The sequence below is a fragment of the Brevibacillus sp. NRS-1366 genome (assembly GCF_050467985.1).
Map to the genome: position 1 here is coordinate 173,014 of NZ_JBITPN010000002.1, position 56,953 is coordinate 229,966.

The 56,953-nt window shown below is 49.1% G+C and carries 56 protein-coding genes and 2 pseudogenes (2 of these 58 running past the window's edge); 42 read left to right on the top strand and 16 right to left on the bottom strand.

Annotated elements, in window-relative coordinates; genetic code table 11:
- From ACIFQN_RS01545 to ACIFQN_RS01575, 7 genes are all read left to right on the top strand, one after another.
- Positions 1-191, top strand: the final stretch of a protein-coding gene (locus ACIFQN_RS01545; protein ID WP_429831252.1) for a Fe-S-containing hydro-lyase. It extends 346 nt beyond the left edge of the window; 191 of the gene's 537 nt are visible here — the last part of the coding sequence; its start codon lies off the left edge, out of view; it ends in the stop codon at positions 189-191.
- Positions 192-382: 191 nt separating this feature from the next.
- A complete protein-coding gene (locus ACIFQN_RS01550) occupies positions 383-1,051 on the top strand; it encodes a GntR family transcriptional regulator (protein WP_429831253.1) in 669 nt (222 codons plus the stop codon).
- A 95-nt stretch (positions 1,052-1,146) separates the two neighbouring features.
- On the top strand, positions 1,147-1,734 hold the full coding sequence (locus tag ACIFQN_RS01555) for a helix-turn-helix domain-containing protein (RefSeq protein ID WP_429831254.1): 588 nt from the start codon (positions 1,147-1,149) through the stop codon (positions 1,732-1,734).
- Between the two features lie 522 nt (positions 1,735-2,256).
- The gene (locus ACIFQN_RS01560) at positions 2,257-3,537 is read left to right on the top strand and encodes a hydroxymethylglutaryl-CoA reductase, degradative (RefSeq protein ID WP_429831255.1); all 1,281 of its coding nucleotides are present in this window, start codon (positions 2,257-2,259) and stop codon (positions 3,535-3,537) included.
- Positions 3,527-3,964, top strand: coding sequence for a hypothetical protein (locus ACIFQN_RS01565; protein ID WP_429831256.1), 438 nt, complete (start codon positions 3,527-3,529; stop codon positions 3,962-3,964). The genes ACIFQN_RS01560 and ACIFQN_RS01565 overlap by 11 nt, the downstream gene beginning before the upstream one ends.
- Before the next feature lie 4 nt (positions 3,965-3,968).
- Positions 3,969-5,324: a tripartite tricarboxylate transporter permease gene (locus tag ACIFQN_RS01570; RefSeq protein WP_429831257.1), complete on the top strand. Its 1,356-nt coding sequence runs from the start codon at positions 3,969-3,971 to the stop codon at positions 5,322-5,324.
- Between the two features lie 13 nt (positions 5,325-5,337).
- A complete protein-coding gene (locus tag ACIFQN_RS01575; RefSeq protein WP_429831409.1) occupies positions 5,338-6,231 on the top strand; it encodes a hydroxymethylglutaryl-CoA lyase in 894 nt (297 codons plus the stop codon).
- Between the two features lie 67 nt (positions 6,232-6,298).
- On the opposite strand, the gene def is transcribed toward ACIFQN_RS01575, so the two are convergent.
- Together def and ACIFQN_RS01585 are read right to left on the bottom strand one after the other, a co-directional pair.
- On the bottom strand, positions 6,299-6,817 hold the full coding sequence (def, locus tag ACIFQN_RS01580; RefSeq protein WP_429831258.1) for a peptide deformylase: 519 nt from the start codon (positions 6,815-6,817) through the stop codon (positions 6,299-6,301).
- Positions 6,818-6,834: 17 nt separating this feature from the next.
- Positions 6,835-7,077 carry a helix-turn-helix domain-containing protein gene (locus ACIFQN_RS01585; protein ID WP_429831259.1) on the bottom strand — a complete coding sequence of 81 codons (243 nt, stop codon included), beginning with the start codon at positions 7,075-7,077 and terminating at the stop codon, positions 6,835-6,837.
- 261 nt (positions 7,078-7,338) lie between these two features.
- On the opposite strand from ACIFQN_RS01585, the gene ACIFQN_RS01590 reads away from it, so the two are divergent.
- From ACIFQN_RS01590 to ACIFQN_RS01625, 8 genes are all read left to right on the top strand, one after another.
- Entirely contained in the window at positions 7,339-8,106 is a 768-nt protein-coding gene (locus tag ACIFQN_RS01590) for an IclR family transcriptional regulator (protein ID WP_429831260.1), read from the top strand.
- A 122-nt stretch (positions 8,107-8,228) separates the two neighbouring features.
- A complete protein-coding gene (locus tag ACIFQN_RS01595) occupies positions 8,229-9,857 on the top strand; it encodes an OPT/YSL family transporter (protein WP_429831410.1) in 1,629 nt (542 codons plus the stop codon).
- Positions 9,858-9,882: 25 nt separating this feature from the next.
- Positions 9,883-10,971: a M24 family metallopeptidase gene (locus tag ACIFQN_RS01600; protein ID WP_429831261.1), complete on the top strand. Its 1,089-nt coding sequence runs from the start codon at positions 9,883-9,885 to the stop codon at positions 10,969-10,971.
- Between the two features lie 14 nt (positions 10,972-10,985).
- Positions 10,986-12,137, top strand: coding sequence for an aminotransferase class V-fold PLP-dependent enzyme (locus tag ACIFQN_RS01605; RefSeq protein WP_429831262.1), 1,152 nt, complete (start codon positions 10,986-10,988; stop codon positions 12,135-12,137).
- Positions 12,138-12,218: 81 nt separating this feature from the next.
- Complete coding sequence (locus tag ACIFQN_RS01610; RefSeq protein ID WP_429831263.1) at positions 12,219-14,267, top strand: hydantoinase/oxoprolinase family protein; 2,049 nt, start codon at positions 12,219-12,221, stop codon at positions 14,265-14,267.
- On the top strand, positions 14,267-16,009 hold the full coding sequence (locus ACIFQN_RS01615) for a hydantoinase B/oxoprolinase family protein (protein WP_429831264.1): 1,743 nt from the start codon (positions 14,267-14,269) through the stop codon (positions 16,007-16,009). Before ACIFQN_RS01610 ends, ACIFQN_RS01615 begins: the two co-directional genes overlap by 1 nt.
- A gap of 166 nt (positions 16,010-16,175) precedes the next feature.
- Entirely contained in the window at positions 16,176-16,742 is a 567-nt protein-coding gene (locus ACIFQN_RS01620) for an NADPH-dependent FMN reductase (RefSeq protein ID WP_429831265.1), read from the top strand.
- Positions 16,739-16,945, top strand: coding sequence for a putative quinol monooxygenase (locus tag ACIFQN_RS01625; RefSeq protein WP_429831266.1), 207 nt, complete (start codon positions 16,739-16,741; stop codon positions 16,943-16,945). The genes ACIFQN_RS01620 and ACIFQN_RS01625 overlap by 4 nt, the downstream gene beginning before the upstream one ends.
- A 65-nt stretch (positions 16,946-17,010) precedes the next feature.
- Here ACIFQN_RS01625 and ACIFQN_RS01630 read toward each other — a convergent pair whose 3' ends face one another.
- Entirely contained in the window at positions 17,011-18,189 is a 1,179-nt protein-coding gene (locus tag ACIFQN_RS01630; RefSeq protein WP_429831267.1) for an MFS transporter, read from the bottom strand.
- Between the two features lie 91 nt (positions 18,190-18,280).
- Positions 18,281-18,592, bottom strand: coding sequence for an ArsR/SmtB family transcription factor (locus ACIFQN_RS01635; protein ID WP_429831268.1), 312 nt, complete (start codon positions 18,590-18,592; stop codon positions 18,281-18,283).
- Positions 18,593-18,741: 149 nt separating this feature from the next.
- Between ACIFQN_RS01635 and ACIFQN_RS01640 the strand changes: the two genes are divergently transcribed.
- Positions 18,742-20,472, top strand: a complete 1,731-nt coding sequence (locus ACIFQN_RS01640; RefSeq protein ID WP_429831269.1) for an ABC transporter ATP-binding protein — start codon at positions 18,742-18,744, stop codon at positions 20,470-20,472.
- Between the two features lies 1 nt (position 20,473).
- A complete protein-coding gene (locus ACIFQN_RS01645) occupies positions 20,474-22,318 on the top strand; it encodes an ABC transporter ATP-binding protein (protein ID WP_429831270.1) in 1,845 nt (614 codons plus the stop codon).
- A gap of 51 nt (positions 22,319-22,369) precedes the next feature.
- Here the strand turns inward: ACIFQN_RS01645 and ACIFQN_RS01650 are convergent, their stop codons facing one another.
- The gene (locus ACIFQN_RS01650) at positions 22,370-23,116 is read right to left on the bottom strand and encodes an MBL fold metallo-hydrolase (RefSeq protein WP_429831271.1); all 747 of its coding nucleotides are present in this window, start codon (positions 23,114-23,116) and stop codon (positions 22,370-22,372) included.
- A gap of 66 nt (positions 23,117-23,182) precedes the next feature.
- The gene (locus ACIFQN_RS01655) at positions 23,183-24,097 is read right to left on the bottom strand and encodes a LysR family transcriptional regulator (protein ID WP_429831272.1); all 915 of its coding nucleotides are present in this window, start codon (positions 24,095-24,097) and stop codon (positions 23,183-23,185) included.
- Between the two features lie 145 nt (positions 24,098-24,242).
- Between ACIFQN_RS01655 and ACIFQN_RS01660 the strand changes: the two genes are divergently transcribed.
- Together ACIFQN_RS01660 and ACIFQN_RS01665 are read left to right on the top strand one after the other, a co-directional pair.
- A complete protein-coding gene (locus ACIFQN_RS01660) occupies positions 24,243-25,481 on the top strand; it encodes an MFS transporter (protein WP_429831273.1) in 1,239 nt (412 codons plus the stop codon).
- 24 nt (positions 25,482-25,505) lie between these two features.
- Positions 25,506-25,610 (top strand): annotated as a pseudogene (locus ACIFQN_RS01665) (transposase); the annotation flags it as partial.
- Between the two features lie 52 nt (positions 25,611-25,662).
- Here the strand turns inward: ACIFQN_RS01665 and ACIFQN_RS01670 are convergent.
- Both ACIFQN_RS01670 and ACIFQN_RS01675 read right to left on the bottom strand, forming a co-directional pair.
- Positions 25,663-26,274 (bottom strand): DUF4304 domain-containing protein, encoded by a 612-nt coding sequence (locus ACIFQN_RS01670; RefSeq protein WP_429831274.1) that lies wholly within the window; start codon positions 26,272-26,274, stop codon positions 25,663-25,665.
- Positions 26,275-26,362: 88 nt separating this feature from the next.
- Positions 26,363-26,680, bottom strand: a complete 318-nt coding sequence (locus ACIFQN_RS01675) for an NUDIX domain-containing protein (protein ID WP_429831275.1) — start codon at positions 26,678-26,680, stop codon at positions 26,363-26,365.
- A 321-nt stretch (positions 26,681-27,001) separates the two neighbouring features.
- On the opposite strand from ACIFQN_RS01675, the gene ACIFQN_RS01680 reads away from it, so the two are divergent.
- The 3 genes from ACIFQN_RS01680 to ACIFQN_RS01690 all read left to right on the top strand — a co-directional run bounded on the left by ACIFQN_RS01680 (position 27,002) and on the right by ACIFQN_RS01690 (position 29,612).
- Positions 27,002-28,330, top strand: coding sequence for a P1 family peptidase (locus ACIFQN_RS01680; protein WP_429831276.1), 1,329 nt, complete (start codon positions 27,002-27,004; stop codon positions 28,328-28,330).
- A 177-nt stretch (positions 28,331-28,507) separates the two neighbouring features.
- Complete coding sequence (locus tag ACIFQN_RS01685) at positions 28,508-28,723, top strand: hypothetical protein (protein ID WP_429831277.1); 216 nt, start codon at positions 28,508-28,510, stop codon at positions 28,721-28,723.
- Positions 28,724-28,784: 61 nt separating this feature from the next.
- A complete protein-coding gene (locus ACIFQN_RS01690) occupies positions 28,785-29,612 on the top strand; it encodes a prohibitin family protein (RefSeq protein WP_429831278.1) in 828 nt (275 codons plus the stop codon).
- A 105-nt stretch (positions 29,613-29,717) separates the two neighbouring features.
- On the opposite strand, the gene ACIFQN_RS01695 is transcribed toward ACIFQN_RS01690, so the two are convergent.
- Positions 29,718-30,107, bottom strand: a complete 390-nt coding sequence (locus tag ACIFQN_RS01695; RefSeq protein WP_429831279.1) for a VOC family protein — start codon at positions 30,105-30,107, stop codon at positions 29,718-29,720.
- Between the two features lie 193 nt (positions 30,108-30,300).
- Between ACIFQN_RS01695 and ACIFQN_RS01700 the strand changes: the two genes are divergently transcribed.
- Both ACIFQN_RS01700 and hrpB read left to right on the top strand, forming a co-directional pair.
- Positions 30,301-31,011 carry a DUF421 domain-containing protein gene (locus ACIFQN_RS01700; RefSeq protein ID WP_429831411.1) on the top strand — a complete coding sequence of 237 codons (711 nt, stop codon included), beginning with the start codon at positions 30,301-30,303 and terminating at the stop codon, positions 31,009-31,011.
- Positions 31,012-31,141: 130 nt separating this feature from the next.
- Positions 31,142-33,676: an ATP-dependent helicase HrpB gene (hrpB, locus tag ACIFQN_RS01705; protein ID WP_429831280.1), complete on the top strand. Its 2,535-nt coding sequence runs from the start codon at positions 31,142-31,144 to the stop codon at positions 33,674-33,676.
- Positions 33,677-33,887: 211 nt separating this feature from the next.
- Here hrpB and bluB read toward each other — a convergent pair whose 3' ends face one another.
- Positions 33,888-34,553 carry a 5,6-dimethylbenzimidazole synthase gene (gene bluB, locus ACIFQN_RS01710; RefSeq protein WP_429831281.1) on the bottom strand — a complete coding sequence of 222 codons (666 nt, stop codon included), beginning with the start codon at positions 34,551-34,553 and terminating at the stop codon, positions 33,888-33,890.
- A gap of 141 nt (positions 34,554-34,694) precedes the next feature.
- Here bluB and ACIFQN_RS01715 point away from each other — a divergent pair, with 141 nt between their 5' ends.
- The 6 genes from ACIFQN_RS01715 to ACIFQN_RS01740 all read left to right on the top strand — a co-directional run bounded on the left by ACIFQN_RS01715 (position 34,695) and on the right by ACIFQN_RS01740 (position 40,677).
- Positions 34,695-35,378, top strand: a complete 684-nt coding sequence (locus tag ACIFQN_RS01715; protein WP_429831282.1) for a response regulator transcription factor — start codon at positions 34,695-34,697, stop codon at positions 35,376-35,378.
- The gene (locus ACIFQN_RS01720) at positions 35,371-36,777 is read left to right on the top strand and encodes an ATP-binding protein (RefSeq protein ID WP_429831283.1); all 1,407 of its coding nucleotides are present in this window, start codon (positions 35,371-35,373) and stop codon (positions 36,775-36,777) included. The genes ACIFQN_RS01715 and ACIFQN_RS01720 overlap by 8 nt, the downstream gene beginning before the upstream one ends.
- Positions 36,778-36,933: 156 nt before the next feature.
- Positions 36,934-38,460, top strand: a complete 1,527-nt coding sequence (locus ACIFQN_RS01725) for an efflux RND transporter periplasmic adaptor subunit (RefSeq protein ID WP_429831284.1) — start codon at positions 36,934-36,936, stop codon at positions 38,458-38,460.
- A 4-nt stretch (positions 38,461-38,464) separates the two neighbouring features.
- On the top strand, positions 38,465-39,187 hold the full coding sequence (locus tag ACIFQN_RS01730) for an ABC transporter ATP-binding protein (RefSeq protein ID WP_429831285.1): 723 nt from the start codon (positions 38,465-38,467) through the stop codon (positions 39,185-39,187).
- Complete coding sequence (locus ACIFQN_RS01735) at positions 39,184-40,401, top strand: ABC transporter permease (RefSeq protein WP_429831286.1); 1,218 nt, start codon at positions 39,184-39,186, stop codon at positions 40,399-40,401. The genes ACIFQN_RS01730 and ACIFQN_RS01735 overlap by 4 nt, the downstream gene beginning before the upstream one ends.
- Positions 40,402-40,461: 60 nt before the next feature.
- The gene (locus ACIFQN_RS01740) at positions 40,462-40,677 is read left to right on the top strand and encodes a hypothetical protein (RefSeq protein ID WP_429831287.1); all 216 of its coding nucleotides are present in this window, start codon (positions 40,462-40,464) and stop codon (positions 40,675-40,677) included.
- A 382-nt stretch (positions 40,678-41,059) separates the two neighbouring features.
- Here ACIFQN_RS01740 and ACIFQN_RS01745 read toward each other — a convergent pair whose 3' ends face one another.
- Complete coding sequence (locus ACIFQN_RS01745; protein ID WP_429831288.1) at positions 41,060-41,389, bottom strand: hypothetical protein; 330 nt, start codon at positions 41,387-41,389, stop codon at positions 41,060-41,062.
- A 236-nt stretch (positions 41,390-41,625) separates the two neighbouring features.
- Between ACIFQN_RS01745 and ACIFQN_RS01750 the strand changes: the two genes are divergently transcribed.
- The 4 genes from ACIFQN_RS01750 to ACIFQN_RS01765 are packed head-to-tail and all read left to right on the top strand — an operon-like array spanning position 41,626 to position 44,228.
- Positions 41,626-42,522, top strand: a complete 897-nt coding sequence (locus ACIFQN_RS01750; protein ID WP_429831412.1) for a nucleoside hydrolase — start codon at positions 41,626-41,628, stop codon at positions 42,520-42,522.
- The gene (locus ACIFQN_RS01755; protein WP_429831289.1) at positions 42,519-43,448 is read left to right on the top strand and encodes a nucleoside hydrolase; all 930 of its coding nucleotides are present in this window, start codon (positions 42,519-42,521) and stop codon (positions 43,446-43,448) included. Before ACIFQN_RS01750 ends, ACIFQN_RS01755 begins: the two co-directional genes overlap by 4 nt.
- A gap of 15 nt (positions 43,449-43,463) precedes the next feature.
- Positions 43,464-43,928 (top strand): large-conductance mechanosensitive channel protein MscL, encoded by a 465-nt coding sequence (gene mscL / locus ACIFQN_RS01760; RefSeq protein ID WP_429831290.1) that lies wholly within the window; start codon positions 43,464-43,466, stop codon positions 43,926-43,928.
- A 21-nt stretch (positions 43,929-43,949) separates the two neighbouring features.
- On the top strand, positions 43,950-44,228 hold the full coding sequence (locus ACIFQN_RS01765) for a DUF2277 domain-containing protein (RefSeq protein WP_429831291.1): 279 nt from the start codon (positions 43,950-43,952) through the stop codon (positions 44,226-44,228).
- A gap of 117 nt (positions 44,229-44,345) precedes the next feature.
- Here the strand turns inward: ACIFQN_RS01765 and ACIFQN_RS01770 are convergent, their stop codons facing one another.
- Entirely contained in the window at positions 44,346-45,131 is a 786-nt protein-coding gene (locus tag ACIFQN_RS01770; RefSeq protein ID WP_429831292.1) for a YheC/YheD family protein, read from the bottom strand.
- Positions 45,132-45,295: 164 nt separating this feature from the next.
- On the opposite strand from ACIFQN_RS01770, the gene ACIFQN_RS01775 reads away from it, so the two are divergent.
- The 3 genes from ACIFQN_RS01775 (at position 45,296) to ACIFQN_RS01785 (ending at position 47,009) form a co-directional block, all read left to right on the top strand.
- Complete coding sequence (locus ACIFQN_RS01775) at positions 45,296-46,120, top strand: DUF6597 domain-containing transcriptional factor (protein ID WP_429831293.1); 825 nt, start codon at positions 45,296-45,298, stop codon at positions 46,118-46,120.
- 123 nt (positions 46,121-46,243) lie between these two features.
- Positions 46,244-46,600, top strand: a complete 357-nt coding sequence (locus ACIFQN_RS01780) for an MmcQ/YjbR family DNA-binding protein (RefSeq protein WP_429831294.1) — start codon at positions 46,244-46,246, stop codon at positions 46,598-46,600.
- A 31-nt stretch (positions 46,601-46,631) separates the two neighbouring features.
- Positions 46,632-47,009 (top strand): VOC family protein, encoded by a 378-nt coding sequence (locus tag ACIFQN_RS01785; protein WP_429831295.1) that lies wholly within the window; start codon positions 46,632-46,634, stop codon positions 47,007-47,009.
- A 206-nt stretch (positions 47,010-47,215) separates the two neighbouring features.
- On the opposite strand, the gene ACIFQN_RS01790 is transcribed toward ACIFQN_RS01785, so the two are convergent.
- From ACIFQN_RS01790 to ACIFQN_RS01805, 4 genes are all read right to left on the bottom strand, one after another.
- Positions 47,216-48,526 carry an MFS transporter gene (locus ACIFQN_RS01790; protein WP_429831413.1) on the bottom strand — a complete coding sequence of 437 codons (1,311 nt, stop codon included), beginning with the start codon at positions 48,524-48,526 and terminating at the stop codon, positions 47,216-47,218.
- 240 nt (positions 48,527-48,766) lie between these two features.
- Positions 48,767-49,282: a cupin domain-containing protein gene (locus ACIFQN_RS01795; RefSeq protein WP_429831296.1), complete on the bottom strand. Its 516-nt coding sequence runs from the start codon at positions 49,280-49,282 to the stop codon at positions 48,767-48,769.
- Between the two features lie 138 nt (positions 49,283-49,420).
- Positions 49,421-50,197, bottom strand: coding sequence for an IclR family transcriptional regulator (locus ACIFQN_RS01800; RefSeq protein ID WP_429831297.1), 777 nt, complete (start codon positions 50,195-50,197; stop codon positions 49,421-49,423).
- Between the two features lie 480 nt (positions 50,198-50,677).
- Positions 50,678-51,064 carry a winged helix-turn-helix transcriptional regulator gene (locus tag ACIFQN_RS01805; RefSeq protein WP_429831298.1) on the bottom strand — a complete coding sequence of 129 codons (387 nt, stop codon included), beginning with the start codon at positions 51,062-51,064 and terminating at the stop codon, positions 50,678-50,680.
- A gap of 83 nt (positions 51,065-51,147) precedes the next feature.
- Between ACIFQN_RS01805 and ACIFQN_RS01810 the strand changes: the two genes are divergently transcribed.
- From ACIFQN_RS01810 to ACIFQN_RS01830, 5 genes and pseudogenes are all read left to right on the top strand, one after another.
- On the top strand, positions 51,148-52,449 hold the full coding sequence (locus tag ACIFQN_RS01810) for an MFS transporter (RefSeq protein WP_429831414.1): 1,302 nt from the start codon (positions 51,148-51,150) through the stop codon (positions 52,447-52,449).
- The gene (locus ACIFQN_RS01815) at positions 52,446-53,288 is read left to right on the top strand and encodes an aldo/keto reductase (RefSeq protein ID WP_429831299.1); all 843 of its coding nucleotides are present in this window, start codon (positions 52,446-52,448) and stop codon (positions 53,286-53,288) included. Before ACIFQN_RS01810 ends, ACIFQN_RS01815 begins: the two co-directional genes overlap by 4 nt.
- Before the next feature lie 102 nt (positions 53,289-53,390).
- Positions 53,391-53,563: pseudogene (locus ACIFQN_RS01820) on the top strand (IS91 family transposase); the annotation flags it as partial.
- A gap of 1,023 nt (positions 53,564-54,586) precedes the next feature.
- Positions 54,587-55,807 carry an anhydro-N-acetylmuramic acid kinase gene (locus tag ACIFQN_RS01825; RefSeq protein ID WP_429831300.1) on the top strand — a complete coding sequence of 407 codons (1,221 nt, stop codon included), beginning with the start codon at positions 54,587-54,589 and terminating at the stop codon, positions 55,805-55,807.
- A gap of 24 nt (positions 55,808-55,831) precedes the next feature.
- On the top strand, positions 55,832-56,953 hold the 5' portion of the coding sequence (locus tag ACIFQN_RS01830) for an ABC transporter substrate-binding protein (RefSeq protein ID WP_429831301.1). It continues 423 nt past the right edge of the window; only the first 1,122 of its 1,545 coding nucleotides appear in the window; it begins with the start codon at positions 55,832-55,834; its stop codon lies beyond the right edge, outside the window.

The window sequence follows — 56,953 nt, forward strand, 5'->3', positions numbered from 1 at the left end:
ATCACAAAGCCGTCTACTTTGCAGCCATCGGCGGAGCGGCAGCCTTAATTGCCCGAACCATTCGTCAAGCAGAAGTAGTCGCCTACGAAGACTTAGGGACAGAAGGGATCTATCGCCTGAAAGTAGAGCGCTTCCCCGTAATTGTTATTAATGACACGCACGGCGGTGATTTGTACCAGAATCCGGTCTGAATTCCCCCGGCGAACCGAGCTGCTGCTACGAGGAAAACGGAGAAAAAATCTGGAGCGTTTTCTCCGTTTTCCTCCCTCTACCACAGCCCGTACCTAAGCCTAACCCAGTATTGTACTAGATAAAGAAAATGGGATACAATATCCTAAATCTAACATTTCAAGACGAGACGTAGAGGAGGCGGCGAGTATCCATGAGCAAAAAATTTGAACTACGCCTGGAAAGCCATGATTTAGATACATTGCACCTGAAAGTATGCCGCGTGCTGCGCGAAGCCATCCTGCGCGGACACTTTGAACCGGGGGAAAGGCTTGTGCAGGAAGAGCTGGCCAGCTCGCTGGGTGTAAGCCGCATGCCTATTCGCGAAGCGCTCCGCAAGCTTGAAACCGAAGGACTTGTCGTCATCGAGCCGCACCGGGGAGCCATCGTAAAATCGCTGTCGCTAGTAGATATCGAGGAAATATACGGACTGCGCGCCCAGTTTGAAAAGATGGCCGTCGAGCTCAGCGTGGAGCACATGCAGCCGGGGGACATCGAGGATTTGGAGCGCCTGGTCGAGCTCATGGAAGAGGCGACTGATCCCGGAGTGTTTGTCGAGCGAAATATCGAGTTTCACCGCCTGATGATCAGCCGCTGCTCGTGGAAGCGTCTGGTGGCCTTCATTGAAACACTGTGGAACGGCTTTCCCCAGCAAACGCCGCACATGCTGAGTGGACAGACGGAAAAATCAAATAAAGAGCATCGAAATATTTTACAGGCAATCAAACAACGCGATGCTGGGAAGGCAGGCAAGCTCGTCTATGACCATATTAGCCGCACAGGAAACAATCTCGTTGCCAGCTTGAAAGAGACGATGGAATAACATTCAACCTTGTTATGGTTGAATAAAATTCAACTCTGTTATGGTTGAGTAAAATTCAACCTTGTTGATCAATGATTGGCGAATCGCTATAATCAATGAGTGAACAACGGACAAAGGGGATGTTTGTCATCGATCTATCAGAAATTGGGAAGCGCATCAGGAAAGCAAGACTCAGCCAGGGCTTCACGCAGCAAGAGCTGGCCGATCGCTGCGGGGTTACCAAGAGTCTTCTCTCCAAAATTGAAAACGGTCAGACTGCTTCGGCTGTTGCGACGCTATCGAAAATTGCCGATCATTTGAAGACCCCTCTGGCGTGGTTTCTCGAAGAAAATCGCGAGGATCATCTGGTCCTGTCCCCGCAAAAAAAACGCACCTCCAAAATGGGCAGTAAGGAAATGGGCTATCTGTACGAAATACTAGCAAACCGTTCCCGCTTCAGCAAAATCGAGCCTGTGCTAGTCACGGTTCCGCTAGATATTGAAATGACAGAGCCATTCACTCATCCGGAAGAGGAGTTTATCTACATCGTAAGCGGCGCGATTATTTTGTATTACGATGGGGACAAGCACATCCTCGAGGAAGGGGACACTGCCTATTTTTCTGGCAGCAAGCCGCATATTTTCCTCCCGCACGGCGATCAGGAAGCAAAAGTGCTCAGCGTCTTTATTCAACCCTCCACGTAATCCTGCCTTCTAGGCTGCCTATCGTTCATTCTCTCATGCTCGTTTTTCCGCTCGTTTTCCGCTATTTTTACCGTACCTTTATCCGTGACAGGTACGGTAAAAGGGCCCCCACCACACACAAATCCAGTTATTCCCTTTCAAAAATGTCACAAGAAAATTTTGAATCATCCCCATTTACAGAGCAGGGCAACATGTAGTAGTATATGTTCATTCAACAAAGTTGAATATAGAGAAACAAAGACGGCGATAGGTGCTGTCAAACAAGTAAAAGCATGATTCTTCCTTGAACGAACAACGGGAGAGATTTGTGAACGTAAAGAAATTTGTAAGCGCTTCGTTTATCCAGCGCAAATATCCGGCAGCTCTTCGATACACTGACCACGAAAACAAGGGTCGCCTCTACTAAAGTGGAGTGGGCCTTGCCATTGTTTTCTGAAAGCGTTTTACAAATCGAGCGCTCGGTAAGTGGCGCATCGAAAGCAGCAGTGCCAGAAAAATCATCATAGAGTAGGAGAATGCACAATGAGTACGAGTCGCGTATCCGGTTTTTACAAATTATCGCCAGAGGAGCGTCTGAATCTGGTTGCAGATGCACGACAACTGAGCGCAGAAGACAAGGCAGTGCTTTCAGGGGCTGCTCCATTCCCGCTGAAAAGCGCTAACGCCATGATTGAAAATGCAGTTGGAGTCATGTCGATACCGCTCGGAATTGCCACGAATTTCAAGATTAACGGGGTCGATCGCTTTGTTACAATGGCGACAGAAGAAGCGTCTGTCGTTGCTGCAGCCAGTAATGCAGCGCGGACAACTTATGCACTGGGTGGATTTTTCACGTCACTTAGCGGATCGATCATGCGTGGACAGATTCAAGTCGTCGATTTGCCAGATCCGTACGGGGCTATGGCTCGCATTTATGAAAACAAGCAAGGAATATTGGATCGCTGCAATGCCAAAGACCCGACACTCGTATCGCTTGGCGGAGGAGCAATTGATGTAGAAGTACACGTGATCGAGCGGGCCAAAGAGCCGATGCTGATCCTCCATCTTTTGGTCGATACCCGCGATGCGATGGGTGCGAATGCGGTGAACACCATGGCGGAAGCGGTCGCGCCTTACATAGAAGAAGTAACGTCGGGGCGCGTCCTGCTACGGATTATCTCGAATCTGGCGGATCGTCGTCTAGTACGTGCCAGAGCTGTTTTCTCCACAGAGGAATTGGGAGGAAGCGAGGTCGTGCACAACATCATCCGTGCTTACGAGTTTGCGGAATGCGATCCATATCGCGCAACCACGCATAACAAGGGCATCATGAACGGGATTTCGGCTGTCGTGCTGGCGACTGGAAACGATACTCGTGCAGTAGAAGCGGGAGCTCACGCCTATGCATCTGTCTCTGGTCGCTACCGTTCCTTGACCCGTTGGGAAATCAATAAAGACGGAAATCTCGTCGGAACCATCGAGCTGCCGATGGCGGTAGGAATCGTAGGGGGAGCGACCAAATCTCATCCGAGCGCACGCATGGCGCTGAATGTGATGGATATCCAAAACGCCGAGGAGCTGGCCGGGACGATCGCCGCAGTAGGATTGGCACAAAACCTGGCTGCCATGCGCGCACTCGCGGCCGAGGGGATTCAAAAAGGTCACATGGCCCTGCATGCCCGTAATCTCGCCATGATGGCGGGGGCAGATGAAGATCAGATTGATCAGGTAGTAAAGCAGGCGATCTTGGAAAAGGACGTTCGCTACGATCGTATTTTAGAGCTGACAAAACAATTGCAGGCGGGGGTTGCGAATGAAAACTGAGATGGTCATGAAAGAAACGAAGGCGGACACTTCCAAACAAGAGTACATTGAAATTTTAGGAGACACGGTCGTTCCTTCGCGCATTCTACTGTCGGTCATTATCAGCATTATCGCAAGCATCGGCGGCTATTTTCTGGGGAAAAGCATTTTTCCCCAGATCGCTGAGGCGAAAATGGTGTCCTCATATTCCTTGTTGCTGGGGATTGGCGGGAGCGTGGTTGCACTCATAATCTGTTCCCGACTGTTCAAGCCAAGCCGGATTTTGATGGAAGAAGAAACCACCTCGGAAGGACTGGAAGAGATTTTACGCGATTTGCAAGCAGATCCGAGCTCCGAGTACGAGCTGATCAAAAATGACCCCGTGACGAAAAAAGAGATGGAAGAACTGGGGATTCTGGATACATTCAAGCGAAACGGGGAGCGATAAGCCAATGAGCGTATTGATGATTTCCATTTTATTTGCTTTAGCGGGTGCGCTGATCTTTACCTTGATCGGGTTAGTTTCGGGTACAGATGAAACCGCTATCATTGTTCCGTTTACGTTGCTAGTGATTTTGCTTGGTGCTCCGCCAGAAGCCGTCTTTTCCTTTTTTATGGCAGCGGTCCTTTCCAAGCATTTGACGCACGCGATCCCGACAGCTCTCATGGGGGTTCCAGGAGATACGACAGCGGTGCCACTCATTGATCACGCATCTGCCCTGCGCAGACTCGGAGTTCCTCATGTGGCTCTACGCAAAATGCTGTCTGGCGGCTTGATCGGCGCGTTTATCGCGTTGCCTACTGCTGTCTTGTTCGGGCAGTTTCTCGGGCAGTTTGCTGACTTTTTCAAATCCGCTTCGGGCATGATTTTTACACTTGCTGCGGTTTTGATTGCCTATTTTTCCAAAGGGAAATGGGTAAGCGTCCTGATGATTATTCCCTTCGCCTTTTTCATCAAAAGCATCGACACGTACAGCTTTAGCGTTGTAGAAAAGCACCTGAGCATCAGCTTCTTTTTAGGGATCGCGATCGGTCCGATGTTTTCCGATATTCTCGTGTCTTTGTCTTCAAGTGCGAGAAAGTCACTGGTGCGCTCCGCGCCAAAAGAGTATCATCTGGCGCCAGAGGTCAAAGGGTGGAGCGGGTACTTCCCGAATCCATTCCGTGTCTTAACCGGCAGGCAAACCGCCCACACAGCGGCTACCTCGTTCGTTTCGTCGCTGACGTTTGCGTTTAGTCCAGTAGGTATGACCTCGCTCATGGGAGAGATCGTCGGTTCCCGAAATAAAGGAGTTTACAAAAAGTCGACCTCCAGTCTGGCTGCGATGAACGGCGTAACGGAGTCCACCTATATCGCGGAGGCGATCATTCCGCTATTGGCGTTTGGTATTCCGCTTAGTCCGGTAGCACTTGGACCTGCTTCGCCATTATTTAATGCCCCACCTGTCTTTACGAGTGATCCGGTCAACAACCTGCACAATATGCTGACACCATGGGAGTTTTTCCTCTACGGTCTGATTGGCCTGGTCGTCGCTTCTGCTATCGCGTATCCGTTTGCGATGAACTACGCCCGTACCGCTACTGTGTTTGTCATGAAGCATATCAGCCAAGAAGCGATCGTAGGAATGTTTATCGGACTCGCATGCCTGCTCGCATTTCACGAGGCAGGGCTGGTAGGGATCATGCTGACTTTGACGATGGCTACAGTAGGCGGACTCTTGAACCGCGTATTGGGTGTGAGCTCGGGTGTGCAATTCATGATTTTTTACGGCTCCACATACATGATGACAAAATTGTTAGGGGCGTGATTCATAGGTGAGGATCGAACCGAGGAGCATAAGGGTCAAGGAAGTAGGACCCAGAGACGGCTTGCAAAATGAGGCTGTATTTGTGGATACGAATGACAAAATCGCGTGGATCAATCAGCTTTCCAGCACTGGCCTGTCGTATATCGAGATCACTTCCTTTGTTCACCCCAAATGGATTCCCGCACTGGCAGATGCGGTCCGGGTAGCGCAGGGCATCGAGCGTGTCCCAGGTGTAACCTATGCGGCGCTTGTCCCAAATGCCAGGGGATTGGAGAGAGCGTTGGCGGCCAATGTAGATGAGGTATCCATCTTTCTGTCTGCAAGCGAGGCGCATAACCGAAGCAATATCAATAAGACGATTCAGGAGACACTGCCTGTCCTCGGTGAGACGGCACACGATGCGCTGGCGGCTGGAAAAAGCGTTCGCGGTTATGTCTCGACCGTGTTTGGCTGCCCGTATGAAGGAAAGGTGCCAGTGGAAAATGTCATTCGGGTCACAGAAGCCCTGTTCGAGATGGGTGTAAGTGAGGTATCACTTGGAGATACGATCGGTGTCGCGAATCCGAGACAGGTGCAAGAAGTGCTGGAAGTCCTCCTGGGGCGCTTCGAAGCCAAGCGGCTGGCGATGCATTTTCACGATACCCGCGGCATGGCGATGGCGAATGTCCTGACGTCGCTCGCGATGGGGATGACGACTTTTGACAGCTCAATCGGAGGTCTCGGCGGCTGTCCGTATGCGCCGGGTGCATCTGGAAATCTCGCCACGGATGATCTGTTGTACATGCTGGATGGCATGGGGATGAAAACAGGAATCGATACTGAAAAGTTACGGGAAGCGGCATGCTTCATCCAGGAAAAAATAGGACGCCCACTGCCGAGTCATAACATGCAGGTATGCCAAGCATAGCAATAGAAAAATCCACGCTGAGTAATCAGGTGGATTTTTTCGTGTCCGACAAATAGGAAGAAGGTGATTAAACGTTTTGATTCGTGAGCTTTAAGACCTCCAAGAGGTTGGCTTTTCGCTTCGAGCGATCATGGAAAAAGTTGTTGCCCTCTATGCGATCCACATACAGGATTCCTTCCAAATGATCGATCTCATGCTGAATGCATCGTGCCAGATAGTCCTCTGCTTCGAGGATAAAGCTTTCCCCTTTTCGATTGTTGCTCTTTATTTTTACATAATGGGTTCGCTTGACGATCCCGGAATACCCAGGTAAAGACAAGCAGCCTTCTGGGCCAATTTGCTCACCGTGACTCTCCAGAATCTCGGGATTTATCAGCTCGATCAAACCATCCCCGCAATCCATGACGACAACCCTTTTCAAAATACCGATCTGCGGGGCTGCCAGTCCAGCTCTGCCTTCAGCGGCGTACAGGGTATCCACCATATCATCGACCAATTTCGCCAGTTTTTGATTGAAATCCACTACCGGCTTCGCGACCTTTCGAAGAATCGGATCTCCAAAAGGGACGATTGTTTTTTCTGCCATAGCTATCCTCCACTGGGTTAATTAAGCGCCTTTACATTTGGATGGGTATGGACCCATAAATCATTCGGGGTGCATTCCAGAGCGGTACATAAAGCATCGAGAGTGTCAGCTTTCATTTGTTTCGGCTGACCGTTGAGCAAAGCGCTGATCGATGGGGGGGAAATATCATAGCCAGCCTTTTCCTTCAACAGACGAGCGAGCGCTGCCCCGGACCAGATGTCTCTTTCAGCCATTACTTTTCGCAACATCCACACAAGCATGCCATTACCACCTTTCCTTGTCTCATCCACATGCATAATCGATTAGTTACTGACTAATAATTTTAGGTAATGCCTAATATAACGGATTGTATGAAAAAAGCAATAGCCTGATCGAAAGTGCTACACATTCATGTTTTTATCCGGAAAAGGTTTTTTACTGAATTTATATTTTTAAAAATTGATTGAAAATAAATACGGAGCTAAATTATAATGTGAATATAAAAGAAACAGTGGTTCTATTATAGAACCAGGAGGATAGAGATGACCCTAAAAACATTAGAAAAATCGCTTGAGTTATTGGAGCTCTTTACAAAAGAAAGAACCTCTTGGGGGGTACGCGAGATTGCCAAGGAACTAGACATAAATCATACGACCATCTATCGAATTTTGACTACTTTTGAACAAAAGGGTTATTTGATTCAAGACCACGAAACAAAGAAGTACGAACTGGGCATGAAGCTGTGGGAGTTCGGCCAACTGGTGGAAGACAAGCTCGGTATCTCTGAGTACATTTATCCCATTATGAAAACGGTTTCGGAGCAGACGGGGGAAACGATCTTTTTGACCTGGCTAAACGAAATGGAGTGTGTGCACGTAGAGATGGCAGAAAGCTCTCAGAGCATCAAGTTTTCTGTATCTGTAGGTAGCCGCACGCCGCTGCACGCAGGAGCCTCCAACACCGTAATCATGGCCCATCTGCCGAGAGCTCTGCAGGAGGAGGTCATAGAAAAAGGCCTGACGTCCCTTACAGAGCATACCGTTGTTGAAAAGGAAAGCCTGTACAAAAAACTGGATGAAATCAAGAAAAGAGGCTGGTGTTTCAGTGTCGGCGAGTTCGCAGACGAAGTATTTGGACTGGCTGTTCCGCTGTTTAACAAACGCAAAGAAATCGTCGGCTCAATGACGATTGCAGGACCAATCACTCGTACACCTGAGGGTGAACAACTCCTGGTTATGCTCTCTGCATTGCAGGAAGGGCAGCGGGAGGTCCAGCACTACTTGGATAAATACAATCTTAGCTACGTGTAATTCAGGCCAGCTTTTAAAGGAGGTGAGGAAGCAACACGCTTACCGGGGAGTATAGACAAAAGAGTGGATAGGAAGGTAGAGAACATAGCTGATACCGAACTGGGGGTGTAAGCATGGACAACATGAAAAAAGGTGAGAAAAAGCGACATCCACGAGCAGTAGAACCGTTTACCCTCTTATTGATTGTGATAACTTCAGTGATGGGTGCCGTCATAGGGATGCAGCTGATTGTAACGCTAGGAATTTCGGCGAATACAGCAATTATTGGTGCGTTATTGGCAATGGTGATCTCACGTATACCGATTGCGATTATGAAAAAATACCGCTCTGTTCATCGCCAAAATATTATCCAAACGGCGATTTCCTCAGCGACTTTTGGTGCAGCGAACAGCTTATTGATCCCGATTGGCATTCCCTATTTGATGGGAAAAACGGAGCTGATCCTGCCGATGTTGATCGGTGCGGCTCTGGCGATGTTTGTAGACGCATTTCTCATGTACAAGATGTTTGATAACAAAATCTTCCCTGCGAAAGGGACGTGGCCGCCTGGTGTAGCGACTGCCGAATCCATCATTGCGGGTGACCAGGGAGGAAAGCGGGCCAAATTTCTCGGATTGGGTATTGCAGGCGGTTTGGTCGGGTCGTTTCTCGGTGTTCCCATGTCCGCGTTTGGGGTAGCTTTTATCGGGAATTTGGCAGCCTTGACGATGTTTGGTGTAGGGCTTTTGATTCGCGCCTATTCCATTCCGATCGCTGGCATTGATTTGAACAAGCTGTACGTGCCGCATGGCTTTATGATCGGGGCGGGGCTGATGGCGCTGGTTCAGGTAACGATTCTGATCGCCAAGAAGAAGCAGCAGCCAACAGGTCACGCTCGCATGGAAAAGAACGAAATTTCCGTAACTTCCCAATCGTCTGTCAATACCGAGACGAAAGCAGACAAAGAAATCGGACGCGTGTTTGGAATCGGATTTTTGGCTTATCTGGTCGTGGCGCTGATTATCGCCATCACAGGTGGCATTCTCACGGATATGTCTTTGGGAATGTTCATCGGCTATCTGCTGTTTGCCGCATTTGCCGCATTCGTCCATGAATTGATTGTAGGGATTTCGGCGATGCATTCCGGTTGGTTCCCGGCTTTTGCCGTGGCGCTGATTACCTTGATTATCGGTATGCTGGTTGGTTTCCCGCCACTTGCACTGGCTCTCTTGGTCGGTTTTAGTGCAGCGACTGGTCCTGCCTTTGCCGATATGGGCTATGACCTGAAAACAGGCTACATCCTGCGCGGCAATGGAGAAGATATGGAATATGAGCTTGATGGAAGAAGACAGCAGTTCATTACAGCCATGATCGCATTCGGAGTTGCCACAATCGCTGTCCTGTTCGCCTACGAAGGCTATTTCAAAGCGAATCTCATACCGCCTGTAGATAAAGTCTACGTCGCCACGATCGAAGCGGGCGTCTCCGGAGATATTGCGAAGCAGCTTTTGATCTGGGCGATTCCCGGTGCGATTCTGCAATGGCTGGGCGGTCCGAACAGGCAGCTCGGCGTTCTCCTAGCGACGGGTCTTCTCATCGTGAGTCCTGCGGCAGGCTGGGCTGTGCTGGCAGGGATTGTGATCCGTTCGATCGTCCTCAAGTGGAAAGGCAAAGAGGCAGAGGTACCGATGAGCATTCTCGCGGCAGGCTTCATCGCCGGAGATGCGCTGTACAACTTCTTCAGTTCGATGCTGAAAATGGGCAAACAGTAGCGGCTTTTGGAAAGGAGAGAGGTAGATGTTTGAAGCGAGAAGAGAACGACTTGCGCAGCTACTGCAACAAGGTGGGACTGATGCTTGCGTCATAGTGCCAGGGCCCAATTTGTATTACTTTACGGGTCTGTCACTCAAGCAAAGCGAACGTCTCAGTCTCGCGATCATCACCAGGGAAAACCAGCTATTGTTCCTGGTGCCACAAGTGGAAGTGAGCAAGGTAGAGAAGCTAGCTCATGATCATCTGTTCTGGTACACGGACGAGCAAGGTCCTTTAAAGGCGCTGACGGAATTGATAAAAGCACTGGGCAAGGTCGACAGCATCGGAGTCGAGCATGGTCACATGCGCGTCATGGAGCTAAAAGCCGTAGAACAGCTTGGAGCTGCCGGATACATCGCCATAGACAACGCAGTTGACCAGCTGCGCGTCATCAAAGACCAGCAGGAGATCGATGCGATCCAGCGTGCAGTACGAATCGTCGAAGAAAGCTTTGAAGCTACCCTTCCCTCTATCAGGGAAGGAGTAGCAGAGCTTGAGATCGCGGCAGAGCTGGAATATGAAATGCGAAAAAGAGGCTCCGAAGGCACGCCGTTTGGCACCATCGTCGCTTCCGGTTACCGCGGTGCACTTCCTCATGGCAGGGCATCCGACAAGCTCATCAAGTCCGGTGAGCTCATCGTGCTCGATTTCGGTGCGTACTACCAAGGCTATGTGGCAGACATTACGCGGACCGTTGCCATCGGAGAGCTTGCTTCTGAACTAGCGAAGATTTACGAGATTGTGAGGCAAGCACAGCAGGCGGCAGTCGATGCCGTTCGCCCAGGAGTCACGGCGCATGAGATCGATGAAACGGCTCGTTCCATTATTCGGGATCGCGGCTATGGTGATTATTTTACACATCGCCTCGGCCATGGGATCGGCCTCAGCGGACACGAAGAACCGTACATGCGCCAGCAAAATCGATTGCTGCTTGAGCCCGGCATGGCATTTACCATTGAACCGGGGATCTATCTGCCGGACAAGGGCGGAGTCAGGATCGAAGACAATGTCATCGTCACAGAAGACGGTTGCCTCAATCTGATGACCTTGACCAAAGAGCTCATTTCACTGTGAAAGGAGGCGGGGACATGACTTTCATTTATTTGAATACCGCCGCGGCTTCCGTCCCCCCTCAGCCTGTGGTGGACACGATGGTCGCCTATTTACAAAAGACAGCGACTGTCGGGCCGTACTTGCCCGCATTCCGACGAGAAATTTATGCGAAGGTAGATGAGATTAGAAGCAGAGCCGCTGATTTCATCGGGGCGCGAAGCGAAGAGATCGCCTTTGCCAAGAACGGCACAGAAGGGATCAATTTTATTGCGAACGGTATCCAATGGAACGAGGGTGACGAGATCATTTTGGCGGATCTGGAGTTTCACAGCAACTACGTTCCTTGGATGAGGCTTGAGGCACTAGGAAAAGTAAAGGTCAAAGTACTCGCGACAGATGTCAGCGGGGTCATCACGACTGAGCAGTTGGGGCCGCTCATCACCCCGAGAACGAGGCTGATTACCGTCTCCCATCTCCCGAATGCTTCTGGCGCTCTCCAGCCTATTAAAGAGATTTGCCAGATGGCGAGTCGCCAGAGCATTTTAACATTGATCAATGCTTCGCAAACGCTTGGACTCGTCCCTCTGGATGTACGCGAACTGCCGTGCGATTTTCTCGTAGCCTGCGGCCGGAAATGGCTGCGCGGACCCGAAGGCTCTGGAATTGTCTTTATTCGCAAGCATCTCATTGAAAGCATCACCCCCACCTTTACCGGATGGGGCGGAACGACTTGGGATTTTCAGACGAACAAGATTTCTTTTCTCCCTACTGCCAAACGCCTGGAGGCAGGCTGCCCGATCATTCCTTCCATCCTAGGACTCGGTTCGGCTTTGGAATTTGCACAGGATGTAGGCGTGGACACGATTTACAAACGAGTCAAAAAGCTGACTTCCTTTACTTTGGAAAAATTGCGGGCCATCCCGGGAATCGAGATATACGGACCGATAGACGAGACAGACCGCCTGGCGATCATTCCGTTCAACATAAAAGGCGTAAGCCCAGATGAGATCACGTCGTTTCTGGAGCAGCACCAGATCATCATCGAAGCCGGAACGTTTATGGCTAATACATTATTGCAGCAGTATGGAATTGAAAGAATGGCAAGAATCTCCCCCCATTATTTCAATACGGAAGAGGAAATCGAGCGCACCACTGCGCTGATCAAGCTGATGCAGGAGAAGAGGTAGATATCTCCCCTGCATTAGCTCTTCTTTGGGCATAAAAATGAACCGGTGGTTCTTTATTGTAAACAAGAAAGGTGAGAAACGATGAGAATAGCAACCGATATTGGCGGCACCTTTACAGACCTGGTATATGTGACAGACGAAGGCGAATTTGGAATGGCAAAAGCGCACACGACCCCGCCACATTTTGAGCAGGGCGTACTGAATGTCATTGCCCAAAGCGGAATTCCGCCTGAATCGATCAAAATGTTTATCCATGGAACGACTGTTATCATCAATGCCCTGACTGAGCGAAAAGGGGTAAAAACCGGACTGATCACGACCAAGGGCTTTCGCGATGTTCTGGAAATCGCCAGGGGAAACCGACCTGACTTGTACAACTTCCGCTACCAAAAGCCGGAGCCATTCGTGGAGCGGTATTTGCGCCGCGAGGTCGAAGAGCGCCTGAATTACAAAGGGGAAATCGTCACGCCTCTGAATGAAGAGCAAGTGACAGAGATTGTCGCTTATTTCAAAGAGGAGCAGGTAGAGGCGATTGCGGTTGTCTTCCTGCATTCCTATGTGAATGCGGAGCATGAAAAGAAAACAGTAGAGCTGATCAACCGCTTGTGGCCGGAAGTATCAGTGACGGCTTCGCACGAAGTAACGAAAGAATGGCGCGAATACGAGCGAACGAGCACAACAGTGTTCAACTCCTACGTGCAGCCGATTGCTTCTTCCTATATTGACCGGCTCTACAACAAGCTGTCCGAGAGCCAAACGCATGGCAACAACTATATTATGCAGTCCAACGGCGGAACGACGACCTTTGAGCAAGCGAAAAAGACGCCGATCCACCTCGTCGAATCAGGCCCGGTCGCAGGTATTTACGGTGCAGCCGTCATTGGCGAGCTCATCGGTGAGCCAAACGTCATCGCTTTTGACATTGGCGGGACGACGGCTAAGTGCTCCTTGATCAGCAAGGGAGAAGTAAAGGTAACCACGGATTATTACATCGAGCGCTCTGACAAAGAAGCGGGCTATCCGATCAAGGTACCAGTCGTGGACATTGTGGAAATTGGAAACGGGGGAGGCTCGATCGCATGGATTGACCAGACAGGCTCGCTTCGTGTGGGACCGCAGTCAGCCGGTTCGGTACCGGGACCAGTCGCCTATGGCAGAGGGGGAACAGAGCCGACAACGACAGATGCAAACTTGCTCGTAGGCCGCCTGTCCAAAGAAAATTTTGATTACCAGGTCGATTTGGAGCAGGTAAAAACGGCAGTCAATGAGAAAGTCGCGCAGCACTACGGAACATCGGTCGAAGAAGCAGCGCTCGGGATCATTCGCATCGCTAACTCCAACATGCTTAATGCGTTGAAGCTGATCTCGATCCGCAAAGGATATGATCCAAGAGACTTTGCCATGGTAGCATTCGGCGGAGGTGGCTCCATGCACGCGGCTGCTCTGGCCAAAGAACTCGGTGTGAAAAAAGTGATCATCCCTGTAGCTTCGTCTGTGTTCTCTGCATGGGGCATGCTGATGACAGATCTGCGCCACGATTATATCCAGACCCATATCAAGCGCGTCCAAGAACAAAACTTGCCTGGCCTAAACCAGGAGTGGCAACGGTTGGAGGCGCAAGCAGCACAGCAGTTTGCAGAAGAAGGCGTGGCCGAGGAGCGGATCGTGTTTGGCCGGATCGCCGACATGCGCTATATCGGACAGGAGCACACGGTGAAGGTTCCGGTCCCATCCGGTGAATGGACGAAGGAGACACTCACAGACATCATGGCAAGGTTCCATGATCTCCATGAGCAAAACTACACCTTCAAGCTTGAAGGCACGACGGCTGAGATCGTCAACCTGCATCTGACTGCGCTCGGAACGGTAGACAAACCGGTGCTCAAAAAGCTGGATGCAGCGCCGGATGCGAATATGCCCGTTAGCAAGGAAGTCCGCCCAGTCTATTTTGAAGAGCAAGGCTGGCTGGACACTGCGATTTACTTGCGAGGGAAGCTCGGAGCCGGGGCACGAATCGAAGGGCCAGCGATTGTGGAAGAACGCTCGGCATCGACACTGCTCTATCCGGGGCAATGCCTGACAGTGGACGAATACGGCAATCTGATTATCGACACAGGGGTGAGCGCGTAATGGAACAAAAAACGGTGACCAAAATGGACCCATTCAGTCTGGAGATTATCAAGGATTCATTGAAAGCGATCGGAGACGAGATGTTTTATGCGCTCGCCCGCACCTCGATGAGTCCGATCATTTACGAGGTGCTTGACTACGCATGCGGCTTGACCGATGGCAAAGGACGTCTCGTCAGCCAAGGAAACGGCGTAACCAGCTTCATCGGAATGCTCAGCCCCATGGTTCAGCACGTCTTGGAGAAGTTTGACAACGGGAAAAAGCTGTCCCCTGGTGACATCATCATTATCAATGATCCATACGTCGGCGGAGGCTCGCACTTGTCCGATGTGGGTCTGGTCATGCCGATCTACTACGGCGACGAGCTGGTGGCATTTTCCGCAAACAAGGGCCACTGGACAGAAGTAGGGGGAAAAGATCCTGGCTCCTTTACGAGTGATGCCAACGAGATTTATCAGGAAGGCTTGCAACTGCCTGGCGTAAAGCTATTTGATAAAGGCATCGTGAACGAGGCAGTCGTAGAAATCATTAAAACGAATGTGCGATTCCCGGATTTGTCCCTGGGAGATATGTGGGCGCAGGCTGCTGCTCTGCGGACAGGAGAGAGACGCTTCCAGGAGCTGTGCGAAAAATACGGCAAGGACATGGTACTGGCCTCTGTCGATCATTTGATGGAACAAGGGACGCAGCTCGCGAAAAAAGAGTTGCAGCAGCTTCCCAAAGGTGCTTATCACGCAGAAGGCTACATGGAAGACAACGGAAACGGCGAAGGTCCTTACCTCATCAAGGTCGAGGTAACGATCACGGATGACCAGTTCATCTGCGATTTCCGCGGCAGTCACCCGCAGGTGCAGACACCAGTCAACTGCTCGTACTATGCGCTTCTCGCAGGTGTGCGCGCGATCTATTTGGCTGTCATCAAGCCGACGCAAAACGTCAATGAAGGCGTGTTCCAGCCGCTCACGATTATCACCGATGAAGGTTCGATCGTCTCAGCCAAGCGTCCGGCTCCCGTCTCGATCAACTGGGAGGCGCGTCTGGGCGGTGCCGATTTGATCTGGAAGGCACTCGCTCCGGTACTGCCTGATCGCCTGACGGCAGGACATTTGCTCTCGATCGCGTCTGTGGTTGTAAATGGCATTCATCCTGATCTGAATGAACCATTCCTGATCGTCGAGCCATCCGTTGGGGGCTGGGGTGCGGGTCAGGGACAAGATGGTCAGCGCGGTCAGTTTTGTATGGGAGACGGCGAGACCTACAATGTACCGATCGAGGTAGCTGAGACAAGATATGGAGTCATGGTAGACGAATACGGATTGCATTGCGATGGAGCGGGCGCTGGTGAATACATCGGCGGTTCGGGTGTGATTCGTTCTTACCGGGCGATGAGCGACAACCAGAAGCTGTCCGTCATCTTCGGACGCCATCATTTTGCCCCATGGAGCTTGCAAGGCGGAGAAGAAGGCTCGCCAAACTACGTTTTGGTGGAAAAAGCAAACGGACAGCTCGACGGACCATTTGGGGTAAGAGCCAGATATCCACTGCACAAAGGCGATGTGGTCAAGCTGTACACCGCAACCGGCGGAGGCTACGGCAATCCGTTTGACCGACCAGCGGAAAAAGTGGCCCGCGATGTGAAAAATGGCTATATTTCGCTGGGGCAGGCCGAAGAGAAGTTCGGTGTAAAGGTAGACGCGAAGACATTTGAGATAGTGGGACTGACCGAGCAGCGCGAGGGATAATCGGTTGCTAATATAAGAGAAGAAACGCAGAGAGGCAGCACAGAACATGGAGAGGATGTTCGATGCTGCCTCTGCTAGTTATGTTAAAATAATCCTTACCTGCTGTGAATAGCATATCACCGCGAGTGACCAAAATTTCATTACAGAAGAAGTGAGATGATCTTGAGTGAATGAAATAAAAGTTCTGGCTATTTCTGGGAGTCTACGTCAAAAGTCTTCCAATACAGCATTAATGAATGCAATCATCGGGCTAGCCCCGGAAAATATGAAATTTACCATCTATGGCGGATTAGGCGATCTTCCGCATTTTAATCCTGACCTCGATGTTGATGAAGGGCCTGCTTCAGTAAGGGAACTACGGACGCAGCTTAGGGAGGCAGATGGTGTGCTTTTATGTACGCCGGAATATGGGAACGGTGTGCCTGGTGTGTTAAAAAATGCTTTGGATTGGCTTGTATCGACAACTGTGTTCATGAATAAACCTACTGCGGTAATCAGTGCCTCGCCTTCTCCAATGGGCGGTGATAAAGCTCATGCTTCGCTTCTGCTTACACTTAAAATGATCCATGCAAAGATTGTAGACAGAGGAATATTGATCATACCGTACATCACTATGAAAATGAATAAAGGAGGGGCTATTACGGATAATGAACTAAAACAAGAGTTATTATCTGTGCTTCAAGAGCTTGAACAGGCTTGTTTCTTAAAACAAGAAGAAACTGGATCAGCTTGAAAGCCATAGCGGCGGGGTATCTCCTGCATGCGGCTGAAGACGATACGGACGATCTGTGGATCACGGAGCTGTGGGAGAGCCAGGAGGCGCACGCCGCTTCTCTGAAGAACGAGAAAGTACTCGAACTCATGGGGCGATGCCGGGATTTGATTGCGGGAGGCAGCGGCGTAAAGGTTCGGCCGCTCAGGGGAAAAGAGTTTTAGTGGAGGAGCTTGCCATGAGGCAGGCTCCTTTTTTCTTAGAAATGGTTTCTTATAGATAGTTCAATTTAGGCTGCTCTTTTGTCTGCCTGTCTATCAGACCCAACCCCCCTGATTCTCAGAACAATCGTCAGCAAAGCCAGCATCGCAAACAAAACCCCGCTCCAAACGAGCTGATGCACACCCCATTGCGAAATGAACCAGCCACCGAGCGCAGATCCAATCGTGATGCCCAGATTGGAAAACGAAACAAACAAGCTGTTGCCGAATTCCGGGGCGTCCTGGGCTTCGGTCATCAGCCAAGTTTGACTGACGATGAGTCCTCCCGAGTGAACGATTCCCCATATGAACACGACGCCTGTCATCCACAGAAAAGAAGGGCCTGCATAATAAACCAGTAAGTACACAACAGCATAGAGCAGCGGATACAGCACAACCGTTTTCGTCATGCTTTTTTGCAAAAACCCTCCAAACAGGAAGTTCCCCACTATCATGATCAGACCAAATGCCAGCAGCATGATGCTGATCCACGAACCGTTCATCTGTGTGACTTGTCCCAAATATTCGGCGAAGTAGCTGTACACAGAGAACATCGCCGCAAAAAGGAAGACGACAGTGGAGATTTGCAGCCATAGCCGGGGATTGCGGAGGATGCTAAGCTGCTTGCCATACGACATTTTTTCCGAAACAGGCATGGACGGGAGCCAGGCGCAAATTCCAGCAAAGGCGATCAGACTGATCACAGCGCCAAACAAAAAGGCTGCTTCCAAGGAGACTTTTTCAGCGAGATAGGAGGTCAGCGGGACGCCAAAAGCAAATCCGACCGTGATACCAGCGAATACTTGCGTGACGGCTTTACCGCTCTTTTCGGGCGGAACCAGTTTGGCGGCCGTCACCAGCGCAACCGAAAAAAAGACGGGATGAAACAGGGCAGGCAAAATGCGAAAAAAGAGCATGACCTCAAAGTAGGTCGTATATGCATAAACCAGATTGGAAATGGCGAAAAGAAGGACGGCTGTCAACAGAATGACTTTGCGGTTGATACCGGAAGCAAGCAGCGTCAAGAACGGCCCTGAGATCGCGACGACCAAGGCAAAAATGCTGACCAAGAAGCCTGCTTCGGCCGTTGTTACGCCAAATTTTTGGGTGATTTGGGGCAGGACCCCGACAATGCCCATCTCGGTTGTAATGATGCCGAATACACCTAATGCCAGCATCAAGATGAGCAGCGGACTTTTGTTTGTCATTTCAATTTTGTCTCCTATCCATGTAAAATACAATAAACCATATATCTAAATAAATAGATATGAAAAGAGAAAAAAAGGCCTCCTTTCTCTATTAGAGTTCGTTTTGGATGAACGCAGCAAATTCACTTATGGTCTTTTCGTTGCGACGGTAGAAGGTCCACTTCCCGATTCGCTCTGATTCCAGCAGCCCGGCATTTTGCATCGTCAGCAAATAGCACGAAATGACCGATTGGGCAAGCCCCGATTTCATTTGAATATCAGTTACACACACGCCCGTTTGAAAGCTGATTCCTTCCCTTACATAAGGCGTAACGTCGAAGTGATCCGCGGGATTCTTGAGCCATTGGAGAATTTGGCGCCTAGTATCATTGGACAGCGCTTTATAAATGAGTGTAGGTTCCATAATAGTTATTATATCTACTTTTATAGATTTGTAAATGTTGACTTGTGATCGGGAGCCATTTTCCCCCCGTGACAATTTAAAACCCAAGGGGTATCGTGGTACATAGAAGTTTTCCTATGGCGAAAGAAAGCAGGGGATGAGGTGAACAGATGCGGTTCTATCGAAAATACATAAAAAAATACGGCGTGATCGCTGCCGTTTCCATGATTTTTTTGACGGTGGAGACTTTGTGCGATCTCATGCAGCCGACCATTATGTCTCGGATCATCGACGTCGGAGTAACGCAGCGGGATATGGATTACGTGCTGCAGACAGGGGGGCTGATGCTTCTCATCACGGCATTGGGAGCAGTCGCAGCCTCGATTCGCAACCTCTTGTCCACATACGTGTCGCAAAATTTTGGCGCCCAGCTTCGTTCCGATTTATTTTCGAAAGTGCAGTCATTGTCCTTTGACAGTATCAACAAGTTTGATAGAGCCTCACTCGTGACACGCTTGACCAATGACGTCAATCAGGTGCAAGTGTTTGTCAACGGCATGATGCGGATCTTCATCAAGGCACCGTTGATGTGCATCGGGGGCCTGATCATGGCGACGCAATTACATGCAGAATTGGCTGTCATTCTCGCCGTCGTGGTCCCGATTGTAGGCTTGTTCATCTATCTGAATATGAAAATCGGCTTTCCGTTTTTTCTCAAGGTACAGCAAGCGCTCGATCGGGTGAACAAAGCGATGCGCGAATATCTGTCCGGTGTTCGGGTCGTCAAAGCGTTCAACCGCTTTGACTTTGAGATCGACAAGTTTACCCGCGCTAACCGAGAGCTTCAAAAGAAATCGGTATCTGCCACGCGCGTCATGTCCGTATTCAGTCCGGCGATTATGCTGACGGTCAACGTGGGGATTGTAGCGGTTCTCTGGCTTGGCGGTCTGGGCGTGGAGCAGGGCAGCATCCAGGTCGGGCACATTATTGCGTTTACCAACTACATGACCCAAATCTTGTTTTCGCTCATGATGATTTCCTTGGTGTTTAACATGTTTGTGCGTGCAAAAGCATCGGCTGGCCGGATCGGCGAAGTTCTTGCCGAGGAAAACCAGATGAGCTGGAAGCAGGATCTCACGGACATGCCGGGGGGAGAAAATGGGCGTATCGATTTTGAGCAGGTCAGCTTCTCGTATGAAGGATATGGAGGGCAGCAGGTTCTCAAGCAGATTTCGTTTTCGTGCCTGCCAGGAGAGACGGTTGGAATTATCGGCTCGACTGGATCTGGCAAAAGCAGTCTGGTCGGATTGATTCCTCGTTTCTACGATGTGACAGAGGGGGCGATCCGGGTGAATGGACAGGATGTTCGTGAAATGGATCCGAAGCGACTTCGTGAGAAAATGGCAATCGTCCCGCAAAAAACGACACTGTTTACTGGTACCGTAATGGAGAACATCCGTTGGGGCAAAGAAAATGCGACAGCCGAAGAAGTGGCCCAAGCGGCCAAGATGGCGCAGGCCCACGATTTTATCGCTGCTGCTCCTGAGGGCTACGATACACGAGTAGGGCAGGGGGGAGTCAATTTCTCCGGCGGACAAAAGCAAAGGATCTCTATAGCCAGAGCTTTGGTGAAAAATCCGGAGATTCTCATCCTCGACGACAGCACGAGCGCGGTCGATGTGGCTACGGAAGCAAAGATCAAGGAAGCGCTCAAAACATATGCCGCAGGTCTGACCTGCATCTTGATTGCACAGCGAATCACGTCCGTCATGGATGCTGACAAGATTGTCGTACTGGACAACGGAGAAGTCGTCGGCATTGGGACACACGAAACGCTGCTCACGACCTGCCAAGTGTACCAGGAGATCTTTCAGTCGCAAATCGGCAGGGAGGTGAGCTAGGATGGCCCAAGAGCAAAAGGAACAGCCTGTTTTTCCTACAAGGCCAGGACGCGGCTTCAGGCATGGGGCTGGGAGAGGGCCTGTAGTCAAGCCGAAAAACTTTTCCGGCACGCTAAAAAGACTCTGGCAAGCGTTCGGCCGGGAAAAAAAGCGATTGCCACTCGTCTTTATTATCGTGTTTGTGGATGCGCTGCTGATGCTCTCTGCTCCGTATTTGATCGGAGTTTCGATTGACGCGATGACCGGGGGAGAAGAAGCTCTCAGCTTTTTATCCATTTTCATTCTTGCCCTCCTCGGCTCGTACATTCTGGATGGGGCGCTGACGTTTTTGCAAGGCTGGATGATCGCTGGCATCTCACAGCGCATCGTCACGAACCTGAGGCAAGCTCTGTTTGAAAAGCTGCAAAAACTGCCCGTCGCCTTTTTTGACTCACGAACGCACGGGGAGCTGATGAGTCGCCTCACCAATGATATCGACAACGTCAGCAGCTCTATCTCGCAGTCGACGACACAGTTGATGTCGGGGGCGATCGTGCTTCTCGGTTCACTCGTTATGATGCTTGTGCTATCCCCCATTTTGACGCTCGCTTGCCTGATAACAGTTCCTCTGGTGTTCCTGCTCACGCGTACGATCGCCAAGCGAACGAGCGTCCTGTTTAAAAATCAGCAGATCGAGCTGGGCAAGCTCAACGGCCACATCGAGGAGACGATCTCGGGGATTCAGGTCGTGAAGGCATTTAATCATGAGCAGAAAGCAATCGCAGATTTCCATGCGATTAATGACCGACTGTGCGAGGTCGGGATGAAGGCGCAAGTCTGGTCGGGCTTTCTCATGCCGATCTTGAACGTGATCAATAACCTCGGCTTTGCCATGGTAGCGATCGTCGGAGGCGTGCTGGCGGTCAAAGGTCTCATTACGGTCGGTGTCATCGCCAGCTTTCTCGCCTACTCCAGGCAGTTTGTCCGCCCGTTGAATGACTTGGCTAGTATTTTCAACGTTCTCCAGTCCGGTGTTGCCGGTGCGGAGCGGGTGTTTGAAGTGCTGGATGAAAAGGAAGAACCGGCGGATGCCGCAGATGCTGCCTTGCTCCAACAGCCAAAAGGACATGTTGTTTTTGACAATGTCAGCTTTGGTTATCGGCCTGATCAAATGATCTTGAAAAATGTCAGCTTCGAAGCACAGGCGGGAACGAGCACGGCCTTGGTCGGGCCGACGGGTGCTGGAAAAACAACGATTGTGAACCTGCTGACGAGGTTTTACGATGTGACTTCCGGCCATATTTATTTGGATGGAAAAGAGATTAAGGAGTACACCAGAGATAGCCTCCGCAGAAGCTTTGGTTTTGTTCTACAGGATACGTACCTGTTCTCCGGTACGATCAAGGAAAATATCAAATACGGAAAGCCGGATGCGACCGACCCTGAAATGGAAGCGGCTGCTGCGTTAGCCAATGCTGATGTGTTTATCAATCGACTGCCCAAGCGCTATGATACTCTTTTGACGGAAAACGGAGGGAATTTGAGTCAGGGGCAGCGTCAGCTACTGGCGATTGCCCGCGTCATTCTTGCTAAGCCGTCGCTTTTGATTTTGGACGAGGCGACCAGCAGTATTGATACGCGGACGGAGCTGCACATTCAGGATGCCTTGCTTGGCATTATGAAGGGACGCACGAGCTTTGTCATTGCCCACAGGCTGGGTACGATCCGGGATGCAGATACGATCATGGTAGTGGACCGTGGCGAACTCGTGGAAAAGGGGAATCATGATTCGCTGATAGAGCAGCAAGGAATCTACTATCAATTGTTTTATAACCAGTTCAAAAACTTAGAGACGGCGTCTAATTAAAGAAAGCGGCTACCTCAGTTGGTAGCCGTTTTCATTTTACACTCATTTCCTTTACTTCACATCGGATTTGTAAGCCGAAATAAGGTGTTGAAGCGCTTGTTTGACATTGCCGATAAACAAACCGCCATGATAGCAAATAAGCTGCTCGATGTCGTAATCGAGCAATCGCTGTACAGAGCGGATCGCTTCCTCCAAGTCCATCGTATATTGCGGGTTGGCAATTTCCAGCCTACCTTGCTCGATGACGACAGCGTCTGCCGAAATCAACGTTTTGCTGGTAGGAAGATACAGAGAGATATGCCCAGGCATATGGCCCGGTGTGTGTATGATTTCGATGCCGCCACACCAAGGCAACCGTTCCTGATGGTGAACCGACCGATCGACAGATGCGGGTTCAATGGATTGCAGAAAGCGGATGAACTGTTCTGCTTGTGGCTTAGCTTCATCCGGCAAGTCATTGAAAGTGGACTTCGCCTGTTCGATCCGAAGCGATGTTTTTGCCCCTTCGACGTACGGTGCATCTAGCTCGTACGCGATAATTTCGATGTGCGGATAAGCCCGCTTCAGTGCTGCAAGCGAACCGATATGGTCCATATCGTGATGCGTCACGATTACTTTTGTCAACGATTGGAGAGAGATCCCGTGCCTTCGTGCCGCCTTTTCTAATAACGGGAGAAAGTCCGGATAGCCGCAGTCGATGAGGATCGTATCCACTTCGTCTTGGAGAAGGACGGGAGTGATGATTTGTTTTTGTCCGTTATACTCAAATTCGATCTCAAGCATGTGTACGCGGTTCATAGATACCTCCTGATTTGCATGATTAGCACTGAGTATAATACAAAAACCGAACGTGGCTGCGGACAATTATGAGCCAGAATCAAAGGTGTTCGCGAACTGCTCTTTCCCAAAATGGCTCAATACAAACTCTTTAAATCGCGTAGCAGCGGGGGAAAGGTACCTTCCTTGGACGAGGGCCATTCCGATCACACGTTGACATTTTGGCTCACGGATGCGGATTTGCACAGTCTTGTTTTTATTGATATCGCGCAATTCGGGGAGGAGGGACACCCCCAGCCCGGCGGCGACAAGCCCGGAGACAGTAGCGGCTTCTTCTCCTTCAAATGTAATTTGCGGAGTGACCCCTATTTGCTGGAACAATTGATCGGAAGTGCGCCGCAATGCATAACCCTTTTTCAAAAAAATAAAAGGCTCGCTTGCAATTTCCGTAAGCAGGATGCTCTCTTGGTTGGCCAATGGATGCCCGAGCGGCACCACAGCAAAAAGCTCCTCACTCCAAAGAGGAGTCCAGTGGATCGGCAGCTTAGTTTCCGTAGGTTCGGCGAGCAGGCATAGGTCGAGCTCGCCTGCGTCTAAATGCTCAAGCAGCGAGTAACTATGATTTTGGATGAGTGTAAAGGTGATGGAAGGAGCTTGAACGCGAAAGGCACCGAGTAAATCAGGAATGAGACTTGTCCCCAGCGTATGCAGAAAGCCGAGGGCGACCTCACCGTGATCAGGGTGAAGCAAATCTTGCAACTCCTGCTTTCCGTCGTTAAATTCTTTGAGAATGCGATTGACCCGCTTCAAAAAAAGCTGTCCATAGCGGTTCAGCATGATCGTCCTGCCTTGCCGTTCAAAGAGCTGTACGCCGAGCTCTTCCTCCAGACGGGCAATCGATCGGCTGAGTGCCGGCTGGGAGAGAGACATATATTCTGCTGCGCGGGTCACATGCTGAATCCGTGCCAATGTCTGAAAGTATTCGAGCTGCTGCCACTCCATAAACCCAATCCCCCAAAGTTGGATAGTAGTGATGATATCATTACCTGCATGCATTAAAATCATAAGTACAATAAATTATACATTATGAATTGTCAATGATAGTATAACGGTGAGAGGGGAAAGGATTCAGGGAGGTTACATCATCATGGGCTATATCCAGCAAGGAACCGCTGCTTTTCGCAAGTCCAATCTTGCCTTTTTTGCTGCTGGTTTCAATACGTTTGCGATTTTGTACAGTACGCAGCCGCTCATGCCGGAATTCACGAGGGAATTCCACATTTCTCCTGCGATGGCGAGCTTGTCGCTTTCCATGACGACGATTTCGCTTGCTATCAGTATGCTGTTATTTGGAACTGTGTCTGAGGTGTGGGGACGTAAATCGGTCATGATCAGCTCCATGCTTGTAGCGTCTGTTTTATCGATTCTGACCGCGTGCAGCATGTCATTTGAATCATTATTACTATTTCGCATCATCCAGGGGATTGCTTTGGGAGGCTTGCCGTCCATTGCCATGGCTTATCTGGGAGAGGAGATGGAGCCGAAAAGTCTCGGTGTCGCGATGGGCCTCTACATAAGCGGAAATTCGCTTGGCGCTGTATGCGGACGCATCATTTCTGGAACGCTGACTGATTTGTTCAACTGGCATGTGGCGATGGGTTCTATCAGTTTTATCAGTCTGGTGGCGAGTCTGGTCTTTTGGCTATGCCTGCCGAAATCCCAAAACTTCCACGCTCGCTCTCCAGAGGTAGGGAAACTGATGGGCTCGATGGTCAGTCATTTGAAAGATCCTGGCTTGCTCTGCTTGTTTGGAATTGGGTTTCTCATTTTGGGCAGTAATGTTGCCATGTACAATTACATGGGCTATGTGTTGACACGTGCCCCTTATTCACTCAGTCAGACCTTGGTTGGCTGGATATTTATCGTATTTCTTGTAGGGATGTTCAGCTCGGTGTGGATGGCAAAAATGGCGGAAAAATACGGTCGGCAAAGAGTGATGGTGATATCGCTGCTGCTGACGTTGGTCGGTGCCTGTTTGACACTCGATGAGCACTTATGGGTGAAAATCTTGGGGCTGCCGATCCTCACCTTCGGATTTTTCGGAAGTCATTCCATCGCGAGTGGCTGGGTTGGACGACGAGCCCTTCACGACAAGGCTCAGGCATCCTCGCTCTATCTATTCTTTTACTATGCAGGCGCAAGCGTCGGAGGGACATTGGGTGGGGTATTCTGGTCCTCATTTGGCTGGGGCGGTATCGTAGGGATGATCGCGGGATTCATGGTAATTGCCTTTATGCTGGCTCAAAGATTGGCAAAGGTTGTACCAGTAGGGAAGACTCCTGCAGCAGTAATAGATTTGGCGGTCTCAAAAGAACAGAAGGGCTAAAGTGTTTGACTGACGTTGTTGATTGGACTTGTACCTGGGAACAATGAAAGCGCAGGTAAAAGAAAGTCGTCTAAAACAAAAAAAGGAAACAAATATTTAAAATCTGCATTAACGGAAGCAGCTCATTCAATAAAGTTTTTTTGCCACCACATCATTTCTCACTTACGTTCACTATGCTAACTTATAGCTTATCAAATTCCACTCCGTATTTATTGAAGATGGCCTTGTATTTATTTTCGAATATGATCCATCGCTTTTCAATTCCGTACTTTTCCTGCAAAGCCTTCAAATAATGCTTAGCCGCTGCTACATCATTGGATTGCAATAGCAAATGAAAGCTCTCTTCGCCCAGATGTAAAAATGGACCTGAAGTGTAATAATCCACAATGGATCTGGCACTGGTCATAGTATCATAGAAATGAATAACCTCTTCTAATCCACTTAGCAGCGTTTTTCTCAAATCATCCATATTTGTATCAGAAGTGATTGAAAATCGATCTGGAAGAGACTCGGTAATTTCCCCAATTCTTGCTCTAAAGTGACACTCCGCTTCTTTCGGTGCTGTCAGAATCTCTCTCGATTGTATCTGTGCCAACTCCGCTGCATAAATACCGCAGTTCACATAAAACATTACATTGTCCGCTGTATTGCCAGAGGATTTTTGGAAATTGAACATGTAGATGAGGCTTTCTGTTATCTTATTAAAATTCAAACTCTTCTTTGCGAAGCCGCACTCGGAAAGGAACGGCTTTACGTCCTGCTTTATCAGATCGTTAAAGAGCTGCTGCAACATGATCCCTCCTAGATAATTGCTATAGATTTTTTGAACATTTATCCGGTTGCTTGCCCGTTAGTATTGCCATTTTTAGTTATACATAGGGTTAATTTTCATGGGAGTTCAATGAATAAAATATGGCTATATGATGAATATCCGATGTACCCCTATTGGCTAGTTCATAAGGTATTAAATAATCACAAACACCGACATTCCTTTTAATCTGAACGTCGATTCCGGCTTCCTCCACGAACTCCCTCTTTACTGCCTCAGTTAACGATTCATTGGCTTCTACTGTACCTCCAGGAAGATCATACCGTCCAATGTACGGACCGCTCCCCTTTTGGATGACTAATAGTTTATCTTCGTTTAAGCATATCCCATATGCACCTAAATGCCGATGCCATTTTTCATTTTTGTTCAAAACAAGCACCTCATAGAAATTTATTTCAGTAAATTTCTTTAAGTTCTTCCATTATCCTGCCCGTTCATAGCAATAAAAAACGTGTGTCAAGGAGCAACAGCTATTTCACTCCTGAACACGTAGGTTTAACAACTCAACACCTTGAAAATTATCATTCCACACCTTGGATCGTTTAAAGTTCTCCGTTGAGAAAACGGCATTAGAGTTCATAAATTGTCGTATGATTATGATTTACTCCAATAGCAAACTTTGATATTTTTAAATAGTCGAAATAATTAGATAAATAAACAGAGAACTACACTCAAGGAGGAGATGATTTCAATGAACAAGCCTTCTCATTCAGGAAATTCTTTTGAAGCCAATTCTTCTGTTTCGCGGCGTTACTTTTTGAAAAAAACCGCATTACTCGGTTTGACGGCAGTTGTACCTGCTGCGGTAATGAATTTGGGTACCGCAGAGGCCGCAGCGGCTGCAACAGCGAGTGAAATCCCAACCGCCAAGATCCAAGGAAGAAAACGCGCGCGTGATCTCGGCATTAGGATCGGGAGAATGACACCCGGTAAATGGAATGCGATCACGGATGTTCCCGGTGTAAAAGTTGGCTACTCCACTATTATTGAGGGAGATGGGCCACTCGTAGTTGGAAAAGGGCCGATTCGTACAGGAGTAACTGTGATCCTTCCGCATGATGGAGATTTGAAATCTGATCCGATCTATGCGGGCTTCCATTCCTTCAACGGCAATGGTGAAATGACAGGCATTCACTGGGTAAAGGAATCTGGCTTATTGACTTCGCCTGTGGCCATTACCAATACCCATAGCGTAGGTGTCGTTCGTGATGCGCTTATTGCCTATGATGTGAATCATGAACGTATCGAATCTGGTTGGGCGCTGCCAGTGGTTGCGGAAACATGGGATGGGAGATTGAATGATCTGAATGGCTTTCATGTAAAACCAGAGCATGTTTTTGAAGCTCTTGATTCTGCAAAAAATGGCCCTATTCAGGAAGGGAATGTAGGCGGAGGTACAGCTATGAATTGTCATGGATTCAAAGGTGGAACCGGTACTGCTTCCCGAGTCCTATCCAAAGAACAAGGCGGATATACGGTAGGGGTATTGGTACAAACCAACTACGGCAGTCGAGAATTGCTGCGTGTCAATGGTGTGCCAGTTGGTCTTGAAATTTCCACAGATGAAGTACCAGGGGTTGGGATACCTAAGTCGGCACCAAAAACAGCAAGCATAGAAGATATAGGGTCAACATTAGAACCAGGTTCAGGCTCGATCATTATCATTGTCGCTACGAATGCTCCACTGCTTCCTGGTCAATGCGATCGCTTAGCTCAGCGGGCGACAGTTGGACTTGCCCGTATGGGAGGAACAGGTAGTAATGGCAGTGGTGATATATTTCTTGCTTTCACAACGGGTAATCGCGGAATGGAAGCAGAAGGAGCATCTCCTAAGACGGTAGGAACGTTGTCGTCAGGCTCAATGTCAGTACTGTTTGAAGCTGTTGCAGAAGCTACAGAAGAAGCGATTCTCAATTCCATGTGTATGGCTACTACCATGGTTGGTATAAATGGAGTAACGTCTAACGAACTTCCGCTAGATCGGTTGGTTCAGGTTATGAAAAAATATAATCGAATGTAAGAATAGAAAGAATGAGTAGATGCACCGTGTGAAAATAGATTAGCCGTTAACAAGGACCGGGGATTATACCTCGGTTTTTCTTTTATTCAAAGTTTTAACCTTTCCCCCACTGCCAAATGAAGGGTATCATTAGGGAAGTTTGGCAATTTTGTTTTTCGGATAGGGGATGACAATGGGATGTCTATCGGAGGATTTCAGAGTGGCTTTCACGCCCGTAAAGTACCCCGCGATCAGGTGAAGTGGGAGCAGTTCCTCATTTGTAGTCACGGCTGTCAGGAAGTGATTCAGCTCATTTCGCATGTGTCGGGCGAGGTGGAGTTCGAATTGTGCAGGATCGAAGCGGAGCGCATGGGCAGGGTGCTTTTGGAAGCAGTGAATACAGAAAGTTTTTGAAACTAATTCTTTTCAGATTCGTATGCATAAATGTGCATATATAAAAAAGGGGAGGCGGAACATGAGCGACAACAATGTAGTGAAAATGAGTCCCTTTCAAGCTGGGGGAAAACTAATTACGACAATCCTGGTTCTTGCGGTTTTGGTACTACTCGGAACTCAATCCTTTACGATTATATCGGCGGGGCACAGCGGTATTGTGCTGCAGCTCGGAGCCGTACAGCCAAAAGTCATGCAAGAAGGAATGCACTTCAAAATTCCATTTATCCAAACTGTGATACCAATCGAGGTACGGGTACAAAAATCAGAGATGAGTCAAACCTCTGCTTCGCGTGACTTGCAAACTGTATCGACAACCATCGCGGTCAACCACCATCTGGATGCTGAGAATGTAAACAAACTGTATCAGCAGGTCGGTCTGGAGTACAATAGCCGGATCGTGGACCCAGCGATTGCGGAAGCATTGAAAGCGGTTACTGCTCAATATACGGCAGAAGAGCTCATTTCCAAGCGATCTGAGGTAAGTACGAAAGTAAAAGAAGTATTACGTCAAAAGCTGTCCACCTATAACATCATCCTGGATGAAATCAATATCCGAGAATTTACGTTCAGCGATGAATTCAACCGTGCGATTGAATCCAAACAAATCGCAGAACAGCAAGCACTCAAATCCAAGCTGGACTTGGAGAGGATCAAGATTGAAAAGGAACAGGAAATTACGAGAGCGCAAGCACAGGCGGAAGCATTGCGTCTGCAAAAGCAAGAGGTAACACCAGAATTGATTCAGCTCAGACAGATCGAGGCGCAGTTGGAAGCAATTCGCAAGTGGGACGGAAAGCTGCCAAACGTCACGGGCGGGGCTACTCCGTTTATCAGCGTGGATAAATAATCGTTGTCGAAAAAGACCATCCGTAGGCTTTTGCCCGGATGGTCTTCATTGTTATAAAGATGATGGGATGAATGTGGACTGCGGTGAAATGGGTCATACGAAGAGTTAGCGAGTGCTCTCAAACAACTCTAGCCACTCACCATCAGGTCCCTTGAAGAAGATGTAGCGCGAGCCATTGGGCAGAGTTGTGATTTCGGTGTCGATAAAGATAACGTTCAACTGTTTCAGGCGTTTGATCTCTTCATCCAGATTGCCCACGGCAAAAGCGAGGTGATGCACCACTCCTTCTCCAGGAAGGGTGTCGTTATACCCTTGAATCAACTCCAGCTCCGTTTCTTTACTGCCAGCGAAGCCGAGAAAGGCAAGGGTGATGGCAGGATTCGTATGGACCAGCTTCCCGAGGCATTCCATCCCAATGACTTCTGTGTAAAAGGCGATGGAAGTATCCAAATCTTTCACCATTACCCCGACGTGTTCTAATTTTTTGATCGCCATGTTCATTCACTCCTGTCCGAATATGAGGTTTTTCCTAATTGTACAAGATTTTTCTGAATGTGTAAGGGGAGCTGAACTCGATAGAGGTTTTTTTAAAAAGTCTGTATAAGAGACGAGTAGAATTACTATTTTTGTGTAAAATATTGGATATAACGAAAGCTAGATAAAGATATCGTCAAAACGGAGGTGGATGATGGAACTGATTATGGAGACGGTTGGCAGAGCGTTACTTGCCTTCGCGATCATGATGATTATTACTCGATTTCTGGGAAAACAGACGATCGCGCAAATGACTTATCACGATTTTGTTGCCGCGATCACATTAGGTGCATTAACCGCAAACATCGCTTTTAACCTCCAAATCAAACTATGGCAGTTGATTGCCGCGATACTGACTTTCAGTGGCATTGCTTATTTGCTCATGGTTTTGTCCCTCAAAAACCGTTATTTGCGTAAATGGTTTTCCGGTCAACCAACCATCATTATTCAGAACGGAAAGATATTAGAAGACAACATGCGGAAGTTAAGACTAAGCTTGGATACATTGAATCAGGAGCTGCGGGAAAGAAACATCTTTAACATCGAGGAGGTTCAATTCGCCACATTAGAATTGAACGGAGAGGTGTCTATCCTGCGAAAGCCTGAATATCTCCCTGTCACACGCAAAGATTTAAAGCTAAAATTTAAAAAGCGACAGTGGTTTCCGATTGAATTGATTATGGACGGTAAGGTCATTCACGACAATTTGCAACAAAATGGGCTCCAGCTTGAGTGGTTGATGGCCCAATTGAACAAGAAAGGCCTCTCCATCGATCAGGTGAATTACGCAGTAAAGAGTTCCAATGGGAAGATCATTTACGACCTGTACGATGATCAGATGGCAAATCCGATTGATAAAGAATAAGACCGACGTATATGTCGGTCTCTTTCATTTTCACCGATTGCCTGCCAGTTGAAAGGAAAGAAAGGCAACAGGTTTCCTGTGATTTTGTGTATGATGAACAAATGAGGAAATGCATGCATGAGGTGAAAGAATGAAGCAGTTGCCAATAGATCGGGTAATGCCTGAAGTAATTGACGTACTACGAACAAAGAACAGCGCTGTGTTAATTGCATCTCCCGGAGCGGGGAAAACAACGAGAGTACCATTAGCTCTAGTAGATGAGCCGTGGCTGGAAGGCCGACGTATCTTAATGCTGACACCACGCCGTTTGGCTGCACGGGCTTTGGCAGGGTACATGGCTTCTTTGCTGGGGGAAAAAGTAGGCGAGTCGGTGGGTTATCGAGTCAAAATGGACACAAAGGTTGGGCCGCATACTCGGATTGAAGTCATTACAGAGGGTGTGCTTACGCGAATGCTGCAGGCGGATCCTGCATTAGAGGGTGTGGGACTCATCATTTTCGATGAATTTCACGAGCGGAATCTCCACGCTGATCTGGGGCTTGCGCTTAGTTTGCAGGCGCGCAGCCTGTTTTGCGAGGATTTGCGCATACTCGTCATGTCTGCAACGCTCGATGCAGAACCAGTGGCGGCGATGCTCGGCGATGCTCCTGTTATTGTCAGTGAGGGGCGGAGTTTTCCCGTGGAGACGCGATTTCTTGAGAGGCCAATGGAAGGGAGAATGGAGCCAGAAGTCGTGCGGGTCATTCATCAGGCGTTGTCGACAGAAAGAGGAGACATACTCGTATTTTTACCGGGCGCAGGCGAGATTCGCAGGGTAGAAGCTCTGCTCAGAGACGCTTGCCTAGGTGCAGGAGTACGCATTGCGCCGCTCTATGGGGCACTATCGCAAGAGGCACAAGAGAGGGCAATCAGGCGAGGCGATTCGGGGGAGAGAAAAATCGTGCTCGCGACCTCGATCGCCGAAACCAGCTTGACGGTAGAGGGTGTTCGCGTCGTTGTTGACAGCGGCTTCATCCGCGTTCCCCGATTTTCTCCGCGGACGGGAATGACGAGATTGGAGACGACGAAAGTATCGAGGGCTTCAGCCGATCAGAGACGTGGAAGAGCAGGGCGATTGGAGCCAGGAGTCTGTTACCGGATGTGGACCGAGCAAGAGGAGAGGATGCTCGTTGCCCATCAGGCACCGGAAATCAAGGAGGCTGATCTTGCACCCCTGGCACTGGAGCTGGCTGCGTGGGGTGTAACGGACACAGACGAGCTGTCCTGGCTGGATGCTCCGCCAAAAGCGGCACTAACTCAGGCCTACGATCTCTTGATCCAGCTAGGAGCCATGGACCATCACAAGCGGATTACACAACACGGCAGAGCGTTGGCCCAGATGGGGCTGCATCCCAGATTGGGACATATGATTTGGGAGTCAGACAAACTGGGGCTGGTTCCCTTAGCGTGCGAACTGGCTGTACTGATTGCAGAACGAGATATTTTGCGGGGAAGGCATGCCTCGCAGGATGCTGATTTGCGGACACGGGTGGAATTATTACGAATGGCTGTTCAAAAAAAGGGGGAGGGAAGGCAAGGCTATGACGAGCAGCACCTGGATGAGGGCGCTTGCCGACGAATTTGGGATGAAGCTGCTCACCTGAAACGTCTCTGGAGCAAAAGTCCAAAAAAGAGTGGCGATGCTGCCCATGAACGTGATGATTTGGAGGCAACTGGAAGGCTGCTCGCTTTTGCCTACCCTGACCGGATCGCCCTGCGCAGAGGTGACGGACGGTATTTGCTCCGGAATGGACGAGGAGCTGCCTTTGCGGTAGAACAGCCCCTAGCCTATGAAAAATACGTGGTAGCTGCCATGCTGGATGATCAGGGAGCCGACAGTCGCATCACACTGGCAGCAAGGCTTGCCGAAACGGATTTGGAACGGGATTTGGCGGGACAGATCGAGGAGGAGACGAATGTTTGGTGGGAGAGGTCTTCTCAATCGGTTCGTACGAGGGTCCGGAAACGCTTGGGAGCACTGATTATTCGGGAGGCTTCGGCCGAGGGTGCCGACGCTTGCGAAGTACGTGCTGCCCTGCTCGGCGGGATTGCCCAAGAAGGACTGGACATCCTGCCCTGGAACCGTCATGCAAGGCAATTCCGGGAACGCCTTTTGTTCATGCACAAGCTCGATGCAGGGTGGCCGGATGTGGAGGATGAAAAGCTGCTCGCCTCCCTCGAGGAATGGTTGGGTCCGCACGTGTACGGATGCCGAAAACGAGACGATCTGGCACATCTGTCGCTGCCCACGATCTTCGAAGCAATGCTTAGCTGGGATCAGCGGCGAGAACTGGATGAATGTGCACCGACACATATCACTGTTCCGAGCGGTTCACGTATTTCCATCGACTACACGAATCCCGACGCCCCGATTCTCGCAGTCCGCTTGCAGGAGTTATTTGGCTTGCGGGATACACCGCGGATAGGCAGGGGACGGGTGCCACTGACGCTGCACTTACTTTCACCTGCCCAACGTCCGGTACAAGTGACGCGAGACTTGTCCAGTTTTTGGCAAAATGCGTACTTTGAGGTGAAAAAGGATTTGAAAGGGCGTTATCCCAAGCATGATTGGCCAGATGATCCGCTGCAAGCGATGCCAACGAACCGTACCCGCCCCCGCACATAGACCCAATTTATGGCTAGGGTTGCGTCAATCATCAAACTCCTTTCTGGGTGAACATTCCCATTTTGCTAGGTCGATGTACGTAAGAAGGCTATATTTTGAAACCTGCCATGTATAAACAACGTCTGGAAGGGTACCGTGTCTTCGCGTATTACCCCTCCTTTTCTTCTGGGTTGCTCCTCTTAGGGAGCAGCCCTTTTTTGTCTGTCTGCTTCTACCCATTCGCTGGCGGATTATTTCCCCATTGTTCGCGATAGATCAATCGCTGCAAGTCTTGCCGCTCTGCCCATTTATGCAGCTCCAGAAGTGGCCGATCTGGGTAGTGGTCGGTATAACCGATCGACAAAAGCGCGATAGGGTCAATGTGCGGTGGAATATCCAGAATTCTGCGTACATCCGATTTTTTGTAAAAACTAACCCAGCCCATTGCCAAATCTTCTGCGTAAGCAGCCAACCACATGTTTTGAATGGCACAACTGACGGACATGATATCGGTTTCCGGGATGGAGTTGCGCCCCAACACATGGTCTCCTCCGCGGGTAGGATCACAGGTGACGCAAATCGTGACAGGAGCTTCCTTGATTCCTTGAATTTTCAAATCGAGAAAGTTTGATTCCCGGCCAGTTCCTTCGTAATGAATAGCGAGCGCACGGCGTTCTTTATCGGCACAGTCAGCGAGCTTTTGCTTGAGTGCTTCGTCTTGTACGATAATAAAATTCCAGGGCTGCATAAACCCTACGGATGGGGCATGGTGAGCTGCCGCGAGGATCATCGTCAGTTTTTCGGGAGGCACAGGGTCGCTTCGGAACGTCCGTATATCTCTGCGGTTGCTTATGGCTTTGTACAGACCGTTTTTTTCTTCTTGGGTCAAGCGCTTCATATAAAAAAACCTCCTGATCTCAACAACGTCATCCTCTCCATTTTACCGGGTAAGACAAGGTCAATCCAGACTTCTGCTTGACATAATTCTGCGCTACTCTGAAGGGGAGAGTCTGTCCGGTCAGAGAGGAGAGAACAGGGAATGAAAAACATCCTGATTGTGGAAGACGAGTTGTCTATCTCCCGGGTATTAAAAGCGTATCTGGAAAAAAACCAGTTTCAAGTCGAACAGGCATTTACCGGCGATGAGGCCCAGCGCAAGTTTGATATGCTCAACCCTGCTCTTGTCCTTTTAGACGTAATGCTGCCTGGTCGGAGCGGCTGGAGTATTTTAAAATACATACGTACAAAAAGCTCGTGCCCAGTGATCATGCTTACCGCACTCGGGCAAATTGATAATAAACTGACTGGTCTCAACGAGGGAGCAGACGATTACATAACCAAGCCTTTTATCGCGGATGAAGTAGTAGCGCGTGTCCAGGCGGTGCTGCGACGTTCTACACAAATACTCGAAGGAGACCGGGTCAAGCAGTTCGGCAGCCTGAAGGTCGATTTCAAGGCATACACGGTCACACTGCATGGGATTGAGCTAGCCTTTACCCCCAAGGACCTCTCGCTATTTCTGTTTCTCGCCCAGTATAAAAACCAGACTTTTACCCGCGAGCAATTAATCGAGCAGGTGTGGGGCATGGATTACGAAGGAAGTGACCGTGCTGTAGACCTGGCAATCAAGCGTATTCGCAGATCACTGGAGAACTGGCCCGATTCCGAAGGGGAAATTCGCACCTACCGTGGCCTGGGCTACAAGTTGTGTGTATATGAGTAAGAAAAAACGGATTTCTCTCTTTCGGTACTGGACGACCCGCTATTTAATTACCCTTTGTATCGGTTTGCTGGTGATTGGGGTAGTCTCCAGCTTTTGGATTACATACAGCGAGACACAAAAGCGGCTGGATATCATGAGGCTCATGGCAGGAGAAATTTCCGACCGGATTGTTGAATCGCAGGGAAAGCTCAAAATGGATCCGTTCCTGTTTCGAATTTTGGACCGTCGTCAAGAATCCCTTCGTTTAAATTACAAGCCATTTTTGCTCATACTAGATGCGCAGAAGCGCCCCAAAGTCATTGCGCCAGGACCCGTACCCGTGGAGCTTGCCCGCGTGGCAGTCCAGATAGTGGATTCAAATGACAATGCGACACAAGTCAAGCTGGAGCGCGGAGACGAGCTGCTTTTTGTGAAAAAGAGTATTCAAGCCAATCAGCAACACGTAGGCTGGGTCATCTTGTTTACGCATCAAAAGGATATCACGAGAAGCACCACAGAATTTCAGCTGTTGTTTATCATGCTGGGGAGTCTGGGTCTGCTCGGATGGCTGGTCATTTATTTGCTGACGAAAAAATTAGCGCAACCGATCAAGGACGTAGCGGACGCGGCCAAGCAAATCGTCATGGGGAATTACGAGATTCATTTGGAAAAAAACAGCCGGGAAGACGAAATATATGAGCTGATCCATTCCTTTAAGGAGATGGCAGACCGACTGCGGCAGCTTGAATTGATGCGTACAGAGCTACTGGCAGGCGTGACTCATGAGCTCAAAACACCGGTCACCTCAATCAGCGGACTCGTCCAAGCCGTAAAGGATGATATTGTTACCGGTGAGGAAGCCAAGGAGTTTCTGGAGATCTGTACGAAAGAGACGACGCGTCTGCAAAAAATGGTGGAGGATTTGCTCGACTTCAATACATTTGCAGTTGGTGACATTCGGACTCGACGAGAGAGTCAAAACATGGGCGATCTCGTACAGGAGATTACACATCAGTGGCGGATCGGTCAGGAAGAGGAAAGACTGGAGCTTCGAGTCGAAAAGCCAATCCATGAGATTACGACAGTGACTGACCCGATGCGGATCCAACAAATTCTGTACAATCTGTTAAACAATGCGGCACAAGCGATCCCGGGAGAGGGACGGATAGAGGTGTCCTTGTCAGAGACGCCGCAAGAAATCCTGATTGAAGTGACGGATAACGGAAAGGGCATCCCCGAGGAAGAGCAGTCTTTTATTTTTGATCGTTTCTATCGAGGAGAGGAAAAGAAACAAATCGTACGAGGTCTGGGTCTGGGTTTGTCTTTTAGCAGGATGATCGCGCAGTCTTTGGGCGGAAACCTGCTGCTTACGAAAACCTCGACAGAGGGGAGCACGTTTACCCTGATTCTGCGAAAATAACTAGCTCCTTCTTTGAAAGCGGCTTTGCCATCTGGCAAGGTCGTTTTCTTCTGCCAAAGACGGGACAATCTGACTTTTCCCTGACGTATTCGTTGCGTATATTGATCCCATCAGTTGCGGGCAAGTAAAAAACGCATAGGGTAGGAGGGTCTTTTGGTGGCTGAAACCGATAAGAAGAAAGCGTTGCTTTTCAAAACGAGAAGCAGCAAGAAACGAATCGTCCTGGCATGCCTTGCCATCGTGCTGATTGGCGGAGGCGGCGTATTTGGATACAAGACCTTCACGACGCCGCAAAAGGCACAGGCGGCTTTTCAGATGGAAGCAGTGAAGCGGGGCGACATTTCAGAAACGGTGCTGGCATCTGGTACTGTCCAGGCATCAAAGCGAACATCATTGTCATTTTCCGACGCAGAAGAGGCAAAAGACGCTGTTTCGGCCATCCAGGTAAAAATAGGCGATCAGGTAAAGACCGGACAGGTATTGGCAACGATGGACGACTCGGTTGCCAAAATTCAGGTGACGAATGCGAAGGCCAATCTCCTATCTGCCCAAGCCAAGCTGGAGGATGCCCAAAAACGAAAGTCTGCTGCGGAAATCAGCACCTTGCAAGCGAATGTGAACCAGGCCAAAGCCGAGCTCGACATGGCAAAAGAGAGCATTGACGTACAAAAAGCAGCGAACGAAGAAGCGAAGGCAAAAGCAAGCCTGGCAAATGCAGAGAAAACCTTTGCGTCCCAAAAGGCTCTTTTTGAAGCAGGCGCGATCTCCAAAACGGAGTATGACAGCGCACAGACCTCCCTGGACCAGGCGCAGCGAGATCACAATACGGCAGTGCTTTCAGCTAGCCAAACCAAAGGCCAATCTCAGTCCAAGGTGGAGCAGGCCCAGGCCGCTTATCAAACAGCGATAGAGGCTTTGAATGAAGCACACGAAGGTCCTGATTCGGCGACCGTTTTAACTGCCAAAGCAGCGGTGGAACAAGCAAAGACTCAGCTCCAGCAGGCCCAAAAGGCTCTGAAAGCAGTGACCCTAATAGCCCCCATGGATGGCGTGATTGTTCAGCTCAATGGAAATGTAGGCGAAATTCCGGCCTCTGACTTCATTATCATGGACAACTCCAATTCCGGTGATTTGGAAGTATTGGCAGAGATCAGTCAGAGCGATATCGGCAAAGTGAAAGAGGGCTTGAATGTTTTTTTCACAACCAGCTCTTATACGGATCAGAAATTCAGCGGGAAAGTAAAGCTCGTTTACCCAGAGGCAAAAACAAACTCTGGTGTCACGACTTATGATGTGCTGCTTTCGGTAACCAATAAGGAAGGCATGCTGAAAATCGGGATGAATATGAACGTGACGATTGAGATTGGCACGCATCAAAATGTGCTGCTGGTTTCCGCACAAGCCCTGCAGACCCGAAATGGAGAAGATGGCGTCTATTTGACACATAGCGAAGCAAACAGGCCATACCGTTTTCAGCCGGTCAAGATCGGTTACTTCGCTTCCGATAAGGTCGAAATCATGGAAGGATTAAAAGAAGGTGATCGCGTCGTTATCCTGACCAATACGGCAACATCTGGTTCTAGCCAAAATTCCGGTCGCATGGGTGGCATGCCGGGCATGGGCGGATTAGGAGGCGGCGGCTTCCCTGGTGGAGGCGGTGCCGTCCAGATTAGGGGACGATGATGAGATGAAACCAGTCATTCAAATCGAGTCCTTGAAAAAGCAGTATCAGATCGGGGACCAGGAAATCCAGGCTTTGCGCGGGGTGAGCCTGACGATTGAAGAAGGTGACTTCGTAGCGATCATGGGTCCATCGGGTTCGGGCAAGTCGTCCATGATGAATGTGATCGGCTGCCTGGATAAGCCTACTTCAGGTGAGTTTTATCTCGATGGATTTCCTGTCTCTGAGGCACATGATGACGAGCTGGCCATCATTCGCAATCAAAAAATCGGTTTTGTCTTTCAAAATTTCAACTTGCTCCCTCGTACCACTGCAGTGGAAAATGTGGAGTTGCCTCTCTTGTACGGGGGATTCCAAGCGAAGGAACGGCGGAAGCGGGCAATTGAGGCACTGGTCAGTGTCGGCTTGGGAGAGCGGTTGAACAACAAGCCCAATGAGCTATCCGGTGGGCAGCAGCAGCGTGTCTCCATTGCGCGGGCACTGGTCAATGATCCAGTCATTCTGCTTGCGGATGAGCCCACCGGAGCGCTTGATACCAAGACAAGTGAAGAGATCATGGGCATCTTTCAGCAGTTAAACGATGCGGGGAAAACCGTCATTTTAGTTACCCATGAACCGGATATCGCTGAGTACGCCAAACGGATCGTCCGTTTTCGCGATGGGCAAATCATCACGAATGAACGGGTGGAGAAGCGCAGAAGAGTGTTGGCAGAGGAAGTGAGACAATGAGCTTTCTTGAATGTATCCGCATCTCGTTTCGAAGCATCAAAGCAAATGGGCTGCGCTCGATTCTCACCATGTTGGGGATTATTATCGGGGTCGCGGCGGTAATCGCCATGGTTGCCATCGGGGAAGGGACTTCGTCGAGCGTTGCTTCCCAGATCAATGGGCTCGGGAGCAACCTCTTGATCGTAGCTCCCGGACAGGCCACACAAGGTCGAGTCAATCTGGGAGCAGGTTCTTTGAACAGCTTGACGCTCGCTGACGCAGAAGCGATTGGACAAAAGGAATCAGTGGCAAACGTTGCACCGAGTGTGAACAGCAGAGCGCAGATCGTCTGGGGAAGCCAGAACTATTCCAGCTCGCTGGAAGGAACGACAGCAGCTTTTCCAGAGGTACGGAATGTAGAGGTACAGGACGGGCGGTTTTTTACGAACTTTGAGGTGAAGCAGCAGTTCAATGTGGCGGTAGTGGGGACAGAAGTGGTGAGCAACCTGTTTGCCAAAACCAGTACGAATCCGATAGGTCAAACCGTCCAAATCAACCGCATTCCCTTTACGATCATTGGTGTGCTGAAAAGTCAGGGAAGCTCCGGGATGACGAACAATGACGACCGGATACTCATCCCGATTACGACCGCGATGAGCCGATTGACCGGAGGGAAAAACGTTGGCACGATTTACGTTTCCGCGGCATCTTCGGACGGGATGGAAGCGGCCAAGCTGGATATCCAGACTACGCTTCGATCTCAGCACAACCTGAGACCGCAAGCAGCGGATGACTTTCGGATCACTTCCCAATCAGACATCCTGAGTACCGCACAGGAAGTTTCCGGCTCGATGACGGCTCTGCTGTCAGGGATTGCTGCAATCTCGCTGATCGTTGGAGGGATCGGGGTCATGAACATCATGCTGGTTTCCGTTACCGAACGTACGCGTGAAATCGGGATCCGCAAGGCGATTGGGGCAAAAAGAGGAGATATCCTTCGGCAGTTTTTGATTGAGGCGGTCACGCTGAGTCTGATTGGTGGGATAGTGGGTATTCTGATCGGAGTCGGTGCTGCTTTGTTCTTTAGCAAATTCGGAGGAATGTCTACCTCCATCAGCTTGTCGCCTATCTTGTACGCGTTTTTGACTTCTTCTTTGGTAGGTGTCATTTTTGGCGTATATCCAGCCAGAAAGGCAGCGCAGTTGAAGCCGATTGATGCTCTCCGTTACGAATAAAAAGCGGCGTGTTATATTTTTCCAATCCGGGCATACTAGCCGGGTGAGGTGTATATCCAAATGGAAAAAAACGTCCAGTTTTCTGTTCCGTGGCGAGAAGCGACACGCATCATCAAAAAAATCAAAGCGAGTAAATTGCGGTATTTTGTTAAGCAAATGGAAGGAAAGACAAGCATTGCGTTTGTTTTTCCAAAAGTGAGTGTCAGTCAATATGTCTATTTGTATATCATTTTTGGTCCGAGAGCAGCAGATGTGGTAGGCAATGACAGCAAGTAGAGAGCACCCTGATTCGCTAGTGTGAGTCAGGGATAGCGGTTTTTTTTCAAATTCTTTATACAAATTCCCATTTTTTCGCTATAAAACAAAACCTGACACTTTTCGATAGAAGAGATTCATAGTACAATTCCTGTATGAACGAACTTGGGGAAGTTCGGGATGGCGGCACCCAAACTGTGCAGGAGGGCCGCCTCTTTTTTTTAGAATGGAACAGACAGCAATTCACATGGATCATTTTAGACTACCTTCTCCCAGGCGTCCTCAGCTTGGGGTTTTTTGTTATTGAGTCACGTCCTTTGCTTCAATGGAAGGTGAACGAACGTAAATAAATAATGCCGCTTTTGTATAACGGCATGTAGACCGTCATTACAAAAGCGGCTATTCAATGATTGGCGTCTGGTGCAAAGCTGCCTGTAATGAGTGCATCAATCAGTTGCTCCTGGGTGAGCGAGATTGTAATGGAGGGATTCGGCAGGTCAGCGAGAAACTGATTTTCCCGATAACGATACCAGAGAGTGCCTGTTGATTGCATTCGATAGATCAGTATATTTTCCTGAAATTGCTGACCTAGCTTGGCGATTTCCCGCAAGGCGTGGAACAACTCCCCCCAGATGGGCAGGTAAGGCTTCCTCTTATGTAGAGCCAGAACGAATAGGAGCTGATCCGTTGCTAGCGAAATAGGTTCAGCAGAGTGCCGAGTCTGACAAAGCATTCCCTTCCTCCTTTGCTATCTTTATTATAACGAGACTTCCGCTTGAATTTAGTAGATTTTTCGGTATTTTGAAGGATCTTGTCGATTTCACGATTAAGTGTAAAATAGTTGCTATCAGTACGCAAGAGTAAATCAGTGAAAAGGAACAGGTCCATAGTCAATTGACGGTTGGGACCTATTTGGATAGCATTAGAACAGCACTCATTAGTAGAAAAACAAGGGAGAAAGTAGAGGTGATGGTATTGGATCAAAAACAGCGCGTGTTGATTGATTTTTGCGGGGGTGTTGATCACGCCGTAGCCTTGTTGTATGCCCTGCAAGAGCCGAATGTTCAGGTAGTCGGTGTCATCTGCAGTGACACAGTGGCAGAACGGGGGACGACACTCGCCCAAAAGGTGATTGACTGGGCAAAACCAGGATGCGACATTCCCGTGGTAGCAGGTGATGATCGACCTTTGTTTGCGACAGGTACAGATTCTTCCGCTAGAGCTGAAAAAATGAACGCAGGTGTGCGCCTGCTCGTAGATGAAGCGAATAAAGCAGATGGGGAATTGACACTGATCACACTGGGACGTTTGACTACACTTGCTAGAGCGGCAGCATGTGAGCCATTGCTTGCAAAGAAGCTGAAGCGTGTCATTGTGCAGGGCGGAGCCATCCGTGTACCTGGTGATGTGACAGCGGTTGCCGAGGCCAATATATACGCTGATCCGGAGGCAGCAGCATTCGTACTGGCAGCAGGCTTGCCGGTGGTGCTGGTGCCAATAGACGTGACCCATCCATTGACGATGACAGAAAGCAAGTGGGAGACCCTCTTGTCCGTAGCGAGAGAGAACGGTATGGCAAGTCGTGCCAAGGAAGGCGATGGACTGCAGGACGTAACTGATTTGCGCTTGCATGCTTGGGGCGCCATGGTCGCAGCCCTACATCCTGCACGCATGCATACACAGCAGATGAAGCTCACTATCGAATGTGCCAGTGTCTTATCTCGCGGAGCCGTGCTCGCTGATCTGCGTGCCAAACCGAGTGTGGGTACCGAGACCGAGGTTTGCGTGAATATGGATATCAATTCGGATGCGCCCGGTGAATGGTTGCGAGTGGCGTTGGAAAAGGAGGGGAACATTAGGCGATGAAAAAAATCATCATAGATGTGGATACAGGAATTGACGACGCTATGGCCATTTCCTATGCCGTTCATTGCCCAGCGCTTTCGGTATGTGGTATCACAACGACTTTTGGGAACATCAGTGCAGAGGAAGCGACACGCAATACACTGCAGGTGCTAGAGCTAATCGGGGCTTCCGCTATTCCGGTCCATATGGGAGCTTCCAAGCCGCTTGTCCGGAATTTGACAGCGAAAGCAAGACTGTTTCATGGCGAAAACGGATTGGGCAATGTCATCCTGCCCCCTCCAATCACCAAGATGCAGCCACAGAATGCTGTACAGTTCTTGATTTCTACCATCAAAGAGAATCCGCATGAGATCACACTCGTTACAGTAGGCAGCATGACCAATTTGGCCTTGGCTATCATGGCAGCGCCAGAAATCGTGTCTTTGGTCGAGAGAGTTGTCGTGATGGGCGGAGCCGTGACCGTACCAGGCAATCGCACGCCAGTAGCGGAGGCCAATATTTGCGCAGATCCAGAGGCGGCTTCGTACGTTTTCCAATCCGGCATCCCCCTCACGCTGGTCGGGCTGGATGTGACGATGCAGACGCTGCTCACACGCGAGCATTTGCAGCAATGGAGAGCGCGTGATACGAAGGTCAGTCATTTTTTCGCGGATATGTGCGAAGTTTACATGGACGCGTATGCCCAGGTGGGGAATGTTCGCGGGTGTGGGCTCCATGATCCGTTGGCAGTAGGTGTCGTGATTGATCCGACGTTTGTCAGTACCGTTCCCATGCATGTGGAGGTCGATACCTCCGGGGGAGCGAGTGATGCCAGAACGATTGGAGATCGACGTGCGAATCCAGCGAAAGCTCCGAATATAGACGTTTGTCTGGAAGTCGATCATGCGCGCTTTGTCAGTCATTTTTTGCAATATGTAATGGAATAAGAGGAGGTATCGATTATGTTAAAGGAATTTAAAGAGTTTGCGTTAAAAGGAAATGTAATGGATCTGGCTGTCGGTGTTGTCATCGGTGCGGCTTTTGGTAAGATTGTGTCATCGTTGGTTAATGACATTATTACCCCGCTGATTGGGCTGCTACTTGGGAAAGTGGATTTTTCTAGTCTGTTTATTAATCTGAGCGGGACCCATTACAATACGATTGGTGAAGCAAAAGCAAACTCTGCAGCTACTCTGAACTACGGTCTTTTTATCAACAGCGTGATTGACTTTGTCATCATTGCGTTTTCGATTTTCATCGTGATCAAGCAGTTGAACCGTTTCAAGCGCAAGCAAGAAGTGGTCAAGGCTCCTGAGAATACCAAAGAGTGCCCGCACTGCATTACGTCCATCCCGATCAAGGCAACTCGCTGCCCGCATTGCACCTCTATGCTGGAGACAAACAGCAAAGCGTTGGCGCAGGAATAGGAAAAAGAGGGGGAGCAAGCTATGTGCCGAAATATCAAAACCTTATTCAATTTTGATCCTCCCGCAACCGAAGACGAGATTCAGGCGGCTGCACTTCAATTCGTGAGAAAGCTCTCGGGCTTCCAATCGCCCTCCAAAGCGAACGAAGCGGCATTTAACCTAGCCGTTCAAGAAGTGAGTGCAGTGGCCCAAAAACTGCTGGAGTCGCTGGTAACCAATGCCGACCCGCGTAATCGCGAGACGGAAATTGAGCGTGCCCGCGCGAGAAATGCAAAAAGGTTTGGAACGGGTGACAAGTAGCAAAGGGCAAGGGACTAGCCATTGCGCCCCTGAGGTAATTAAATACTGCAAATAAAGAAAAGGATAGGGAATCAGATGCCACTTCTGACGACTCTATCCTTTTTTTGGCTCGGTTGATCAACTCCTGCTCTTGCCCTTTGCGCTCCTTTTTCGTTTAACCCGGTTGCGGTATTGGAAATGAAGGCGCTTGATGGTGCGAAAATACGTTTTGTCCTTTAGCTTGGCAAACAAGGCGTGGGAAGGAAAATCGTAATTCACTTCGATGATGGAAATATTCCCTTGTTTATCTATGGCAAAATCAACGCCGATCTGTGAGGTGTGCCTATACTTTTTGAAATGAGCGCAGACGCGATGACTAATTTGAATCAACTGAGAAGTAACATCTTTTATTTTGGCGGCATCTACGGCTCCTGATTTTAAAAGAGCGTGCGGAATAGTCACGGCATAGCCACCTCCGCGAGCCACATTGGTAATAATGCTGTCAGATCCAGCTACTTTTGCTAGCATTCCGGCATATTGCCATCTTCCCTGCCCGTTTCGCATCATCATCACACGGATGTCAAAGGAACTGCCGTTGATTTGTGCGAGGTCGAGCCCTTTTTGAATGATGTAATTCTTTTCTCCACACTGCTTGGTGATCTTTTGCTTCAAATCCTCCAACGAATCAGCATGAATGGGTTCCCCGCGTTCCTTCACGAACTGATAGCCAGTCTCTGTTTTCCAGACGCGCAGGATTCCTTTGCCCATGTGTGTACGGGTGGGCTTGATATAGACAGTAGGGTATTTCGCTAGATAAGGTCCAAGTTGGGCTGGCTGATATAGGGAAGTGGGGGGTAAAAACGGCCGGATGTACGAACTCTTCGAAAAAAACTGATGAAGGCTCCATTTTGAAGAGGAGATCAATTCATGCACCTCGCCTCAAGAAAAATCCATTCTTACCCATGATATACGGCAAACGGGCAAAGAGTGAGCAGGAGTCCGGCAATCTACGAAAAATATGATCTATAGGGGCTATATAGTAGACGAAAAGAATGGGTATTTTCCACAAAAGGAGGACGGACAACAAGATGCGACTGTATCGTCCTGTGCAACCACCTGCCTTGCAATACGAGCCCATGCCCGTCCATTATCGGTATCGGGAATACTTACCCTGCAAAAGCTTGCAAAACTACATTGCTTGTTATTGGACAGTAGACTCTTGGGAAGTGGGCACCAATCACTGGAATCGGGTCATTCCAGATGGCTGTGTCGATATTATTTTTGATCTGAGAGCGCCTAGCTTTTCAAAAGGTGCTTTTGTTTCCGGACTGATGAGGTCATTTCAAATCATGCCGGTGACGGGACACCAATCTTTATTGGGGATACGCTTTTTTTCAGAAACAGCCCATCATTTTTTGCGTTATCCGGTTTCGGGGGTTACAGGAGAACGACTATTTCTTGAGGAATTATGGGGAATGGAAGCGAGCTGGATCGTGGAATACTTGATGGAGGCAACGGAAATCGCAGACAAGATCGCGATGATGGAAGACGTGTTGAAACAACGGTTGTCTGCGAGTCAATCCCGATCAGATCGTTTACTTGTGACGAGTATACGATATATGTATGAGTATCGCGGCAATATGAGCATAAGTTCATTGGCAGAAAAGGTGAACTACAGCGAAAGAAATCTGCGCAGAACGTTTCAAAATGAGCTGGGGGTAAGCCCGAAAGAATTGATTCGCATCATTCAATTCCAAAGTCTGCTTCAGGAATTAACCAGAGGGACGCATGTCTCTTTTATGGATCTGGCTCTTCAGTACGGTTATTATGATCAATCGCACGTAATCAAAAGCTTCCAAACCCTTTATGGAGTGGCACCGAGTCTGATTTTTCCTGCGAGGAAAGCGAAGTGACCGCAACCAAACCTGTCCGTTTTTTACAATCCAGCAATAAGGAAAGGTGATACATTCCATGTATGATCCATTTGAAGCTTGAAAGGCTGCGTCAGCCATCGCCGAGGAAAGGGGTGAGTTCGTTTGGACAAAACAACAGTAGATGCACTTTGTCGGAAACAAACCGGAGCGACACATGATTATCAAATGGATTGGGAAGCGGACCGTTACCATGTAGGTGGAAAAATGTTTGCGCTGCTCGGTGAGGATAGCAAAGGAGTCCCGATTCTCACCGTAAAATGTGATCCAGCCCGTGCAGAAGAATTACGAGAAATATACGAGGGAATCGTTCCTGGATATCACATGAATAAATCACATTGGAATTCGCTTTATTTTGACGCAGATATCCCTCAGGAGCTTTGGGAAAAGCTCATTGAGCATTCTTATACGTTAGTTTTGCAAAAGCTGCCGAAGCGTTTGCAGCAAGAAATACTTGCGTAATGAAACCTTGAATGGAACAGGAGTGAGTTATATGGGAATAAAGCTGGATATGGTAGGAATCGTCGTCTCCGACATGAAAAAATCGCTGGATTTTTATCGTCTGCTCGGCTTGGTCATTCCGGATGGTGCAAATGCAGAACATCATGTTGAAGTGGCCCAGGACGGTGTTCGCTTAGCGTTTGATACAGTTGAAATCGCCAAAAGTGTATATGGCGGCTGGGAAGAAGCGACTGGTCACCGGGTCGAGCTCGCTTTTTTATGCGACGATGCCGATGCGCTCAATGAACGGTATGCCAAGCTTATCCAGCACGGCTATGCAAGCCACCGTGAGCCTTGGGATGCTGTTTGGGGACAACGCTACGCGATTGTAAAAGACCCGGATGGAAACCTCATCAGTCTCTTTGCGTAACCATCGAGGCTAAGCGCCTATAAAGAAAAAATAAGCCGGTGCCCTTTCATACCAGGGGATCGGCTTAAAAGTAGGATCGAAGTGACCATTTATAATGTTCCCACCTACCCCCCTTTCAGATGGGAACCAGTCAACCAATGGGATGGATGACCTTAAAAAAACGTATCTGGCCGCTTGCGGACTGCAACACGGTGATGGATATGTGGTCAGATTTGACGACTCTGGTTCTTCGGGATTAAAGCGATAGCAAGAGCTGCAAAAATGCCAGGTACTGCAAAAAAGTAAAAATTCCAACTTTGCGACACTTGCCAGGCGAGTAGTAAACCACCCATAATCGGACCGATTACAGCTCCGAGACGAGCAAAGCCGAGAGCAAAGCCCAGTGCGGTTGCCCGAGTATCCGGAGGAAAGTACTTGGTGATGTACGGTGCAAGTATCAGGGAAGAAGAGATAGCACCAAAACCCGCTAGCGCCACGAGAGTGTAGACAACTGGCAAGGAGGACTTTACGCTAAGTAACGAAATGGAGATTCCCCCTAGCAAGAACGATCCCGTTATCACACGCTTGGAACCCCAATGGTCGGATGCTGCTCCAATTATCAGTACTCCAAACGCTGCTGCCAAATTGAGTGTGAGTAGAAACGTTAAACTGGATCCCAGAGGGTAACCAGCTTTTTGCATCAATTTGGGGAGCCACGTATTCAGGCCGTAAATCATCAAGAGTCCCATGAACATCGCACTCCAAAACAGTAAGGTAGCCCTTATGTTGCTTTTGTGAAACAACTGCCGGATGGAATGCCATTTGCTCTCCAGTGGACCTTCCTGCTTTTCTTCAAATGAAGTGAAGGATGCGACGGAAAAGCCAAAGCGTTTTGCCACCTGTTCCGCTTCCTGAAAGCGTTTACGCGAATGCAGAAAAATAATCGACTCAGGCAGCCATTTGACCATCACAGGAATGAGCAAAAGGGGCAGAACACCGATCCAAAACATCATCCGCCAGCCATATTCGGGAAGGAAATGCAAGGCAAGTAAGGCACCCACGACACCCCCGAGCGGATATCCGGTAAACATGATGGCATTCAAGAGCGAACGGCGCTCAGGCGGAGAGTATTCGAGTGTCAGAGCGGTCGCAGTCGGTACGACACCTCCAATCCCGAGACCGCCGATGAAGCGAAAAAGGCCAAACATCTCTGGTGAGGGAGCCATCGCTGCCAAACCCATCGATACGGAAAAAAGTGTCACACTAGCAATCAGGGTATTTTTCCGGCCTATCAAGTCTGTCAATGAACCGACGATCACATTGCCGATCAGCATTCCGACTAAGACATAACTGCCGATTGCCCCAGCCATCACAGGCGTCAGAGCCCACTCCGGATCACGCAGTAATTCATGTAAAACCGCTCCATAAACAGTCAAGTCATATCCTTCAGCGAGGATTGAGAGCCAGCACAGGGAGACGACAAGTAGAGTGAGAAAAGTGGCTCGCCGGTTTTTTATTTGTGTCGCAGGCGAATCCAGCTGATTTGCAGAAAGTGAAGGCAACTCGTTTTGATTCACAGGTGAACCCCCTTATCATCTTGGAATACAAACGATTCGCAATAGTCTGATATATATAAGCAAAGCAGAGGAACGAGCAGAAGGGTCCGGTTATCCCTCTGCCCGTAAAACTTAGACTTGTAGCTTTTATTCGCTTGGAGTACACTATTGATGAACATTATTTTGCAACGGCCCGATTCTGTATTTGTTTCGGGTCTCTTTTTATTTTTTGACAATATGTCGAGGTTGGTCTCCGATCGGTTCCTCCAAAAACATCACACCCATGTGGGTCACGAGCGGAACGTCCTGAATCGTAATCAAAATGGCGTCTTCCGTCTCTGATGTGTTGCAATGCTCATGTGTTGCCCATGCTGGTGCGACAACCAAATCTCCTTTTTCCCACTCTATTTTCTCTCCACCTACCATGCTGTAACCTTGGCCTTCAAAGACAATAAAGAGGGCAACGTTCGTATGCCGGTGCGGTTCGTTGTGGAAGCCAGGTTTGAGGACCTGAATGGCGACGTTCATCGTCGGGGATACTCCACACAATTCACCTGTGTCTTTGTGGATGAGAGAAACCTCTCCGCGGCCTTTTGTTAACGAATGTCCACTGTCCTTTGATTCCATCAATCGCGGCAAAATATCCTTCCATTTCCAGATGCCGGGGCGAACCATCGGCTTTCGTGCTCTTTTGATAAACTCCATATAGCTGATGATTTCCGTCGTTTGTTCACTCATGAACGATCTCCTCCTAGTAAATAATTGGAAATAATATACAGTCCTCTCCGTTTTGTAAACGAAGAGTGTTAACAGTCTAGCATACACTCAATGGACATCCCCCCTTTCGTAACTTTCCTCCGTTCGTGAGATAAAAGCTTATGATAACTGGGCTGTAATACGCTCGGCAGTGGTACTGATAGCCTTGATCTCAGGTGAATCTTTGTCGGTAAAATTCAATTCACCAACAAAACAGACAGCGCATACTGTTGCCACCAGTTGGCCTGTATAGTTGAAAATCGGTGCGGCCACAGCCATGCTGCCAGGGATCCCTTCAGTGGGTATACTTCGAACGGATAGGCGTTCCACCCTGATCTGCTCCAATTCTTTTGCAACAGCCGACGGATCCAGGCGGTACTGCTTCATTTCCTGCTCTATGACGGCTTTCACATAATCGGTTTCGAGAAAAGCGGCGTAGCATTTACCGGTTGCACTCAAGAGCATAGGCACCCTTACACCAAACTGGAGATCTACATGAACGGGCTTCGTGCTCCGCTCAAGAGCGGCAAGGATCGGTCCCGAGTCTGTCCAGATAACAAGAGCAACGGTTACATCCAGTTGTCTGCGCAGCTCCAACAGATAGGGTGATGCTATTTTGACTAAGTCAAATCGGGAAAGCGTAAACAGGCCCAGATCAATGAGGCGAGGTCCAAGAGAATATGTATGATCAGTTTTGTTTTGAATCAAGCCCCCCACCTTGACGAAGCTCACCAGGTATTTGTGTAGCTTGCTTTTGGACATGCCCATTCGTTTCGAGAGTTCCGTCACAGACATGGTTCCGTCTGCATCCTTTATGCATCCGAGGATAGAGAAGGCAAGCTCCAACGATTGTATACCTTGGGGGGCGGTTGATAGTAGATGTTTTTCCTCAGTCATAGATGATATCCCCTTTTTTGTTCACTATTTAGGAACCGTATTCACTAAAAATTAACTACTCTTACCATAGCATAGGGCAAAATGAAGTTCAAGGTAATTGTCGTATTATTTTGAATTCATTCAAAGAAACATTTCGTAATTTATTCTTGATGATTAATAACGTCAAAGACCACTCGCAAGGAGTGGTGGGCGCTCATTAATAGAAGACAATTCGTATTATTTTATCCCTATTAAAATGAAGTATTTTCTTATAAAAAGTTGTAGTGAGAGAGTAGAAGTTACACTTAATGGGGTAGAGTCTGGGGAGAAGGCAGATCAGTTGAGACAAGCCTTGATTGAATGGTTCAACAAAAAAAGGAGCATATCGCAAAGCATAGCCCTGGCAGGGATGTACCCCTCTTAATTGAATTTCAAAATCAATTAAGTAGGCTGGAAAAAGTGTCCGAAGCTGCCGCTGCCTTTTTATTTGCGATTAGTCTACTACTTATTTATCGGATTCGTAGTCTTCTGATTCAAAATGCTATCTTCCAGCATATCTGCGGTATCTCCGTAGATGCGGATGATGTGCTTTTCTCCCCATGCGCACAGCGTATCCAAAATTCCTTTCAGACTCCAGCCATACTCGCTCAGCTCATAAATCACTTTGGGCGGGACCTGCTCATACACAATCCGGTTGATGATGCCGTCATCTTCTAATTCTCGAAGCTGCTGGGTCAGCATTTTTTGCGTAATGCCTGGCATCAGGCGCTTTAATTCGCTTGTTCGTTTTTGCCCGTACGTGAGATGACAGAGAATGACGCATTTCCACTTGCCGCCGATTACTTCCAAGGTAGCTTCTACTGAGATGTTGTATTTCTTTTTTTGCATGGTTCTCACTCGCTTTCTATAGGAACTAAAAAGTACCTATATTACTTTTTTGTATCTATAGCACTAAAAAGTGTGTACTTTTCATTTATGTTTATAGCATCCATAATAGCATTTGCCAGCTGGTAATCACCATATACAAATTTGGATTAAGGGGGAGGAGATACCTCGTGAAAGAGAAAAAACGAAGCACACTGGCCTTGCTCGCATTGGCAGTCAGTGCTTTCGCCATCGGAACGACAGAGTTTATCAGCGTGGGTCTACTGCCGCTAATCGCCCAAGATTTGCAGATCCCGGTCACGATTGCTGCGTTGACCGTTACTTTATACGCTTTGGGAGTTACATTTGGCGCCCCTGTACTCACGGCTGTTACATCCAGGGTTCCACGAAAACGGCTGCTGCTATGGATCATGATCATTTTCATCGTGGGCAATAGTATCGCTGCTGCTTCGGCAAGTATCACTGTCCTGCTCATCGGACGAATTGTGTCAGCCCTCTCGCACGGGATATTCATGTCGATCGGGTCAACCATTGCAGCGGATCTGGTGCCTGAAAACCGCCGGGCCAGCGCTATTTCCCTGATGTTTACTGGGCTTACGGTAGCAACTGTCACAGGGGTGCCGCTCGGAACGTACTTGGGGCAGCAAGTTGGCTGGCGGTTTGCTTTCGTAGCGATCGCAGTCATCGGTTTCATCGCACTTGTTGCAAACAGCATACTCATTCCAGCTCATCTGCAAAAAGGAGTACGCACCACAATTCGGGATCAACTGAAGCTGGTCACAAATGGCCGTCTGCTGTTGATGTTTCTGATTACGGCCTTGGGGTATGGCGGGACATTCGTCGTCTTTACGTATTTGTCCCCTTTGCTTGAGAATATCACTGGCTTTTCCGGTGGCCAAATCGCTGCCATCCTGCTTGCTTACGGAATCACGATTGCGATTGGCAACGTGATCGGCGGGAAGGTCGCGAATAAAAATCCACTGTCTGCATTGTTCCGTATGTTTATCGTTCATGCTCTCGTCCTGTTTGTCTTATTCTTTACGGCACCATTTTCGATCGCGGGCCTGATCACAATCTTGTTCATGGGTCTCATGGCGTTCATGAATGTACCGGGGTTGCAGGTATACGTCGTGATTCTGGCCGAACGCTACGTACCTAGTGCCAAAGATGTGGCGTCTGCCATCAACATTGCCGCATTTAACGCTGGCATCGCAATCGGTGCGTATTTGGGTGGAATCATCACAGATTCTATCGGTCTGATCCATACGACTTGGATTGGGGGATTAATGGTGACGGGAGCGGTTATCCTGACAGGGTGGAGCCTCGTGCTGGAGGGAAAGAGTTCGAAACAAGCGTACACAAAAAAACAGGAGGTACAAGTAACATGACAACACATTTGCAAGCGACAACCACATTGACTAACGGAGTAAAAATGCCTTGGCTTGGTCTTGGCGTATTTAAAGTAGAAGAAGGACCTGAGCTGGTACGTGCCGTCCAGACAGCGATCAGACACGGCTATAGAAGCATTGACACCGCTGCTATCTACGGAAACGAAGAGGGCGTGGGCCAAGGGATTGCCCAAGGTTTAAAAGAGACAGGGATCAACAGAGAAGACCTGTTTGTTACGTCAAAAGTATGGAATGCTGATCTCGGGTACGAGTCCACATTGGCAGCGTTTGAGCTGAGTCTGCAAAAGCTCGGCCTGGATTACCTGGACCTGTATTTGATTCACTGGCCGGTGGCTGGCAAATACAAAGACGCGTGGCGCGCTCTGGAGCAGTTATATAAGGAAGGGAAAGTAAAAGCAATCGGCGTAAGCAACTTCCAGATTCATCATTTGCAAGACCTGATGCAGGATGCGAAAATCAAGCCGTTGATCAATCAGGTGGAATTCCATCCTCGTCTGACCCAAAAAGAGCTTCGTGCTTTTTGCCAGGAAGAGGGGATTCAAGTAGAAGCATGGTCCCCGCTGATGCAGGGCCAACTGCTGGATAATCCTGTTTTAAAAGAAATCGCTGATCGCCACGGTAAAACGATTGCCCAGGTAATTTTGCGCTGGGACCTGCAGCATGGAGTGGTGACTATTCCGAAGTCAACCAAAGAACAGCGGATCAAGGAAAATGCCGATGTATTTGACTTCGAGCTGACAGCCGAAGATATGCAGCACATCGATGCCTTGAACGAAAATCTGCGGGTGGGCCCAGACCCGGATAACTTCGACTTCTAATGAAGAATGAAAAAAGGACGCGCTATGCGTCCTTTTTTATAATATCGGAAAGTATAAAATCTGAGGGGAGTCATCCCCTTTATTTGCTGGTAAAATGAGGACATGGAGACGAACATTCTTACGTTCATTTTCTTTGATGAAAACAAGAACGGGGATCCATTCGTTAAGAAGTATGGTAAACGAATTCGTTCCTCAGTCTTAAAGGAAGTAGAAGAGTTCCGTTTCGTTGTAAGGGACGCTTTTGTACGACTTGTTCATGTGATGAAACCGAGGAAATCCCTTTGGATGTTGTTCGGAGCTTTGATTCAATGGACGATGGAGATCCTACAGTGCCACCACAATTCGGCTGCGAGTTGTGCGGAAGTCCAATGTACCCTGAGTATTACAAGGGTTTGCACGGTTATGATACAAGCTTTCGGATATCCGCTACAGCACAAAGAACCGTTAGGGTGGGCCCTAACGGTTCTTTGGTAAACAATAAGGAAGACGGGGGAGGAGTTAAAGCTGGTCGAGGAAAAGGGAGAAAAAAGCGAAGCTCTTTGGGGCCCAGCCGAGGTGTAATGAAAAAAGGGAAACACGGTCTTAAGCGTCCACCTCTGAGAAGCGTCATGGATCGGCTGCTTTGGACGCGGTTTCCCTTTTTTCATGGAACTGTGCAGGGATGACCCCTCAGCAGGGGACTGGGGAAGCTGGAGCGTTTTCTCCCTTTTCCTCTTCTCCAACACAGCCTCACCGACCACCTACCCAAAAGACGCGGGTGCACTTCACAACTTCCCGCGTTTTTCTTAACGTCTAAGAAAGTTTGCAAGCATCATTGTGTTAGAGGTTTTTTTATTTGCTTGATGTTTAGAGGAAATGAATTCCATCTCATCTTCCTTGTTTTGTCCTTCCCTCCAACATTCTTGAACGATAAACAACCAAAGCTGGCAGAGGAAAAAGGAGAAAAAACGAAGATCTTTGGAACACCTACCAAGGCGCAAGGGAAAAAGAGAAACACGCCTTTAGCGTCCACCTCTGAGAAACACCATGAGTCGGCAACTTTGGACGCGGTTTCGCTTTTTCCCTGGAGCCGGACAGGGATGACCCGCAGGAAGTGTTCCAAGAATCTGGAGTTTTTTCTCCTTTTTCCTCCTCTCCACTACCGCTCGATGAAAGCATGCTCTCCCTGATTTATTTGTCGAAAAAGAAATAAAGTTTACTATTATTGAGTTGACTGACGTAATTTTATTACATATAATGAAAACGGAAACACAATGAATATTTTTACTATTCTCGAATCCCAAATGGGGGGCGATGACTTGGATCAACCTGCAAAATTATTGGATTATCGTACAAAAAGAGAGCATCTGCTTATCGGTCTCATGTCAGGAACATCCTTGGACGGAATTGACGCCGCGCTGGTGGCGATTCGCACAGATGCACAAGGGGAGATTGAAGACGTTCGTCTCCGCGAGTTTTTCTATATGCCGTACTCAGACGACTTGCGTGAATGGGTAATGAATCTGTGCAGCGTCGAGACTGCCAGGTTGGATCGGCTCACAGCGGTCCATTACGGCCTGTCCGAATGGTATGCCCACGCGGTACAGCAAGTCATGAACAAGGCGGGTGTAACGGCTGCAGATGTGGACGCCGTCTGTATGCACGGACAAACCATTTGGCATATCGCAGGACGTACGCCATTTCCTGGGCCTACCGGCATGACCGAGGTCAGGGCGTCGCTGCAAATCGGCGAGCTGTCCACCCTGGCAGAACGAACAGGAATCCCGGTTATAGGGAATTTTCGGGCACGCGATCTGGCAGCGGATGGAGAGGGAGCGCCGCTCGTACCGTACGCGGATTACATATTGTTCCGCCATCCACAAAAAGGCAGGCTCTTGCAAAATATTGGCGGGATCGCCAATGTAACTGTTCTGCCGGCAGGCGTGGGTATTGAAAAGGTGGTTGCCTTTGATACAGGACCCGGCAACATGATCATGGATCAGATCGTCCAGGTCATGACCGAGGGGCGCTTGCGCTACGATGAGGGCGGTGAGCTAGCGGCGAGCGGCAGCGTGTCACAGAAGCTGCTGGACCGTCTGCTGCAAGATCCGTATTACCGGATTCAGCCGCCAAAAAGTACAGGCAGGGAAGTATACGGCAAAGCATTCGCACAGGAGCTGCTGCAAGCAACAACACAGCTAGGCTTGAGCCACGCAGATCTGCTGGCTACCGTAACTGCATTGACTGCGACTTCGATTGCAAACGCATACGTACAATTTGTACTGCCAACCACCAAAGTGGAGGAAGTAATCGTCTCCGGTGGAGGTGCCCATAACCAAACTCTTCTTCGCATGCTCCAAAGCCAATTGCCAGCAGGAATAACGGTCACCACGACACAGCAATTCGGTATGCCGGATGACGCGAAGGAAGCTGTCGCTTTTGCCATTTTAGGTCATGAGACACTAATGGGTCGTCCCTCGAACGTTCCTTCTGTTACGGGGGCAAAGAGGGCAGTACCGTTAGGAAATATATGTTTTTAACTAGAAATCATAGGGGGTACCATCGTGAAAAAACGAGTGTTGGCAGGCTTTTTTCTTTCTTTGTCCCTGATGCTCTCCGCCTGTTCCGGCGGGGGAACTGCTCCGGCTGACCAAGCCAAACCGAAAGACGGGCAATCCGCAGCGGCAAAAACAGAGCTGATCGTAGCAGCCGAGCAGGAGCCAGTGGGCTATGACCCGCACAAGGTTCCAGCGGCATCAAGCGTACGGGTATATGCACTCATTTACGACAGCCTTACCAAGCTGGATGAAAACATGAACATCATTCCGAGCTTGGCGGAAAAATGGGAGATCGCATCGGACGGGAAAACCATCACCATGTTTCTGCACAAAGGTGTGAAATTCCACAATGGCAATGACATGACAGCCGAAGACGTGAAATTCAGCTTCGAGCGCATCTTGAATCCAGACACTGGCTCAATTGCCAAGTCTTATTTCTCCAGTGTGGAAGCCATTGAAGTGAAGGATCCGACCACGGTCGTATTCAAGCTGAAAAACGCGGATGCCGCATTTATCGCGAATACAGCGAGTGCCTATGCTTCTATCGTGCCAGCAGGCTCGACGGATTTGACCAAAGAAGCCATCGGTACAGGACCATTCAAAATGGAAAAGAGCGAGCCAGGTCAGTATGTCCTGCTGAAGAAAAATGCGGACTACTTCAACAAGGATCTGCCGAAAGTGGAAACGATCAAATTCCAGATCATGAAGGACGAAGCAGAGCGTCTGGCAGCTATGCGCTCCGGCAAAATTGACATCAGCATGATCTCTGCCGACTCGGCAAAGCTTTTGGAGGGCAAGCCTGGTGTACAGGTGAAGAACTACCAATCGCTTGAGTACAGCTACTTGGGAATCAATGTGAACAAAAAGCCGTTTGACAATCCAAAAGTTCGTGAAGCGATCAGCTATGCAGTAGACCGCAACCAAATCGTCCAAACGGTATGGAAAGGCGAAGCGGCTCTGACTGGTCCAATCGCACCTGCGCTGACAAACTGGGCGCTGGATACCGCAAGCTATCCTAGCTACAAAACCGATGTGGAAAAGGCGAAGCAATTGCTGACGGAAGCAGGCTTCCCGAATGGATTCGACACGCAAATCGAAACCGCTGCTACTTACCCAGACATGGTAGAA

What these genes read in the sequence shown, in the direction of transcription:
- ACIFQN_RS01765 (WP_429831291.1), top strand. Translation starts at nt 43,950, where the DNA reads ATGTGCCGAAATATCAAAACCTTATTCAATTTTGATCCTCCCGCAACC.
- ACIFQN_RS01610 (WP_429831263.1), top strand. Translation starts at nt 12,219, where the DNA reads ATGAGAATAGCAACCGATATTGGCGGCACCTTTACAGACCTGGTATAT.
- ACIFQN_RS01800 (WP_429831297.1), bottom strand. Translation starts at nt 50,197, where the DNA reads ATGACTGAGGAAAAACATCTACTATCAACCGCCCCCCAAGGTATACAA.
- ACIFQN_RS01640 (WP_429831269.1), top strand. Translation starts at nt 18,742, where the DNA reads ATGCGGTTCTATCGAAAATACATAAAAAAATACGGCGTGATCGCTGCC.
- ACIFQN_RS01755 (WP_429831289.1), top strand. Translation starts at nt 42,519, where the DNA reads ATGAAAAAAATCATCATAGATGTGGATACAGGAATTGACGACGCTATG.
- ACIFQN_RS01615 (WP_429831264.1), top strand. Translation starts at nt 14,267, where the DNA reads ATGGAACAAAAAACGGTGACCAAAATGGACCCATTCAGTCTGGAGATT.
- ACIFQN_RS01595 (WP_429831410.1), top strand. Translation starts at nt 8,229, where the DNA reads ATGAAAAAAGGTGAGAAAAAGCGACATCCACGAGCAGTAGAACCGTTT.
- ACIFQN_RS01660 (WP_429831273.1), top strand. Translation starts at nt 24,243, where the DNA reads ATGGGCTATATCCAGCAAGGAACCGCTGCTTTTCGCAAGTCCAATCTT.
- ACIFQN_RS01650 (WP_429831271.1), bottom strand. Translation starts at nt 23,116, where the DNA reads ATGAACCGCGTACACATGCTTGAGATCGAATTTGAGTATAACGGACAA.
- bluB (WP_429831281.1), bottom strand. Translation starts at nt 34,553, where the DNA reads ATGAAGCGCTTGACCCAAGAAGAAAAAAACGGTCTGTACAAAGCCATA.
- ACIFQN_RS01550 (WP_429831253.1), top strand. Translation starts at nt 383, where the DNA reads ATGAGCAAAAAATTTGAACTACGCCTGGAAAGCCATGATTTAGATACA.
- ACIFQN_RS01785 (WP_429831295.1), top strand. Translation starts at nt 46,632, where the DNA reads ATGGGAATAAAGCTGGATATGGTAGGAATCGTCGTCTCCGACATGAAA.
- ACIFQN_RS01655 (WP_429831272.1), bottom strand. Translation starts at nt 24,097, where the DNA reads ATGGAGTGGCAGCAGCTCGAATACTTTCAGACATTGGCACGGATTCAG.
- ACIFQN_RS01600 (WP_429831261.1), top strand. Translation starts at nt 9,883, where the DNA reads ATGTTTGAAGCGAGAAGAGAACGACTTGCGCAGCTACTGCAACAAGGT.
- ACIFQN_RS01570 (WP_429831257.1), top strand. Translation starts at nt 3,969, where the DNA reads ATGAGCGTATTGATGATTTCCATTTTATTTGCTTTAGCGGGTGCGCTG.
- ACIFQN_RS01670 (WP_429831274.1), bottom strand. Translation starts at nt 26,274, where the DNA reads ATGTTGCAGCAGCTCTTTAACGATCTGATAAAGCAGGACGTAAAGCCG.
- ACIFQN_RS01555 (WP_429831254.1), top strand. Translation starts at nt 1,147, where the DNA reads ATGAGTGAACAACGGACAAAGGGGATGTTTGTCATCGATCTATCAGAA.
- ACIFQN_RS01635 (WP_429831268.1), bottom strand. Translation starts at nt 18,592, where the DNA reads ATGGAACCTACACTCATTTATAAAGCGCTGTCCAATGATACTAGGCGC.
- ACIFQN_RS01735 (WP_429831286.1), top strand. Translation starts at nt 39,184, where the DNA reads ATGAGCTTTCTTGAATGTATCCGCATCTCGTTTCGAAGCATCAAAGCA.
- hrpB (WP_429831280.1), top strand. Translation starts at nt 31,142, where the DNA reads ATGAAGCAGTTGCCAATAGATCGGGTAATGCCTGAAGTAATTGACGTA.
- mscL (WP_429831290.1), top strand. Translation starts at nt 43,464, where the DNA reads ATGTTAAAGGAATTTAAAGAGTTTGCGTTAAAAGGAAATGTAATGGAT.
- ACIFQN_RS01740 (WP_429831287.1), top strand. Translation starts at nt 40,462, where the DNA reads ATGGAAAAAAACGTCCAGTTTTCTGTTCCGTGGCGAGAAGCGACACGC.
- ACIFQN_RS01745 (WP_429831288.1), bottom strand. Translation starts at nt 41,389, where the DNA reads ATGCTTTGTCAGACTCGGCACTCTGCTGAACCTATTTCGCTAGCAACG.
- ACIFQN_RS01565 (WP_429831256.1), top strand. Translation starts at nt 3,527, where the DNA reads ATGAAAACTGAGATGGTCATGAAAGAAACGAAGGCGGACACTTCCAAA.
- ACIFQN_RS01630 (WP_429831267.1), bottom strand. Translation starts at nt 18,189, where the DNA reads ATGACAAACAAAAGTCCGCTGCTCATCTTGATGCTGGCATTAGGTGTA.
- ACIFQN_RS01685 (WP_429831277.1), top strand. Translation starts at nt 28,508, where the DNA reads ATGTCTATCGGAGGATTTCAGAGTGGCTTTCACGCCCGTAAAGTACCC.
- ACIFQN_RS01590 (WP_429831260.1), top strand. Translation starts at nt 7,339, where the DNA reads ATGACCCTAAAAACATTAGAAAAATCGCTTGAGTTATTGGAGCTCTTT.
- ACIFQN_RS01775 (WP_429831293.1), top strand. Translation starts at nt 45,296, where the DNA reads ATGCGACTGTATCGTCCTGTGCAACCACCTGCCTTGCAATACGAGCCC.
- ACIFQN_RS01680 (WP_429831276.1), top strand. Translation starts at nt 27,002, where the DNA reads ATGAACAAGCCTTCTCATTCAGGAAATTCTTTTGAAGCCAATTCTTCT.
- ACIFQN_RS01750 (WP_429831412.1), top strand. Translation starts at nt 41,626, where the DNA reads ATGGTATTGGATCAAAAACAGCGCGTGTTGATTGATTTTTGCGGGGGT.
- ACIFQN_RS01700 (WP_429831411.1), top strand. Translation starts at nt 30,301, where the DNA reads ATGGAACTGATTATGGAGACGGTTGGCAGAGCGTTACTTGCCTTCGCG.
- ACIFQN_RS01795 (WP_429831296.1), bottom strand. Translation starts at nt 49,282, where the DNA reads ATGAGTGAACAAACGACGGAAATCATCAGCTATATGGAGTTTATCAAA.
- ACIFQN_RS01715 (WP_429831282.1), top strand. Translation starts at nt 34,695, where the DNA reads ATGAAAAACATCCTGATTGTGGAAGACGAGTTGTCTATCTCCCGGGTA.
- ACIFQN_RS01805 (WP_429831298.1), bottom strand. Translation starts at nt 51,064, where the DNA reads ATGCAAAAAAAGAAATACAACATCTCAGTAGAAGCTACCTTGGAAGTA.
- ACIFQN_RS01560 (WP_429831255.1), top strand. Translation starts at nt 2,257, where the DNA reads ATGAGTACGAGTCGCGTATCCGGTTTTTACAAATTATCGCCAGAGGAG.
- ACIFQN_RS01585 (WP_429831259.1), bottom strand. Translation starts at nt 7,077, where the DNA reads ATGCTTGTGTGGATGTTGCGAAAAGTAATGGCTGAAAGAGACATCTGG.
- ACIFQN_RS01690 (WP_429831278.1), top strand. Translation starts at nt 28,785, where the DNA reads ATGAGCGACAACAATGTAGTGAAAATGAGTCCCTTTCAAGCTGGGGGA.
- ACIFQN_RS01720 (WP_429831283.1), top strand. Translation starts at nt 35,371, where the DNA reads ATGAGTAAGAAAAAACGGATTTCTCTCTTTCGGTACTGGACGACCCGC.
- ACIFQN_RS01645 (WP_429831270.1), top strand. Translation starts at nt 20,474, where the DNA reads ATGGCCCAAGAGCAAAAGGAACAGCCTGTTTTTCCTACAAGGCCAGGA.
- ACIFQN_RS01605 (WP_429831262.1), top strand. Translation starts at nt 10,986, where the DNA reads ATGACTTTCATTTATTTGAATACCGCCGCGGCTTCCGTCCCCCCTCAG.
- ACIFQN_RS01730 (WP_429831285.1), top strand. Translation starts at nt 38,465, where the DNA reads ATGAAACCAGTCATTCAAATCGAGTCCTTGAAAAAGCAGTATCAGATC.
- ACIFQN_RS01695 (WP_429831279.1), bottom strand. Translation starts at nt 30,107, where the DNA reads ATGGCGATCAAAAAATTAGAACACGTCGGGGTAATGGTGAAAGATTTG.
- def (WP_429831258.1), bottom strand. Translation starts at nt 6,817, where the DNA reads ATGGCAGAAAAAACAATCGTCCCTTTTGGAGATCCGATTCTTCGAAAG.
- ACIFQN_RS01815 (WP_429831299.1), top strand. Translation starts at nt 52,446, where the DNA reads ATGACAACACATTTGCAAGCGACAACCACATTGACTAACGGAGTAAAA.